This is a genomic window from Streptacidiphilus jeojiense (assembly GCF_000719095.1).
Lineage (GTDB): Bacteria > Actinomycetota > Actinomycetes > Streptomycetales > Streptomycetaceae > Streptacidiphilus > Streptacidiphilus jeojiensis.
Window position 1 is genome coordinate 226,980 of record NZ_JOEH01000002.1, and the last position, 56,882, is coordinate 283,861.

Annotated in this window: 49 protein-coding genes (1 of these 49 only partly in view); 33 read left to right on the forward strand and 16 right to left on the reverse strand. The window is 72.5% G+C overall.

The window, feature by feature from the left end; genetic code table 11:
- Together IF29_RS0103035 and IF29_RS0103040 are read left to right on the forward strand one after the other, a co-directional pair.
- Positions 1–755: the 3' portion of an ABC transporter ATP-binding protein gene (locus IF29_RS0103035; protein ID WP_030249089.1), read on the forward strand. It extends 172 nt beyond the left edge of the window; only the last 755 of its 927 coding nucleotides appear in the window; its start codon lies beyond the left edge, outside the window; its stop codon occupies positions 753–755.
- A complete protein-coding gene (locus IF29_RS0103040) occupies positions 752–1,963 on the forward strand; it encodes an ABC transporter permease (RefSeq protein WP_030249092.1) in 1,212 nt (403 codons plus the stop codon). Before IF29_RS0103035 ends, IF29_RS0103040 begins: the two co-directional genes overlap by 4 nt.
- A gap of 173 nt (positions 1,964–2,136) precedes the next feature.
- On the opposite strand, the gene IF29_RS0103045 is transcribed toward IF29_RS0103040, so the two are convergent.
- Positions 2,137–4,182: an AAA family ATPase gene (locus IF29_RS0103045; protein WP_084713422.1), complete on the reverse strand. Its 2,046-nt coding sequence runs from the start codon at positions 4,180–4,182 to the stop codon at positions 2,137–2,139.
- A 985-nt stretch (positions 4,183–5,167) separates the two neighbouring features.
- On the opposite strand from IF29_RS0103045, the gene IF29_RS0103050 reads away from it, so the two are divergent.
- Positions 5,168–6,337, forward strand: a complete 1,170-nt coding sequence (locus IF29_RS0103050) for an acyl-CoA dehydrogenase family protein (RefSeq protein ID WP_030249096.1) — start codon at positions 5,168–5,170, stop codon at positions 6,335–6,337.
- Positions 6,338–6,344: 7 nt separating this feature from the next.
- Here the strand turns inward: IF29_RS0103050 and IF29_RS0103055 are convergent, their stop codons facing one another.
- Positions 6,345–6,746, reverse strand: a complete 402-nt coding sequence (locus IF29_RS0103055) for a hypothetical protein (protein WP_037594112.1) — start codon at positions 6,744–6,746, stop codon at positions 6,345–6,347.
- A 264-nt stretch (positions 6,747–7,010) separates the two neighbouring features.
- Between IF29_RS0103055 and IF29_RS0103060 the strand changes: the two genes are divergently transcribed.
- The 6 genes from IF29_RS0103060 (at position 7,011) to fxsA (ending at position 13,497) form a co-directional block, all read left to right on the forward strand.
- On the forward strand, positions 7,011–7,454 hold the full coding sequence (locus tag IF29_RS0103060; RefSeq protein WP_030249102.1) for an Lrp/AsnC family transcriptional regulator: 444 nt from the start codon (positions 7,011–7,013) through the stop codon (positions 7,452–7,454).
- Between the two features lie 53 nt (positions 7,455–7,507).
- Positions 7,508–9,172, forward strand: a complete 1,665-nt coding sequence (locus IF29_RS0103065) for an amidohydrolase (RefSeq protein WP_037594113.1) — start codon at positions 7,508–7,510, stop codon at positions 9,170–9,172.
- 558 nt (positions 9,173–9,730) lie between these two features.
- On the forward strand, positions 9,731–10,147 hold the full coding sequence (locus IF29_RS0103070) for an LppU/SCO3897 family protein (protein ID WP_157623543.1): 417 nt from the start codon (positions 9,731–9,733) through the stop codon (positions 10,145–10,147).
- A gap of 151 nt (positions 10,148–10,298) precedes the next feature.
- Positions 10,299–11,966: an apolipoprotein N-acyltransferase gene (lnt, locus tag IF29_RS0103075; protein WP_051724811.1), complete on the forward strand. Its 1,668-nt coding sequence runs from the start codon at positions 10,299–10,301 to the stop codon at positions 11,964–11,966.
- Between the two features lie 42 nt (positions 11,967–12,008).
- Positions 12,009–12,794 carry a polyprenol monophosphomannose synthase gene (locus IF29_RS0103080; protein WP_030249111.1) on the forward strand — a complete coding sequence of 262 codons (786 nt, stop codon included), beginning with the start codon at positions 12,009–12,011 and terminating at the stop codon, positions 12,792–12,794.
- 115 nt (positions 12,795–12,909) lie between these two features.
- Positions 12,910–13,497 (forward strand): FxsA family membrane protein, encoded by a 588-nt coding sequence (fxsA, locus tag IF29_RS0103085; RefSeq protein WP_051724812.1) that lies wholly within the window; start codon positions 12,910–12,912, stop codon positions 13,495–13,497.
- 182 nt (positions 13,498–13,679) lie between these two features.
- Here fxsA and IF29_RS0103090 read toward each other — a convergent pair whose 3' ends face one another.
- Both IF29_RS0103090 and IF29_RS0103095 read right to left on the reverse strand, forming a co-directional pair.
- Positions 13,680–14,054: an RNA polymerase-binding protein RbpA gene (locus tag IF29_RS0103090; protein ID WP_030249115.1), complete on the reverse strand. Its 375-nt coding sequence runs from the start codon at positions 14,052–14,054 to the stop codon at positions 13,680–13,682.
- A gap of 232 nt (positions 14,055–14,286) precedes the next feature.
- Positions 14,287–15,126 carry a glycerophosphodiester phosphodiesterase family protein gene (locus IF29_RS0103095; RefSeq protein WP_380522780.1) on the reverse strand — a complete coding sequence of 280 codons (840 nt, stop codon included), beginning with the start codon at positions 15,124–15,126 and terminating at the stop codon, positions 14,287–14,289.
- A 138-nt stretch (positions 15,127–15,264) separates the two neighbouring features.
- Here IF29_RS0103095 and IF29_RS0103100 point away from each other — a divergent pair, with 138 nt between their 5' ends.
- Positions 15,265–15,555 carry a hypothetical protein gene (locus IF29_RS0103100; protein WP_030249121.1) on the forward strand — a complete coding sequence of 97 codons (291 nt, stop codon included), beginning with the start codon at positions 15,265–15,267 and terminating at the stop codon, positions 15,553–15,555.
- A gap of 60 nt (positions 15,556–15,615) precedes the next feature.
- On the opposite strand, the gene IF29_RS0103105 is transcribed toward IF29_RS0103100, so the two are convergent.
- Together IF29_RS0103105 and IF29_RS0103110 are read right to left on the reverse strand one after the other, a co-directional pair.
- On the reverse strand, positions 15,616–17,262 hold the full coding sequence (locus IF29_RS0103105; protein ID WP_051724813.1) for a hypothetical protein: 1,647 nt from the start codon (positions 17,260–17,262) through the stop codon (positions 15,616–15,618).
- Between the two features lie 73 nt (positions 17,263–17,335).
- Complete coding sequence (locus IF29_RS0103110; protein WP_030249126.1) at positions 17,336–17,530, reverse strand: hypothetical protein; 195 nt, start codon at positions 17,528–17,530, stop codon at positions 17,336–17,338.
- Positions 17,531–17,915: 385 nt separating this feature from the next.
- Here IF29_RS0103110 and IF29_RS0103115 point away from each other — a divergent pair, with 385 nt between their 5' ends.
- The 6 genes from IF29_RS0103115 to IF29_RS0103140 all read left to right on the forward strand — a co-directional run bounded on the left by IF29_RS0103115 (position 17,916) and on the right by IF29_RS0103140 (position 23,333).
- Positions 17,916–18,338: an ankyrin repeat domain-containing protein gene (locus IF29_RS0103115; protein ID WP_051724814.1), complete on the forward strand. Its 423-nt coding sequence runs from the start codon at positions 17,916–17,918 to the stop codon at positions 18,336–18,338.
- A 22-nt stretch (positions 18,339–18,360) separates the two neighbouring features.
- A complete protein-coding gene (locus tag IF29_RS0103120) occupies positions 18,361–18,861 on the forward strand; it encodes a GNAT family N-acetyltransferase (protein WP_030249130.1) in 501 nt (166 codons plus the stop codon).
- An 86-nt stretch (positions 18,862–18,947) separates the two neighbouring features.
- On the forward strand, positions 18,948–19,535 hold the full coding sequence (locus tag IF29_RS0103125; protein ID WP_037594115.1) for a DoxX family protein: 588 nt from the start codon (positions 18,948–18,950) through the stop codon (positions 19,533–19,535).
- Between the two features lie 43 nt (positions 19,536–19,578).
- A complete protein-coding gene (locus tag IF29_RS0103130; protein WP_084713430.1) occupies positions 19,579–21,909 on the forward strand; it encodes a glycosyl hydrolase family 95 catalytic domain-containing protein in 2,331 nt (776 codons plus the stop codon).
- Positions 21,910–21,999: 90 nt separating this feature from the next.
- Positions 22,000–22,530: a SigE family RNA polymerase sigma factor gene (locus IF29_RS0103135; RefSeq protein ID WP_051724815.1), complete on the forward strand. Its 531-nt coding sequence runs from the start codon at positions 22,000–22,002 to the stop codon at positions 22,528–22,530.
- Positions 22,527–23,333, forward strand: a complete 807-nt coding sequence (locus tag IF29_RS0103140) for a hypothetical protein (RefSeq protein WP_030249143.1) — start codon at positions 22,527–22,529, stop codon at positions 23,331–23,333. The genes IF29_RS0103135 and IF29_RS0103140 overlap by 4 nt, the downstream gene beginning before the upstream one ends.
- A 77-nt stretch (positions 23,334–23,410) precedes the next feature.
- Here the strand turns inward: IF29_RS0103140 and IF29_RS0103145 are convergent, their stop codons facing one another.
- A complete protein-coding gene (locus tag IF29_RS0103145) occupies positions 23,411–24,154 on the reverse strand; it encodes a GH12 family glycosyl hydrolase domain-containing protein (protein ID WP_030249145.1) in 744 nt (247 codons plus the stop codon).
- A 119-nt stretch (positions 24,155–24,273) separates the two neighbouring features.
- Entirely contained in the window at positions 24,274–27,222 is a 2,949-nt protein-coding gene (locus IF29_RS0103150; protein ID WP_232241995.1) for a glycoside hydrolase family 3 protein, read from the reverse strand.
- 375 nt (positions 27,223–27,597) lie between these two features.
- Between IF29_RS0103150 and IF29_RS0103155 the strand changes: the two genes are divergently transcribed.
- The 8 genes from IF29_RS0103155 to IF29_RS0103190 all read left to right on the forward strand — a co-directional run bounded on the left by IF29_RS0103155 (position 27,598) and on the right by IF29_RS0103190 (position 39,463).
- Positions 27,598–29,268, forward strand: coding sequence for a type 2 periplasmic-binding domain-containing protein (locus IF29_RS0103155; RefSeq protein WP_030249150.1), 1,671 nt, complete (start codon positions 27,598–27,600; stop codon positions 29,266–29,268).
- A gap of 40 nt (positions 29,269–29,308) precedes the next feature.
- Positions 29,309–30,295, forward strand: a complete 987-nt coding sequence (locus IF29_RS0103160; protein ID WP_232241996.1) for an ABC transporter permease — start codon at positions 29,309–29,311, stop codon at positions 30,293–30,295.
- Between the two features lie 2 nt (positions 30,296–30,297).
- Positions 30,298–31,239 carry a carbohydrate ABC transporter permease gene (locus IF29_RS0103165; protein ID WP_198037249.1) on the forward strand — a complete coding sequence of 314 codons (942 nt, stop codon included), beginning with the start codon at positions 30,298–30,300 and terminating at the stop codon, positions 31,237–31,239.
- A gap of 177 nt (positions 31,240–31,416) precedes the next feature.
- Positions 31,417–32,430: a LacI family DNA-binding transcriptional regulator gene (locus tag IF29_RS0103170; protein WP_030249157.1), complete on the forward strand. Its 1,014-nt coding sequence runs from the start codon at positions 31,417–31,419 to the stop codon at positions 32,428–32,430.
- Between the two features lie 51 nt (positions 32,431–32,481).
- On the forward strand, positions 32,482–34,515 hold the full coding sequence (locus tag IF29_RS0103175) for a glycoside hydrolase family 31 protein (protein ID WP_051724816.1): 2,034 nt from the start codon (positions 32,482–32,484) through the stop codon (positions 34,513–34,515).
- A gap of 2 nt (positions 34,516–34,517) precedes the next feature.
- Positions 34,518–36,506 carry a beta-galactosidase gene (locus IF29_RS0103180; protein ID WP_037594117.1) on the forward strand — a complete coding sequence of 663 codons (1,989 nt, stop codon included), beginning with the start codon at positions 34,518–34,520 and terminating at the stop codon, positions 36,504–36,506.
- 110 nt (positions 36,507–36,616) lie between these two features.
- Positions 36,617–38,965, forward strand: a complete 2,349-nt coding sequence (locus IF29_RS0103185; protein WP_030249164.1) for a sialidase family protein — start codon at positions 36,617–36,619, stop codon at positions 38,963–38,965.
- Between the two features lie 93 nt (positions 38,966–39,058).
- Positions 39,059–39,463 carry an SgcJ/EcaC family oxidoreductase gene (locus IF29_RS0103190; RefSeq protein ID WP_030249167.1) on the forward strand — a complete coding sequence of 135 codons (405 nt, stop codon included), beginning with the start codon at positions 39,059–39,061 and terminating at the stop codon, positions 39,461–39,463.
- A gap of 58 nt (positions 39,464–39,521) precedes the next feature.
- Here IF29_RS0103190 and IF29_RS0103195 read toward each other — a convergent pair whose 3' ends face one another.
- From IF29_RS0103195 to IF29_RS0103205, 3 genes are read right to left on the reverse strand one after another with little or no spacing between them, the layout of a single operon-like run.
- On the reverse strand, positions 39,522–41,861 hold the full coding sequence (locus IF29_RS0103195; RefSeq protein WP_030249169.1) for an FtsX-like permease family protein: 2,340 nt from the start codon (positions 41,859–41,861) through the stop codon (positions 39,522–39,524).
- On the reverse strand, positions 41,858–42,604 hold the full coding sequence (locus tag IF29_RS0103200) for an ABC transporter ATP-binding protein (protein ID WP_084713434.1): 747 nt from the start codon (positions 42,602–42,604) through the stop codon (positions 41,858–41,860). The genes IF29_RS0103195 and IF29_RS0103200 overlap by 4 nt, the downstream gene beginning before the upstream one ends.
- Positions 42,601–43,125, reverse strand: a complete 525-nt coding sequence (locus tag IF29_RS0103205) for a PadR family transcriptional regulator (protein WP_030249174.1) — start codon at positions 43,123–43,125, stop codon at positions 42,601–42,603. The genes IF29_RS0103200 and IF29_RS0103205 overlap by 4 nt, the downstream gene beginning before the upstream one ends.
- A 201-nt stretch (positions 43,126–43,326) precedes the next feature.
- Between IF29_RS0103205 and IF29_RS0103210 the strand changes: the two genes are divergently transcribed.
- Both IF29_RS0103210 and IF29_RS0103215 read left to right on the forward strand, forming a co-directional pair.
- Complete coding sequence (locus IF29_RS0103210; RefSeq protein ID WP_030249177.1) at positions 43,327–43,965, forward strand: ATP-dependent Clp protease proteolytic subunit; 639 nt, start codon at positions 43,327–43,329, stop codon at positions 43,963–43,965.
- Between the two features lies 1 nt (position 43,966).
- On the forward strand, positions 43,967–44,569 hold the full coding sequence (locus IF29_RS0103215; protein ID WP_030249180.1) for a ClpP family protease: 603 nt from the start codon (positions 43,967–43,969) through the stop codon (positions 44,567–44,569).
- Between the two features lie 80 nt (positions 44,570–44,649).
- Here the strand turns inward: IF29_RS0103215 and IF29_RS0103220 are convergent, their stop codons facing one another.
- Entirely contained in the window at positions 44,650–45,030 is a 381-nt protein-coding gene (locus IF29_RS0103220; RefSeq protein WP_030249182.1) for a helix-turn-helix domain-containing protein, read from the reverse strand.
- Between the two features lie 247 nt (positions 45,031–45,277).
- On the opposite strand from IF29_RS0103220, the gene IF29_RS0103225 reads away from it, so the two are divergent.
- The 5 genes from IF29_RS0103225 to IF29_RS0103250 all read left to right on the forward strand — a co-directional run bounded on the left by IF29_RS0103225 (position 45,278) and on the right by IF29_RS0103250 (position 50,699).
- Positions 45,278–46,012: a dienelactone hydrolase family protein gene (locus IF29_RS0103225; protein WP_030249185.1), complete on the forward strand. Its 735-nt coding sequence runs from the start codon at positions 45,278–45,280 to the stop codon at positions 46,010–46,012.
- A gap of 128 nt (positions 46,013–46,140) precedes the next feature.
- Positions 46,141–46,536, forward strand: a complete 396-nt coding sequence (locus tag IF29_RS43140; RefSeq protein WP_051724817.1) for an effector-associated constant component EACC1 — start codon at positions 46,141–46,143, stop codon at positions 46,534–46,536.
- Positions 46,537–46,547: 11 nt separating this feature from the next.
- Positions 46,548–48,437: a caspase, EACC1-associated type gene (locus IF29_RS43145; RefSeq protein WP_198037250.1), complete on the forward strand. Its 1,890-nt coding sequence runs from the start codon at positions 46,548–46,550 to the stop codon at positions 48,435–48,437.
- Positions 48,434–49,741, forward strand: a complete 1,308-nt coding sequence (locus tag IF29_RS0103245) for a serine/threonine-protein kinase (protein WP_157623549.1) — start codon at positions 48,434–48,436, stop codon at positions 49,739–49,741. The genes IF29_RS43145 and IF29_RS0103245 overlap by 4 nt, the downstream gene beginning before the upstream one ends.
- Before the next feature lie 136 nt (positions 49,742–49,877).
- On the forward strand, positions 49,878–50,699 hold the full coding sequence (locus IF29_RS0103250) for an alpha/beta fold hydrolase (RefSeq protein WP_030249196.1): 822 nt from the start codon (positions 49,878–49,880) through the stop codon (positions 50,697–50,699).
- A gap of 100 nt (positions 50,700–50,799) precedes the next feature.
- Here IF29_RS0103250 and IF29_RS0103255 read toward each other — a convergent pair whose 3' ends face one another.
- Both IF29_RS0103255 and IF29_RS0103260 read right to left on the reverse strand, forming a co-directional pair.
- Positions 50,800–51,153, reverse strand: coding sequence for a VOC family protein (locus IF29_RS0103255; RefSeq protein WP_030249199.1), 354 nt, complete (start codon positions 51,151–51,153; stop codon positions 50,800–50,802).
- A gap of 66 nt (positions 51,154–51,219) precedes the next feature.
- Complete coding sequence (locus tag IF29_RS0103260) at positions 51,220–51,885, reverse strand: TetR/AcrR family transcriptional regulator C-terminal domain-containing protein (protein WP_030249201.1); 666 nt, start codon at positions 51,883–51,885, stop codon at positions 51,220–51,222.
- Positions 51,886–52,028: 143 nt separating this feature from the next.
- Between IF29_RS0103260 and IF29_RS0103265 the strand changes: the two genes are divergently transcribed.
- Positions 52,029–53,525, forward strand: a complete 1,497-nt coding sequence (locus IF29_RS0103265) for an APC family permease (RefSeq protein ID WP_051724820.1) — start codon at positions 52,029–52,031, stop codon at positions 53,523–53,525.
- Between the two features lie 176 nt (positions 53,526–53,701).
- Here IF29_RS0103265 and IF29_RS0103270 read toward each other — a convergent pair whose 3' ends face one another.
- Positions 53,702–54,880, reverse strand: a complete 1,179-nt coding sequence (locus IF29_RS0103270; protein ID WP_030249206.1) for an epoxide hydrolase family protein — start codon at positions 54,878–54,880, stop codon at positions 53,702–53,704.
- Positions 54,881–54,978: 98 nt separating this feature from the next.
- Between IF29_RS0103270 and IF29_RS0103275 the strand changes: the two genes are divergently transcribed.
- Positions 54,979–55,803, forward strand: a complete 825-nt coding sequence (locus tag IF29_RS0103275) for a PIG-L family deacetylase (RefSeq protein WP_030249208.1) — start codon at positions 54,979–54,981, stop codon at positions 55,801–55,803.
- Between the two features lie 48 nt (positions 55,804–55,851).
- On the opposite strand, the gene IF29_RS0103280 is transcribed toward IF29_RS0103275, so the two are convergent.
- Complete coding sequence (locus IF29_RS0103280) at positions 55,852–56,835, reverse strand: aldo/keto reductase (protein ID WP_030249210.1); 984 nt, start codon at positions 56,833–56,835, stop codon at positions 55,852–55,854.
- Positions 56,836–56,882: the final 47 nt, after the last annotated feature.

The following is a 56,882-nucleotide window of genomic DNA, read 5'->3' on the forward strand; positions in this document are numbered from 1 at the left end:
ACGCGGGCGAGGTGCGCTGGGACGGCGTCCCGGTGACCCTGGAGACCCGCAGCAGGATCGGCTACATGCCGGAGGAGCGCGGCCTCTACCCGCGCATGAAGGTCGGCGAGCAACTGCAGTACCTGGCCAGGCTGCACGGCCTGACCAAGGCGGACGCGGTACGGGCCACCGCCGAGTGGACCGAGCGGCTGGGCGTGGCCGGGCGGATGGGCGACGAGGTGCAGAAGCTCAGCCTGGGCAACCAGCAGCGGGTGCAGCTCGCGGCGGCACTGGTGCACCACCCGGAGATCCTGGTCCTGGACGAGCCGTTCTCCGGGCTGGACCCGGTCGCGGTGGACGTGATGAGCGAGGTGCTGCGGGAGAAGTGCGCCGACGGCGTCCCGGTCATCTTCTCCAGCCACCAGCTGGACCTGGTCGAGCGGATCTCCGACCGGGTCGGCATCGTCCGGGCCGGCTCCATGGTCGCTGTCGGCACCGTGGCCGAGCTGCGCGCCGGCGGCACCGAGGAACTGGTCGTGGACGCCCCGCAGGCGCCGCCGGGCTGGGCGGACGGCCTGCCCGGCATCACCGTGGTCCGCCACGAGGGCGCCCGCACCGTGCTGACCCTCGGTCAGGACGCCGACGACCAGGCGGTGCTGCGCGCCGCGATGGCCACCGGGCCGGTACGGGAGTTCGCCCGGCGGCTGCCGTCGCTGACCGAGCTGTTCCGGCACGTGGTCAGCGCCCAGGACAAGCCCGAGGAGGCGGCGGCATGATGACGCCCGACAAGCTCAGGATCGGCTCGCGCGAGGCGATCAGGCTGGTGGCGGTGCGCGAGATCACCGTCCGGATCCGCAGCAAGGCCTTTCTGATCCTGCTCGGGATCACCGCGGCCGCTGCCGTCGCGATCCCGCTGATCTCCCACTACGCCAACCTCTCCAGCGGTCCCACCAGGATCGCGGTGGTGCAGCAGGACGCCGCGCTGGCCCCGACGCTGCAGGCCACCGCCGCGCAGCTGGGCCAGAAGGTCACCGTCAGCACGGTCGCCGACCATGCCACCGGGGTGGACCAGGTGAAGTCCGGCGACGTGGCGGTGCTGGCCGAGAGCGGTCCGCAGGGGATCCAGGCCACGGTGAAGAAGACCCTCAGCACCCCGCTGAACCAGCTCTTCCAGGTGGTGGACCAGCAGACGGCGCTGAACGACCAGATCACCAAACTGGGTGGCAACCCGGCCACCGTCGGCCAGGCGGTGGCCTCCACCAAGGTCCAGGTGACCGAGCTGCAGCCGGCCAAGGCGCAGAACGGGCAGCGGCTCACCATCGCCATCGGCGCGGCGCTGCTGCTCTACATGACGCTGATGTTCGTCGGGCAGTCGGTGGCCCAGGGCGTGGTCGAGGAGAAGTCCAGCCGGGTGGTCGAGCTGCTGCTCTCCACGTTGCGCCCCTGGCAGTTGCTGGCCGGCAAGGTGTTCGGCACCGGGCTGCTGGGACTGATCCAGATGCTGGTCCCGGCGGTGCTCGGGGTGGGGGTCGGCCTCTCCACCGGGGCGCTCAACCTGTCCCTGGGGAGTTCGGTCGGCACCGTGGCCTGGGCGCTGGTCTGGTACGGGGTCGGCTTCGCGCTCTACGCGCTGGTGTTCGCCGCGCTGGGGGCCACGGTGTCCCGGCAGGAGGACGTCGGCGGGCTGGTGCTGCCGGCGACGGCACCGCTGATCCTGGCCTGGGTGGTCGGCATCTCGGTGGTGCCCTCCAACCCGGAGAGCTCGCTGGTGGAGTGGCTGTCGATGGTCCCGCCGTGCGCACCCGTGCTGATGCCGATGCGGATCGCGATGGGGGTCGCTCCGCTGTGGCAGATGCTGCTCTCACTGGTGCTGGCGATCGCCTTCAGCGTGCTGCTGCTGCGGTTCGCCGGACGCATCTACCGCAATGCGGTGCTGCGGAGCGGGGCGAGGATTCCGCTGCGGGAAGCCCTGAAGGCGGCGTAGCAGAGCCCTCCGCGGAGGGTGGTCTTCTGTGGGGCGGGGGAGCTGCGGCGGTGCCTGGTTGCTCGCGCAGTTCCCCGCGCCCCTACACGTTTGCAACTGAGCCAGTTGCAGCCCCCCAGGGGCGCGGGGAACTGCGCGACCAACCACGCACCACCCGCACCCGAAAGCCGAACCTAGCTCCGCCCCTCAATGAGCTCCCCATAAGCCTGAAGCACATCAGGAAGCCGCAACGTGGCCAGGTCCTGACGGGTCGGCGGATCGGTCAGAACCGACAGGCGGAGATCGCGGTAGGCGCAGGACTTCTCGTAGAGGGTCCGCATGAAGCGGCCGTTGCCCAGGTCGTCGATCCAGCCCTCCCGCACCACATGGGTGCAGATGGAGCGCAGCTCCTCCAGGGCCTCCTCGTCCCAGAAGTCCCCGTCGCCCTCGGCCAGCGCCTGGCCGATCGCCGCCAGCTCCACCGGACGGTAGCTCGGGAAGTCCACCCGGCTGGTGAAGCGGGAGTTCAGCCCGGGGTTGGCGGCGAGCAGCCGGTTCATGCCCTCGGGGTAGCCTGCCAGGATCACCACCAGCCGGTCCCGGTTGTCCTCGGCGCGCTTCAGCAGCACCTGCAGCGCCTCGTCGCCGTAGGCGTCACCCTTGCTGTAGCCGGAGTTGGCGAGGCTGTACGCCTCGTCGATGAACAGCACCCCGTCCAGCGCCGAGTCGATCAACTCATTGGCCTTGACCGCGGTCTGGCCGAGGAACTCGCCGACCAGGTCCGCCCGTTGGGCCTCCACCAGATGGTCGCCGGAGAGCAGCCCGAGCGCGTAGAAGACCCGGCCGAGGATCCGCGCCACCGTGGTCTTACCGGTTCCGGAGGGCCCGGAGAAGACGAAGTGGCGCTTGGGCGGCTGCACCGGCAGGCCCTGGTCGGAGCGGAGCTGGGCCATCCGCAGCTGCGCGGACAGCGCCAGCACCTGGCGTTTGACCGGTTCCATGCCGACCATCCGGTCCAGCTCGGCCAGTGCCGCCTCCAGCCGCGGCCGGTCCGGCTGGGCCATGGTCCCGGGCGGCAGCGGGGCCGCGGACTGGGCCGCGCGGTGCCGGGCGCCGGCGCTCAGCTCGGTGTCCCGGTCCTCCCGCCCCTCGGGGTCCTCTCCGCGCCGCTCGGGGCCCGGAGGGCCGTCGGGATCGACCGGCAGCGGACCGGCTCCGCCGCCGAAGTCGCCGAGGTCCGTGCCGCCGAGCTCGCCGCTGCCGAAGTCAGCCTCGCCGAAGCCCTCGGCGCCGCTCTCGTCCCCGTCCAGCAGGCCCGTGGTGTACGGCCCGTCGAGCGGGTCGCCGCCGTCGCCGTCCAGCCCGGCGACCACCTCGGGGCCCTCGGCGTAGGCGTCGAAGAAGGTGGGTTCGAATGGGCCCTCGCCGCCCGGCGACCCCAGCGGGTCCGGCTGTCCCTGGCCGCCTCCGCTGGCGTGGCGGGGGCGCTGCGGGGTGGGCGGGGCCGGGGCCTCCAGCATCGCCGGGTCCACGCCGTCCTCGGCGGTGATCGCGGCCAGCCTGGCGGCGGTGTCCATGAAGCCGGGGTCGACCCGGTGCACCGCCCGGTACAGCGACAGCGCCGCCGCGCTGCGCCCGCCGCCCTCGTAGGCCCGGGCCAGCCAGTAGCGCAGCTCCTTGCGCTGCGGCTGCTCCGAGCGGCACCGCGCCAGCGAGCCGGCCAGCGGGAGCTCGGCCTGGCCGCACATGTCCAGGCGGACCCTGGCCATGCCGCCGAACAGCCCTGCCTCGATGCCCAGCAGCGGGTCGTCGAGCAGGCTGTCGGTGTCCCGGATCAGCTGCTCCCAGTCCTTCAGCAGATAGGAGCGGCAGGCGTGCAGGAACCGCACCGAGCGGTCCTGCTCGCGCGGCGGGCAGTCGGCCAGCGCCTGCTCCAGCTCGGTCAGGTGCCGGCCGTCGAGCCAGTGCGAGGCGTGCGCCAGGGCGAGGTCCCTGGCGTCCTCCAGCACCGGCTGCACCCACCAGCCGAGCCAGTACCAGGAGCTCAGCGGACGGCGGTGGAGCCGGCGCTGCTCGCCGAAGCGGTCCCGGTGGCGGTGCATGGCCAGCAGGGCGGCCGAGGTCTCGGAGCGCAGGGCGTGCAGCCCGAGCCAGGCGTCGGCCATGCCCGGGTCGATCCGCACGGCGGAGCGGAACTCCTCCTCGGCGCGGGTGTAGGCCCCCGCGATGTAGGCGTCCATGGCGCGAAGCCAGGCTCGGTCGGCCAGGCTGCGGGTTCGCCTGCCCTCAGTGTCCTCAGTCCCCACCGGTCAGTCCCCCTGCTGTGCGCGGCTGTGCCGGTCACCGAGCGCGGGCCGCGGGCCGTCCCCCCTTTGGAAGACCCGGACGGTCAAAGCCCCATGACGATCCGTCGGCGCGTAGATGTCGCATCCGCGCCTGTGGGCATCGTACCGGTGCGGTGCTGATCCGGAAGGGTGCCGGAAGGGTCGGCAGGGGCGGGGGAGCGGTATGCGTGGCCGGAAACGCTCGCACCGGGGGCCCCGGATCACTCTGAGTGATCTTCACGCGGCCCGGCCGGGCGGTGCGGCGGTCCGGGCGGCGGAGTGACGGCGGGTGACCGTTCCGGGGCCGGGAATGAGTATCGCCAACCCTACTGAGCTGCTCGGAAGCCACGGGGGAACGGCTTCCGAGCAACCCAGCAGGGCTGGCGATCACTCCTGGCGACCGTGGTGGGAACAACGGCCGACCGGTACTCTCAGGGGGCGCAGGCGAGTTCCGCTCTGCGTTGAGAAGAACGTAGTTGCTGTCGAGGCAGCAGGTCAAGAGCCTATGGAGGCCCTGGGTCGGGCCTGTGCCTCCGGCCCGATCCGACGACGCCTCCGGTGGACCGCAGGTGAATTGGCTGGGAGTCAGGTCATGGCCCCCCGGCTCGGATGATTACCCAACGTTACCGACCGGGCGGTATGTGTCCGGCCATGCTTCCGGTCGCCGTCGGGTCGTGGCGACATGTCGACGCCGCCGACGCGGAAGGCCGCTGGAGGGCCGCTGGAGGGCCGAGGTCCGGTGCTGGTGACGCCGGGCCGGGAATGGGGCATACTCACCTCGGCGCAGGTTAACGCACGTTCACTGAGACCCGGTGGACGCCGTCCCGACCGGCCGGCACGCCCCGCGATCCCGGCGGCGCTCCGGTCGCGGAGTGCAGGATGCAGGAGGCACGATCCCACCATGAGTCAGCCGATCCGTCCCGTGAAGACGATGGACCGTCAGCTCCCCAGCGAGGAGGCCGCCGACCTGCTGGCGCTGACCCGTGAGCTGGTCGACCGCGAGCTGGCCCCGGCCGCCGCCGAGGAGGAGGCCGAGGGCCGCTTCCCGCGCGAGGCGGTGCGGCTGCTGGGCCGGTCCGGACTGCTGGGCCTGCCCTACCCCGAGGAGTACGGCGGCGGCGGGCAGCCCTACGAGGTGTACCTGCAGGTGCTGGAGGAGCTGGCGGCCGGACGGCTCACCGTCGGCATGGGCGTCAGCGTGCACACCCTCGCCTGCCACGCGCTGGCCACCTTCGGCAGCGAGCAGCAGAAGCAGGACTGGCTGCCGGACCTGCTGGGCGGCGAACTGCTGGGCGCCTACTGCCTCTCCGAGCCGCAGTCCGGCTCCGACGCCGCCGCGCTGACCACCCGGGCGGTGCGCGAGGGCGACCACTACCGGGTCTCCGGGACCAAGGCCTGGATTACCCACGGCGGGGTCGCCGACTTCTACAGCACCATGGTCCGCACCGGCGGTCCGGGCGCGGCCGGCATCAGCGTGCTGCTGATCCCCGCGGACACGGCCGGCGTCTCGGCTGACGCCCCGGAGCGCAAGATGGGCCTCAAGGGGTCGCCGACCGCCCAGGTGCACTTCGACGGCGCCGAGGTGCCGGCCGAGCGGCTGATCGGCGAGGAGGGGCAGGGCTTCTCCATCGCCCTGTCCGCGCTGGACTCCGGCCGGCTGGGCATCGCCGCCTGCGCGGTCGGCGTCGCCAGGGCGGCACTCGACCACGCCGTGGAGTACGCCAGGACCAGGACCCAGTTCGGCCGCCCGATCGCCGAGTTCCAGGGGCTGTCCTTCATGCTCGCGGACATGGCGACGGCGGTGGAGGCCGGCCGGGCGCTCTACCTGTCGGCGGCCCGGCGCCGTGACGCCGGACTCGCCTTCGGCAAGGAGGCCGCGATGGCCAAGCTGTTCTGCACCGACGCCGCGATGCGGGTCACCACCGACGCGGTCCAGGTGCTCGGCGGCTACGGCTACACCGCCGACCACCCGGTCGAGCGCTACATGCGCGAGGCCAAGGTGCTGCAGATCGTGGAGGGCACCAACCAGATCCAGCGCATGGTGATCGGACGCAGGCTGACCGGGGCCTGACCGGCCCTCAGCGCTGCCGCTGGGCGGGGATCCTGACCCGTACCGGCCGCGATCCGGGGCCGCCGACGTGGGAGAACGGCTGGCGGCGCCAGTCCAGCTCCGGCGGCAGCGCCAGCAGGGCCTCCAGCGAGGGCTCTGGGTCGAAGTCCGGCTCGTCCTCGAGGTCGTCGGCGTCGTCCACGGGACGGCCCGAACCGGCGCAGACGGCGGGGGAGAAGGGGTGCCAGGCGGTCGGCAGCGTCGCGTGCTGGGGGAACCGCTCCTCGTCGCCGAGCAGGGCGATCGGGCGGTCGCACTCCGGGCAGCGGAGCCGCAGGATGTCCCAGGTCTCACCGTCTCCGGGGTCGATGCCCGGCAGCGCCTCGGGCGCCGGATCGACGGCAGGAGTCAGCTCATCAGTGGCAGACATGTGATCCCCCTCGATGAAGGAAGGCGACGGCCCGGCTGTGAGCGGGGCTCCGATCGCCGACTGGTGCACCCCTCCCGCGTCCGGTGCGCCGCAACGACGGAGCACCGACGGAATCACGGAGGAGTCACAGGCAGAACTTCCCAGCGGGATATGCGGCTAACCCTGCAGGGGACCTTCCCTCGTGCGGGTCACTGTGGCCTTCGTCACACCCGGCCGGTCCAGCCCGTCGGCGTTCGTCCCCCGGTTCGGATAGCCTCCCGTCTCGTGGAGGAACTGGATCGTCAGATCGTGCAGCTGCTCGTCGCCGACGGGCGGATGAGCTACACCGACCTGGGCAAGGCCACCGGCCTGTCCACCTCGGCGGTGCACCAGCGGGTGCGCCGCCTGGAGCAGCGCGGGGTGATCCGCGGCTACGCCGCGATCGTCGACCCGGAGTCGGTCGGACTGCCGCTGACCGCGTTCATCTCGGTCAAGCCCTTCGACCCCAGCGCGCCGGACGACGTCCCGGACCGGCTGGCCGCGCTGGAGGAGATCGAGGCCTGCCACAGCGTGGCCGGTGACGAGAACTACATCCTGAAGATCCGGGTCTCCGCCCCCGGCGACCTGGAGCACCTGCTGGCCCGGATCCGCTCCGCCGCGGGCGTCTCCACCCGTACCACCGTGGTGCTCAGCACCCCGTACGAGGCCCGTCCGCCGCGGCTGGGATAGGGCGGGGCCGGGGTGGCGCAAACCCGCACATCCCGGTCGGGCAGACTGATGCCATGCACCCAGCCCCCGCCCTCCCCGCCCCCGAAGAGCCCGCCGTACGCACCGTCCTGCTGCGCGGCGGCGACGTCTACAGCCCGGCCGACCCGTTCGCCAGCGCGCTGCTGGTGCAGGACGGGCAGGTCGCCTGGGTGGGCTCGGACGGCGCGGCCGAGAGCTACGCCAGGGACGCGGACCTGGTGGTGGACCTGGACGGCGCGCTGGTCACCCCGGCCTTCGTGGATGCCCATGTGCACGCCACCGCCACCGGGTTGGCGCTGACCGGGCTGGACCTCACGGGCTGCCCGGACCTGGCCGAGGCGCTGCGCCGGATCACCGCCTTCGTCCGGGCCCAGCCCGCGGCGGACCGCGAGCGCGGCGTGCTGATGGGGCACGGCTGGGACGAGACCGGCTGGCCGGAGGGGCGTCCGCCGACCCTGGCCGAGCTGGACCGCGCCTGCGAGGGCGCCGCCGTCTACCTCTCCCGCACCGATGTCCACTCCGCACTGGCCCCCACGGCGCTCAGAGCACTCGTCGGCGCGGATCTGGCCGCGCACGCCGGGTACGACGCCGACGCGCCGCTCAGCCGTGCCGCGCACCATGCCGTGCGCCGGATCGCGTTGGCCCGGCAGACCCCGCAGCAGCGCGACGCCGCGCAGCGGGCGATGCTGCGCCGGGCCGCCGAGCTCGGTATCGGTGCGGTGCACGAGTGCGCCGGCCCCGACATCTCCTCGCCCGAGGACCTGACCGCGCTGCTCGCCCTGGCCGGCGGCGGTGCGGAAGCCGCGGCCCACCCGGAGGTCTTCGGCTACTGGGGCGAGCTGGGCGCCGTGGACACCGCCCGCCGGCTGGGCGCGGTCGGCGCCGGCGGCGACCTCTTCGTGGACGGCGCGGTCGGCTCGCACACCGCCTGCCTGCACCGCCCCTACAGCGACGCCGCGGACCTGGACGGCGCCGCCTATCTGACGGCCGACCAGATCGCCGGCCATGTCACCGCCTGCACCGAGGCCGGGATGCAGGCCGGCTTCCATGCCATCGGCGACGCCGCGCTGGCGGCCGTGGTCGAGGGGGTCCGCGCGGCGGCCGGCAAGCTCGGCATCGCCGCGGTCCGGGCGCTGCGGCACCGGGTGGAGCACGCCGAACTGCTGGACGCCGACGCCGTCGCGGCCTTCGCCGACCTGGGCCTGACCGCCTCGGTGCAGCCGGCCTTCGACGCCGCCTGGGGCGGCGCGGAGGGGATGTACGCCACCCGGCTGGGCGCCGAGCGGGCCCGGGCGATGAACCCGTTCGCGGCGATGGTCAGAGCCGGGGTGCCGCTGGCCTTCGGCTCGGACGCCCCGGTCACCCCCCTGGACCCCTGGGGCACCGTCCGCGCGGCCGCCTTCCACCGCACCCCCGAGCACCGGGTCTCGGTGCGCGCCGCCTTCACCGCGCACACCCGCGGCGGCTGGCGGGCGCTGGGACGCGACGACGCCGGGGTGCTGGTGCCGGGCGCGCCGGCCAGCTACGCCGTCTGGGCGCCGACCGACCTGGTGGTGCAGGCCCCCGACGAGCGGGTGGCCAACTGGTCCACCGACCCCCGTTCGGGGGTGCCCGGGCTGCCCGACCTCACTCCGGGCGGTCCGGTGCCGCGCTGCCTGGCGACCGTGGTGCGCGGCCGGACCGCCCATCTGGCCGGCTGAGGACTTCGCCCCGGCCCTGCTGAGCCGTCCTGCTCCGCCGTCCGAGTGGTCACCGGTGTCCGGATACCGCCGAACGGCGGGTGTCCCGGGCGCCGCTGCGGCCCCGTTTCATCCGCTCTGACCTGCATCTTTACCATGTTTTGGCAGGTCGGGGGGCGGTTGACACCGGACCGGCGTCGGCGAGTAGGTTCGGCCGCGTCCACCTTCCGGAATCCTCCGCAGGACCGACCGATCGGAACTCCCCCCACGCAAAACCCGGAACCACGACTGGGCCACAGTGCGGCGTCCCCGGATGTCGACAGGCAGCCAGGTCCAGTGGCTCGAGGTCCGGGGAGCGCGGGCGCCGGCAGGCCAACCGGGTCCGGTCGGCAGGTGCGACCCGGGCACGGCTCGGACGCTCAGTAGACAACGGCCTTCGGTCGATCCGCATCCAGCGGGCCCCGGGTCGGACCGAAGAGCGTTCGGGCCGCGCCCGTCGGCATGCCCCGTGCCGGGCGCCGGCCCCCGTCGAGCGGGACACTGGGATGCACAGACGCCCATGTGAACGGGGTGACCGCGATGTCCGCTGCTGCGTCCCCGGTCGGCGAGGACCGCTACTGGACCACCGCCCGGGTGGTGATCGCACTGCTGCTGGGCGCCCTGGCGGTGGCCGGGCTGAGCTACGCCGGCACCCATCTGAACGCCGACCGGACCACGCCGGCGGCCGACGGGGCCATGGCCGTCCCCGGGCGGGGCGACTGCGTGACCGCCCAGGTGGTCCCGGCGACCGTCGGCGGTGCGCGGCAGGTCGACTGCTGGTCCGGTCAGGCCCGCTACACGGTCGTGCAGACGTTTCCGGCCAGTACCGACCCGAACGCCTGCGCCGATGTGCCCGGCAGCGAGTTCGCACTGCTGCAGCGCACCAGCGCGACCGGCCCGGTCAATGTGCTCTGCGTGGAACCCCTGCATGTGGTGCCACGTTGGGAGGGCGAGTGAGCAGGCCGGATAACAACTTGGGTAGGTAAGAGGCGCCACGGGTCGCCCTGGGCGCCGACGGCCCGTTTTCACGCTGTACCGTCGTCGCACGCCGTGTGTTCCGACGCACGGCGCGAAACCGTAACTCCGAGCGTGAGTGAGTGTGGCGCCCGTGGCCCAAGCAGTCGACCCCGGAGGCGCTGTCGCCGTCCCGGACCGGCCCGAGGCCGCCGAGGGCGCCGACGCGGCTGCTCCGTCCCGGCTCCGCCGCCGGCTGGCGGTCGTCCGCGCCGGGCTGCCGCGCACCGGGCTGGCCGTGCTGTGCGGCGTGCTGCTGGCGCTGTCCTTCCCGCCGTACGGACTGTGGCCGCTGTCGCTGCTCGCGGTGGCCGGGCTGGCCCTGCTGACGCACCGGCGGACCGCACGGCAGGCCGCCTGGACCGGGTTCGCCTTCGGCGCGCCCTTCCTGATCTGGCTGCTGTTCTGGCTCAATGTCATCGGCCCGGACGCCTGGCTGCTGCTGGCCCTGTTCGAGTCGCTGTTCCTCGCGGCGATGGCCGCGGGCCAGGCGGTCACCTCCCGGCTGCCGGGCTGGCCGCTGTGGACCGCCTGCCTGTGGGTGACCCAGGAGTGGGCCAGGGACCGGGTGCCGCTGGGCGGTTTCCCCTGGGGACGGCTGGCCTTCGCCAACACTTCCTCCCCGTACACCCCGCTCGCCGCCATCGGCGGGGCGCCGCTGGTGACCTTCGCGGTGGCGCTCAGCGGGGCGCTGCTGGCCGCCGCGGTGCTCGCGGTGGCCCGGCGCGGCTCCGACGGCCGCTGGCGGCTGCGGGCCCTGGCCGCGGTGGCGCTGGGCGCGGCCGCCGGAGTGGTCGGCTACGCGGTGCCGATCCCGACCGCGGGGACCACCGCCGGGGGGCCGGCCAGCGCCGAGATCGCGGTGATCCAGGGCAATGTCCCGCATGCCGGGATGGACTTCCTGGGCCGTCCGATGCAGGTGCTGCAGAACCACGTCCAGGCCACCCTGGCGCTGGCGCAGCAGGTGGCGGAGGGCAAGAAGGCCAAGCCGCAGCTGGTGATCTGGCCGGAGAACTCCTCCGACGTCAACCCCTACACCACCCCCGAGGCCTACGCCGCCATCCAGCAGGCGGTCGACGCCATCGGGGTCCCGATCCTGGTCGGCGCCCTGGTGGACGGTCCGGACGCGCAGCATGTGCAGAACGAGGGCATCGTCTGGGCGCCGTCCACCGCGGCCGTGCCGGGGCCCGGTGCGCACTACACCAAGCAGCACCCGGTGCCCTTCGGCGAGTACGTGCCGTTCCGCTCGGTGCTGTCGAAGTACATCACCCGGCTGCAGCGGGTCGCCCGCGACTTCGCCAAGGGCACCAGCACCGGAATCCTCCAGGTCGGCCCCGCCAGGATCGGCGACGTCATCTGCTTCGAAGTGGCCTACGACGGCATCGTCGACGACGCGGTCAGCAAGGGCGGCCGGGTCCTGGTGGTGCAGACGAACAACGCCACCTACGAGCACACCGACCAGCCCGACCAGCAGTTCGCCATGTCGCGGCTGCGGGCCGTCGAGCACGGCCGGGCCGTGGTGATCGCCGCCACCAGCGGGATCAGCGCGGTGATCGAACCGGACGGCAGCGTCGAGCAGCGGAGCGAGCTGGCGACCGCGGCCGAACTGGAGGCGGACGTGCCCCTCCGGGACACCCTCACCGTGGCGGACCGTGTCGGTGCGGCACCGGAATGGGTTCTCTCCATAGCGGGACTGCTCGCGGTCGGCGCCGCGGTCGGCATCTCCACCGCGCGCCGGCGCCGCAGTACCCGCACCGACTGACGAACACCGAACCAATGACGCTGCTGACAAAGGGGCCGGTCCGTGACGGACAGCACCACTGAGGTCCACCCGACCTTCGGTGACCTGGGCAAGATCCTGGTGATCATCCCGACGTACAACGAGATCGAGAACATCGGGCGGATCACCTCCCGGGTGCGCGCCGCCGTGCCCGAGGCGCACATCCTGGTGGCCGACGACAACAGCCCGGACGGGACCGGCCGGGCCGCCGACGAGCTGGCCGGCTCGGACCCCAACCTCCAGGTGCTGCACCGCAAGGGCAAGGAGGGCCTGGGCGCCGCCTACCTGGCCGGCTTCCGCTGGGGCATCGACAACGGCTACGACGTCCTGGTCGAGATGGACGCCGACGGCTCGCACCAGCCGGAGCAGCTGCCGCGGCTGCTGACCGCGCTGCGCGGCGCCGACCTGGTGCTGGGCTCGCGCTGGGTCACCGGCGGCGAGGTGGTCAACTGGCCGAAGAGCCGCGAGTTCCTCTCCCGCGGCGGCAGCCTCTACTCGCGGCTGATGCTGCGGGTGCCGATCCGCGACGTCACCGGCGGCTACCGGGCCTTCCGCAAGCAGACCCTGCTGGGCCTGGGCATGAGCGAGGTCGCCTCCCAGGGCTACTGCTTCCAGGTCGACCTGGCCTGGCGCGCGGTCCGCGCCGGCTTCAAGGTCACCGAGGTGCCGATCACCTTCGTCGAGCGCGAGTTCGGCGCCAGCAAGATGAGCAACAAGATCGTGGTGGAGGCGCTGGGCCGGGTCACCTCCTGGGGCGTCAACAGCAGGCTGGGGCGGATCCCGGCCCCCACCCCCGACCGGGAGGCGTAGCTCCGGGTGCGGCGCGGCGCGGGCGGGCGGCGCGGCGCTGCGGCGGAACGAGCGTCCGGGCCCGTACGTTGACCAGGGTGTATCAGCATGCGAGCCCGAAGGAATGGACAGCGCCGTGAGCCAGGTAGGACCCGACCCCGGGATCGTCCGTCCCCGCCCGCGCGGGCTGCGCCGGTACCTGCCGCTGGCGGTCGCGGCCTGGGTGGTGCTGGAGATCTGGCTGCTGATCCTGCTGGCCGGGGTGATCGGCGGGTTCGGGGTGCTCTGCTACCTGGTGGTCTCGGCGCTGCTGGGCGGCTGGGTGATCAAGCGGGCCGGCCTGAAGGCGCTCCGGGCCACCACGGCGGGGCTGCGGGGCGGGGTGTACCCGGCCGAGGGCGGGGACCCGATCGCCAAGGAGACCCGCACCGCGGTCACCATCGCCGGCGGGCTGCTGCTGGTGCTCCCGGGGATCCTCTCCGAGCTGCTGGCCCTCGGCTGTCTCTTCCCGCCCACCGCGGGCGTGCTGCGCAGGCTGCCGGAACGGTGGCTGCGGCGGCCCGGGACTCCGCTGGGGGACGCCTTCCGGCTCCAGGGGCAGCTGCGGATCCACCGGCCTGACGGCAAGGTGGTGCAGGGCGAGGTGGTGGATCCGGCCGAGGATCCGCTGCGCAAGCGGGACGACCCTTACGGGTACGGCGGGTCCAGGGATCAGCTGCACTAGGGTGCTGACGGGTTTTCAGGTGCGGGCCGTAGCCGGCGTGTCGCGCAGTTCCCCGCGCCCCTAGGGTGCCGCAACTTGCCCGCAGCGGTTCAGTTGCAGGCCCCGGACACACGGCAGGGCCCGGGACGCAGCACCTGGTGGTGGCGCTGCGACCCGGGCCCTGCCGTGCCGCCCCGGACGGGTCAGGCGGACTTGCGGTTGTCGCGGGGGTGGACGGCGATGTTCATACCGCCGGACCGCAGGACTGCGAGCCGTTCGGCGAGCACCTCCTCCAGTTCCTCACGGGTACGCCGCTCCATCAGCATGTCCCAGTGCGTACGGGCGGGCTTGGCCTTCTTTTCCTCTGGTTCGTCGCCGTCGAGCAGTAGTGCCTCGCTGCCGCAGAAGCGGCACTCCCACACGGTCGGGATCTCGGCCTCTACGGAGAACGGGACCTCGAAGCGGTGCCCGTTCGTACATGCGTACTCGACGGTCTGGCGCGGGGCCAGGTCGATGCCGCGGTCGGTCTCGTAGCTGGTGGCCCCGAGTCGCGTGCCGCGGAGAGCTCGCTCACTCATGAATCGTGCCTCCCGGGCTTATGGCCCACAGGACTGGATGTCGCTGTCTTCGTCGGTTGGTGCAACGTGCGGCAACCGTCGAAGATTCCCGTTCGGGAGATACGTCTTCCGTCGTGCCGCCCCTGTTTGTACCCACACCTGCCCGAATTGTCACATCTCAACGTGAATATCACCCTCAGTTGCCGACTTTTTGCGTGCCGTCACGGTGCCGGTGTGGATTTCCCGGCGTACACTACCGGCCGCCGCCGACCTGGACCGGGCCGGGCTGCCCGGGCCAGGCACCGCGCTCGATCAGTACGTCGCGCAGGACGTCGACCCGGTCCGCCATGATCCCGTCCACGCCGAGGTCCAGCAGTTCGTGCATCTCCTCGGCCCGGTCGACGGTCCAGACGTGGACCTGGAGGCCCAGTCCGCGGGCCGCGCGCAGGAAGGGGCGGTCGACCACCGGCACCCCGGAGGCCGGCCAGCGCACCGGGACCTGGACGCAGACCGTCTGCCTGCGGGCGGCGGCCCCGAGCAGCCGGTCCACCGGGACCGGGCCGCTGAGCGAGCGCAGTCGCAGGCCCAGCACGCCGCGCGGGGAGAGCGCCACGGCCAGCCGGGGTCCGGCGGCGGCGCGGACCGCGGCGAGCCGGCCGTCGGAGAAGGAGCCGACGCAGACCCGGTCCCAGGCGGCGGTCCTGCGGATGGTGTCGGCCAGCGGCCGGACCGCGCCGGGCGCCTTGACGTCGATGCTGAAGCGGGCCTCGGGGAAGGCGGCGAGGAGTTCGTCCAGGCGCGGGATCGGCTCGCGCCCGGCGATGCGCGCGGCCGAGACGGTGCGCCAGGGCAGCGCGGCGACGGCGCCGGAGCTGTCGGTGACCCGGTCCAGGCGGCTGTCGTGGAAGGCGACCAGGACGCCGTCGGCGGTGGCGTGGACGTCGGTCTCCAGATAGCGGTAGCCGAGTGCGACCGCGCGGGCGAAGGCCGCCATGGAGTTCTCCGGACCGCCCAGAGCGCCGCCCCGGTGCGCAAAGGCGAGCGGTCCCGGATGGTCCAGGAAGGGGTGGCGCGGCAGACGGCGGCTGGTCACGGGCGCTCCATCGGTCCGGGGTGAAGCTGCCAGAAGTATGCAGCCTGGAGCACGTGTAAGGGGACCGGTGACGGATCCTCAGCCGACGTTCATTCTCTTCAAGGCTGGTTGTCAGTCCCTGCTGCGAGACTCTGTGCCATGTCGGCGAGCAGGTTCCCGCAGGAACTCCTCCGTGCCCAGCGTCAGGTCTGGGCCAGCGAGGCGGCTTCGCGTGCCTTCGTGCTGGCGGGGCCGGACAGCCCGGTGGCGCAGTGGCCGCTGCCGCGGCAGGAGGAGTACCGCCGCCTGCGCGCGGCGCACGAGCAGGCGCTGCGCGCCGTCCGCGAGCATCCGCTGATGGTCGACGCGATCGAGGACCACCACTGGGCGGCGACGATACAGGCGCTCTCCGCTGCGGCGCGGGCCGAGGAGCGGATGGCGGCGGCCTGAACGCCGCGGGCCCCGGCGTGGCCGGGGCCCGAAGGGTGAGCAGCAGTCTGTGAGCAGCAGTCAGAGCAGCGGCAGGGCCGTGGTGATGGGCTGGGTGATCTCGCCGGTGCGCTCCTCGGGGCTCTCCGCGGCGGGTGCCGGGCGGTCCTGGTCCAGCGAGGCCGGGATCGGCGGCGGCGTGCTGTCGAGGGGCGTCTTGGCCAGCACCGGCGCCGCCGCGGCCTCGGTGCGGCTGTCGGCGTGCGGCAGCAGGGCGATCACCGCGTCGCGCTGGTCGGCCGGGGTCTCCTCGTCCAGCGGGTCCGGCGCGGCCGGGACCTGGATCCGTACCGGCGGATTGGTGCCGAGCCTGGCGTAGCCGCGTCCGGCCGGGGTGTGGCTGGAGGGGGTGATGTCCAGCGGGACGCCGAGGGCCTCCGGGGCGAGGTCGGGGTCGAGCGCGCCCAGCACCACCCGGGCGCGGGTGGCCGACCGCACCGTCGGCTTGATCCGGTCCAGCGCCTCCAGGCGGTCCGCGACCACCACGGTGACGTGGGCGGTGCGGCCGTGGCGCAGCGGGAACTCCAGCAGGTCCTGCGGGTCCGGGCGGTTCTCGGCCTGGGCCAGCTCGCTCAGCTCGGCCGGGTGGTCCAGCAGCAGCCACAGCGGCCGGACGGTGTCGGCGGGCGGCGCCTCGCCGGTGCGCTTGGCCAGGTTGTGGGCGTCCAGCCGGCGCTGGGTCTCGTGCACGGCCCACTCCAGGGCGGCCAGCGCGCCGTGCAGACTGGTCTCCACGGTGTGCACGCCGGGGCGTCCCACCAGGCAGGCGTGCTCGCCGGTGCCGGCGCCGTCGATGACCACGATGTCGCCGTGCGGCAGCGCCTGCAGGGCCAGCGAGCGCAGCAGGGTGGAGGTGCCGTGGCCGTGGGTGCCCAGCGCCAGCAGGTGCGGCTCGCTGGAGCGGGGGCCGGTGCGCCAGAGCACCGGGGGCTGGTGCGCGGTGCCTGAGCCCTGGCGCACCGGGATCATCCGGTTGGTGCTGGTGGTGTCGGTGAACCCGAGCACGATCTCGCCGTTGGCGGTGACGTAGGGCTGCGCGGTGATGTCGGTGGGCAGCGGGGCCAGGGCGGCGACCTGGAGGTGGTTGGTCTCCTCGTCCCAGGTGAAGCGGTACTCGCGGCTGCGGCCGGCCTTGCTGTGAACCACGTGTTCGATCCGGGCCCTGGCGTGCGGCTCGGTGTCGGTGAAGTAGGCGGGGTAGCGCAGGTCCAGTGCGGCCAGCCGGCCCTCGCCGTCGAACTCCCAGGAGTTGAAGGCGGCCTTGAAGTCCCCGCCGTGGCTGTACATCGGGCTGGGGTCGGACTCGTGCACCAGGTAGGGGGTGAGCGCGGTGTAGATGGCGCCCAGCTTCAGCTGGCTGGTGTCCGGAGCCGGCTCGGGGGCCGGGGAACGGTCGCGGCCCGCCCAGGCCGCGCTGCCCATCAGGGTCAGCAGGGCCAGCAGCGGGCCGTAGGGGAGCAGGGCGACGGCGGCGAGGACGGCGATGGCGAGCAGCACGGCCGGACCGCGGCGGTCCTTGGGCAGATTGCCCCACCAGTTCCTGGTCCAGCGCCCGTGTGCGCGCAGGCCGCGGCCGATGGTGATCAGCGGACCGAACATGTCGGCGGCGTGGTCGCCGGCGGTGCGTGCGAACTCGCGCCCCCGGGTGAGGTGGTCGTTCAGGGTCATCGGTGTCTCTCCGGCAAGGGGCAGGCAGGGGCGCGGTTCGGCGGCGGGGGAGTGGGGGCGGTCGGGGCCTCGGTCAGAACTTGATGCCGCCGAGCAGGCTGGCCAGACTCTGGCCGCCGGCCTTGATGCTCGGGGCGATGGCGGTCCCTGCCAGGTAGAAGCCGAACAACGCGCAGACCAGCGCATGCGAGATCTTCATGCCGTCCTTGCGGAAGAACAGGAAGGCGATGATGCCGAGCAGGACGACTCCGGAGATGGAGAGGATCACGGTGGGCTCCTCGAAGTGCGGGGACGGGTGTCGGGACGACGCCGTGGGATGGCGGGTGTCAGTCAGGATCCGATCACATTCAGCACCCTTATGGTGACAAAAAGTAATAGATGATGGATAGGAGCAAATGGGTGGATTCTTCTCGAAGCCGCAACCAAACACCCCGCTGAGCTGCGCATTGGCCTTCCCGAGCTGATGCTGTCCGCCGCTCCGGCCCGGTTATGTGCGGCGCGCTGGATGTTCGCCCGTTCGGGTGTCGGCAGCCCGGAATCCGACCGCATCGTGGGACGCGGGGAGGGGCGTGCGGAGCGCCCGGACCCGGCAGAATGGCGTCGCTCGCACTGTCGTGCGTGCGGGTCCGGAGCGACGACCGAGGAGAAGCGGAATGAACGAGTCTGTGGACGGTGGCACTGCCGACGGCGGCGCGGTCGACCCCGAGCTGGTCGAGCTGGCCGCGCGGGTCTTCGACGCGGCCAGAGCGGGGGACGCCCCCGCACTGGCGGCCTACGTGGACGCCGGAGCCCCCGCCGACCTCTGCAACGACCGGGGCGACACCCTGGTGATGCTCGCCGCCTACCACGGCCATGCCGAGGCGGTGCGGACCCTGCTGGAGCGGGGCGCGGACGCCAACCGTGCCAACGACCGCGGGCAGACCCCGCTGGCCGGTGCCGTGTTCAAGGGCGAGGACGCGGTGATAGAGGCCCTGCTGGCCGGCGGAGCCGATCCGCACGCGGGACAGCCCTCGGCCGCCGCCACCGCCGAGATGTTCGGACGCACGGCCCTGGTGGAGCGGTTCACAGCGCTCTGAGCGGCCCGGTTACCATTTCCGAATGGACATTCGAGCCGTGGGCTACGCCCATCCCGACGCCCAGCGCCTCATCGCGGAGGTCCAGCAGGAGTACGTGCGCCGCTACGGCGACGTCGACCTGAGCCCGGTCGACCCGGCCCAGTTCGACCCGCCGCAGGGCCTGTTCGCGGTGGTGTACGACGCCGACGGCACCCCGGTGGGGACGGGGGCCTGGCGGGCCCGCGAGGCCGGCGAGCCCGGACTCGCGGACGGCGACGCCGAGCTCAAGCGGATGTACACGGTGCCCTCCGCCCGGGGGCGCGGACTGGCCAGGGCCATGCTGCGGTTCCTGGAGCAGGAGGCCGGCCGGGCCGGTCGGCTGCGGCTGGTCCTGGAGACCGGCACCGAGCAGCCCGAGGCGCTGGCGCTCTACGCCTCCGAGGGCTACCTGCCCACGGAGAAGTTCGGCTTCTACCGGGACAGCCCGTTGAGCGTCTGCCTGGCCAAGCCGATCGCCGTGGCGGCGGTGCCGGCGGCGTCGTAGCGCGTCCGGAGGTACGACGCCGCGCGCGGGCGGCCGGGTCCCAGCAGACTGGGGAGAAATCCACCCGTCCCCGGAAAGGCCGTTCCATGCACCTCATCGACCGCAAGGACCTCGGACTGCTGGTGCTGCGCCTGGGCACCGGCGGCGTGCTCTTCGCCCACGGCTCGCAGAAGCTGCTCGGCTGGTTCGGCGGCGGCGGGATCGAGGGCACCTCCAAGGCCATGGAGCACATGGGCTTCACCCCCGGACGGCCGAGTGCGATCGCGGCCGGTCTGGGCGAGGCCGGCGGCGGCGCGCTGCTGGCGCTGGGCCTGTCCACCCCCGCTGCGGGGGCGGCCGCGGCCGGGGCGATGGCGGGGGCGGTGGCCGTGCACGCCCCCGCGGGCTTCTTCGCCCACGGCGGCGGCTACGAGTACCCGGCCTTCCTCGGCTTCGTGGCGGCCGGACTGGGACTGGCCGGTCCGGGGCGCTACTCGGTGGACCACCTCACCCGGCACCGGCTGGACCGCTCGGTGACCGTTCTGCTGGCCTTCGCCGCCAGCGCGACCGCGGCCGCCGCGGTGGTCAACCGCCGCACCGCGGCCGTCGCCGCCGCGGCCCCGGCGCAGGAGACGCCGCAGGAGGCGTCCCAGGAGGAGCCGACCGAGCCGGAGGGGCCGACCGGTGTGGCATGATCGGCGGCGGCTGGGGAGCTGACGCTGGGGAACAGGTGTGTCCATGGGGCGGTTCGGCGATTCGCCGATGTGGTTCGAGCGGCCGGCGCGGCGCTGGGTCGAGGGCTTCCCGGTGGGGAACGGCCGGCTCGGCGCCATGGTGTGGGGGGAGCCCGGCGGGTGCCGTTGGTCCGTCAACGAGGAGACCTTCTGGTCCGGGCCCCGGCGAGTGGAGCCGCCGCAGGTGCCGGACGGGCTGCTCGACGCGGTCAGGGCGGACCTGCGGGCCGGACGCTTCGTCGACGCCGGACGGCGGCTGCAGGCGGTGCAGGGGCGGTCGGCCGAGGCCTTCCAGCCGGTCGGCGACCTGGTTCTGAGGCTGACGGACGATCAGGGGGAGTACCACGGCCGGGAACTGATGCTCCGTGAGGGAGTGGCCCGGGCCGGCTGGGGCCGGGTGCGGCAGGAGGTGCTGGCGAGCGTCGGCACCGGGCTGCTGCTGGTCCGGCTGGAGAGCGACGAACCCGGCGGTCTGAACGGCGAGTTGGGCTGGGACAGCCCGCAGCTGCGGCAGTCGGTCCGGCCCTGGGGCGCCGACGGGCTGGCATTGCTGCTGGCCGCGCCGTCCCGGGTCGGCCAGGACGCCCAGGGGCGGCCGCTGGTCGAGCACGAGGACCATGCGCTGCGCGCCGCCGCCCTGGCCCGGGTACGGGTCGAGGGTGATGGCACGGTCGAACCGCAGGGGCAGCGGCTGCTGCTGCGCGGGGTCCGGGCGCTGACCCTGTTCGTCGACGCGCGCACCGGCTTCGAGGGCTGGGACCGGGATCCGGTGCGCAGCGAGGAGCAGTGCCTGGCGGCGGCCGAGGCCGGGATCGAGGCCGGCTACGCACGCCCCTGGGAGCAGCTGCGCGCCGAGCACGGCGCCGAGCACGCGGAGCGGATGGACCGGGTGCGGCTGCGGCTGGACGCCCCCGGGGACAGCGGGCTCCCGCTCGACGCCAGGCTGCACGCCCGGGCGTCCGGAGCGGTGGACGAGCAGCTCGTCCCGCTGCTGTTCGACTTCGGCCGCTACCTGCTGCTGGCCTGCTCCCGCCCCGGACCGCTGGCCCAGCCGGCCCATCTGCAGGGGCTCTGGAACGACCAGGTCACCCCGCCCTGGAACTGCGACTACACGGTCAACATCAACACCCAGATGAACTACTGGGCCGCCGAGACCGCGGCGCTGCCGGAGTGCCACGAGCCGCTGCTGCGCCTGGTCGCGGATCTCGCCGAGGCCGGCCGCGGTGTCGCCGCCGACCTCTACGGCGCGGACGGCTGGGCCTGCCACCACAACACCGACCTCTGGCGCGGCAGCTGGCCGGTCGGTGAGGGCAGTGGCGATCCGATGTGGTCGCAGTGGCCGATGGGCGGGGTCTGGCTGGCGCTGCACCTGGCCGAGCACTGGGAGTTCGGCCGCGACCAGGAGTTCCTGCGCGGCACCGGCTGGCCGGTCGCGGCGGGGGCGGCCCGGTTCGCTCTGGACCTGCTGACCGAGGACGAGGAGGGCTTCCTGGTCACCGCTCCGGCCACCTCCCCGGAGAACCGCTTCGCCACCCCCGAGGGGCCCGCCTCGGTCGACCTGTCCACCACCATGGACGGAACCCTGCTGCGCGAGCTCTTCAGGTTCCTGCTGGAGTCGGCGCAGGCCGCCGGGGACGGCGCCGATCCGGACCTGCTGGAGCGGATCCGGACCGCGCTGCCGCGGCTGCGTCCGCTGCGCGCCGATGCCCGGGGCCGGCTGCTGGAGTGGCACACCGAGCGGGAGGAGACCGAGCCGCACCACCGCCACCTCTCGCATCTGCTCGGCGTCCACCCGGGCCGCAGCCTCACCGCTCCGGGCCTGCGCGAGGCCGCCCGCCGCAGCCTGGAGCAGCGCGGCGACGAGAGCACCGGCTGGTCGACCGCCTGGAAGACCGCCCTGTGGGCCAGGCTCGGTGACGGTGCGTCGGCCCACCGGCTGCTCGGGGTGATGCTACGGCCGGTGAGCGCGGACCGGGGCGAGACCGGCGGGGTGTACGAGTCGCTGCTGTGCGCCCACCCGCCGTTCCAGATCGACGGCAACCTCGGCGTGGTCGCCGGGATCGCCGAGATGCTGCTGCAGTCCCACGACGGCGCCCTCGACCTGCTGCCGGCGCTGCCGCCGGCCTGGCCCTCCGGCGAGGTCCACGGACTGCGCGCCCGCGGCGGCGTCACCGTGCAACGGCTCGGCTGGAGCGACGGCGTGCCGGTCGTGGTGCGGCTGGTCGCGGCGCGACCGACGGCGCTGCGGCTGCGCTGGCGCGACGCCGGAGGGGTCCCGCGGGAGCGGATGCTGACGGTGGACCGGAGGGGCTGCGAAACAGGTCTGGCCGGCTGACGAGAAACCTCCCGGCGGCCGCCAACCCGCCGGCCGGGCCACCCCATCCATAGGGGTAGAGGCAGGACCGGCGGCGATGGGGGCAGAGCGGTGCACAGTGACGATCCGGAGCTTCGTGAGTTCCTCAGTCACCGGCGCGGTGCGCTGCTGCGCTCCGCCTACCTCATGTGCGGCGACGCCCATGCGGCCGAGGACCTGGTCCAGAGCACGCTGATCAAGGTGGTGCTGGCCAGCCGGGGACGCCGCCGCATCGACCACCTCGACGCCTATGCGCGCCGCACCCTGGTCAACACCTTCATCGCCTCACGAAGACGGCTGTGGAACCGGGAACGCCCGCACGGGGAGCTCCCGGACGCCGCGGAGCCGGCGGGCGACGCCGACCTGGGGATGGCGGTGCGGGTGGCACTGCTGCGTCTGGCTCCGCGTCAGCGGGCGGTGCTGGTCCTGCGCTTCTTCGAGGACCAGAGCGTGCAGGCGACCGCGGAACTGCTCGGAGTGAGCGAGGGAACGGTGAAGAGCCAGACCGCCCGTGGGCTGACCGTGCTCCGCGCGGCCCTGGGCGACCTGGTGGGGAGTGTCGTGGACGGGGATCTGACCGAGATGCACGGAGTTGTCCGATGACGGACTACACAGTGAGGGAACTGATGGACAAGGCGTTGGAAGGGCTGCTCCTGCCCGGCGAGGACATCACCGAGAGCGTGCTGGCGCAGGCGTCGCACCGTCAGCGACGCCGCAGGTCCGTGGCGGTGGCGGCATCGGCCGCCGGGCTCGCGACGGTCGCGGGCCTCGCCGTGCTGCTCCCTCAGGTGGCGAACGGCGCCACCGACCGGAAACCGGGCCCGGCGACGCTGACCGCGCCCCCGGTCGCTGCGACGCACCCCACTGCGACGCGCCCCGCCGTCGATCCCGCGTCCGTGGTCGCCGGCCTGCTTCCGGCCGGGAGCGGCAGAATCGTCAAGATCAAGGACGAACCTCCCACACCCGCACCGCCGGGCACGCCCGCAGTCACGGTCTGGCCGACGTCCCGGTTGGCCGGCACCTACCTGATCGTCAGGAACGGTCGGACCGCCGCCGTGGTCATCCAGTCCTACGATCCCAAGGCCAGGCCGGTGCAGCGCTCCATGGGCGGGGACATCAGCGGGGTGTGCAACGAGACTCCCGCAACGTGGAACTGCAAGGAGAGCAACCTCCCCGGCGGTGTCCAGGTGATCGAGACGACCGAACCCGCAGGAGCGTGGGCCCAGACCGCAGGCGTCGTCAGCACCGTCTCGGTGTCCTACCCGGACGGCCGGTTCATCTCCGTCGACGCGATGGCAGGAACCGGTGGCCTGCGGGACACCAGCTTCGGGCCCGGCTGGGCGACCCCGCCGCTGGACCGGGCGCAACTTCTCGCCTTCACCGAGAACCCCGTCTGGTTCCGCTGACTCCGGAGGCGCAGCGCTCCGGACGGGGTCCGGCCGACGTCGGAGCCGGACCCCGTGCGTTCACTGCCGATGCCGCGTCAGGAGGCCGTCGCCGAGTAGTTGGTGACGGCGAAGTTCTGCGCGGTGTTGCCGGTCCCGCTGATCTCGAAGCCGAACTGGACCGTGGACAGCGTCGGGTTGCTGACGTAGCCCTTGGTGTTCTGCATCCACTTCAGGATGTTGAGGATGTTCACCGTCCCCGAGGTCACGTTCGAGGAGAGCACGAACGAGTACACCGGGTTGGTGCCGTTGCTGCCGACGTAGACGGTCCAGGTCTTGCCGTCCAGGGTGAGGTTGCCGACGGAGGAGCCGAGCGGTCCCACGTCGCCGCTCTTGTCCATCCACAGCATCACCTCCACCGAGCTGCCGTTCAGCCAGATATCGTACGCCGACTCCCAGTTGCCGGTGCTGGGCAGGGTGGTGGCGAAGGTGCTGGTGGCGCTGGACAGCGAGTTCAGCGCGGTGCCGAAGCTGCGGCTGACGTTGGCGTAGGACTTCACCCCGGAGGTCGACGGCTGGGTGGAGCTGACGCCCCAGTCGGCGTAGGAGTTGGCCCACAGGGTCTGCGAGCCGTAGCCGCTGCCCCACTCGTCGTTGTAGATGGTGTAGCTGCCGCTGGTGTACGAGGCCCACTGGTCGGAGGAGGTGTACGTCGCCGCGCTGGCGTCGGTCGCCGTCAGCATCAGCGCCGAGGCCGCCACGGCCAGGGACAGGCCGGCGCGGGCGGCGCGGCCCTTACGGCTGGTACGGGTGGTGCGGGTGGTGCGGGTGGGGATGCGCATGAATTCTCCCTCGAATTCGGTCACGCGTGGGTGGGGGAAGGGGCCGCCCGCCCACCCTCAGAGGCGGACGGCCCGCCGGGACCGGGGGGAGGCACCTCCCCCGGTCCCGGAACCAGGGGTCACCCGATCAGGGTGAAGGCCGCCAGGCGCTGCTCGCCGGTCAGTACCAGGTGCAGGTCGCGCACCCCGTCCAGCTGCCGGAGCAGCGGCACCTCGACCGTGGTCCAGGCGTAGCGGCCGCGGGTGGCGGGGACCGGGACGGAGGCCAGCAGGATGCCGGAACCGGGGGCGCCGGCCCACAGCTCCAGCAGCGCCTCGCCGGGCTCGGTGCGGGAGACCTCGACCCGCAGACCGGTCGCCCCGTCCAGCGCGGTGCGCCGGAAGACCAGTTCTCCGGTGCCGCCCGGTGCGGGGGTGAGCGCGTCGCCGTCGGTGCGGTCGGCGTCCACCAGGACCAGGTCCGCGTAGTCGTCGAAGTCGGCGGCCGGGATCCGCCGGTCGACGGCCACGCGGGGCTCGGGGGCCGGGCCGCTCACGGTGAGCGGCGCGGTCAGCGCGAGGGCCTCGGCGCTGTGGCCGACCAGCAGCTCGTAGCCGCCGGGGTCGGTGGTGAAGCCGCCGCCGACCACGTCCCAGTGGGCCAGGGCCGAGGCGGGCACGGTGAAGCGCAGTTCGCTGCTCTCCCCTGCCGCCAGCCGGACCTTGGCGAAGTCGACCAGCTTCAGCCGGGGCGCCTGGTAGCGGGCGTCCAGGGCGCGGGCGTAGAGCTGGACCGTCTCGGTGCCGTCGCGTCCCCCGGTGTTGGCCAGCGTCACGCCGACCTCCACCGAGCCGTCCTGCTCCATGACCGGGGCGGACAGCCGCAGGTCGGAGTAGCCGAAGCTGGTGTAGGACAGGCCGTGGCCGAAGGGGTAGAGCGGGGCGGCGCGGTGGTACTGGTAGGTCCAGCCGGCCTTGATGATGTCGTAGTCCAGCCGCCCGGGCAGCTCGTCCTCGGCCCGGTACCAGGTCTGCTGCAGCCGTCCGGCCGGCTCGGCCGAGCCCAGCAGCACCGAGGCGACGGCCCGGCCGGTCTCCTGGCCGCCGTGCGAGGTCCACACCACGGCCGGCAGCTGCTCCTCGGCCCAGTCCACGGCGTAGGGGTAGCTGCTCATCACCAGCAGCGCGGTCTGCGGCCGGGCCGCGGCGACGGCGCGCAGCAGGGCGTCCTGGGCGGGAGGCAGGGTGATGCCCTCGCGGTCCTGGGTCTCCCGGCCGTTGATGTGCGGGTCGTTGCCGAGGACGACGACCGCGGTGTCGGCGGCGGCCGCGGCGGCCACGGCCTCGGCGGTGCCGTCGCGGACGGTGCTGCGCCGCCAGCGCTCGGCCTGCTCCGGGGAGTCGGCGCTGAGCACGACCCGGCCGGTGGCCGCGTCGACGACCGCGTACCGGCCGCTGTGGATGTTGCGCAGCACCTCGGTGCCGTCCGGCTGCGGCTCCAGCCGGAAGGTCTCGTGCACGTCCCAGCCGTTGGGCTGGAGCTGGTCGGCGGCCAGGGTGCGGTCCTCGTCCTTGAGGCTGACGTAGCGTCCGGTGCGGACGTTACGCAGCGTCAGGACGCCGCTGCCCCAGTCGAACAGGTCGAACCCGGCCTCGTCGCTCTGCTCCTGGGCCTCGGTGTCGGCGGCCTGCAGCGGCCCGGAGGGGTCGAACAGCGGTGCCGCGAGCAGGGCGCCGGTGCTCACGGCGCGCAGCGCGATCCGGTCCACGCCCTCGACCAGGACCACCTCGCCGCCCTGGGCGGCCACCGCGGCGCTCAGCCCGGCGGCGACGGTGACCTGGTAGGGCATGGTGCCGCTGTACCAGTCCTCGAAGAGGGTGTCGGCCAGCGGGCCGATGACGGCGACGCGGCGGAGGCCGTCCCCGGTCAGCGGCAGCAGCGGGCGCTCACCGGCGGCCCCGTTCTTGAGCAGCACGATCGACTCGGTGGCGGCGCGCAGCGCCAGCGCGCGGTGCTCGGGGGCGTCGACGACGTCCCAGCCGATGCCGGCGTAGGGGTCCAGCTGCGGGTCGAACTCGCCCAGGCGGAAGCGTATCGACAGCTGCCGCCGGACCGCAGTGTCCACGTCGTCCTCGCTGATCAGGCCGCGCCGCAGGGCCTCCTTCAGCCGTCCGAAGGTGGTCGCGGTGTCCTCGCCGTGGTCGGTGAAGCTGTCGATGCCGGCCTTGAGGGCGGCGGCGTGCGACTCGGCGTGGTCCTCGAAGTAGTGCTCGAGGTCGACCAGGTTGGAGGGGGCCTCGGCGTCGCTGACGACGAACAGCTGCTGGCCGGTCGGCTCGGCCCAGCGCCGCAGCTCCGCCTCGATCAGCGGACTGACGTGGCAGGGACGGCCGTTGACCAGGTTGTAGGCGACCATCACCCCGGTGGCCGAGCCGTTGGCGACGGCCGGGCGGAAGGCGGCGAGGTCGTACTCGTGCAGCACCCGGGGCCGCAGCCCGGAGGAGGTGGTGTAGCGGTCGTCCTCGTTGTTGTAGCCGAGGAAGTGCTTGAGGATCGGGGCGGTGCGCAGATAGGTCGGATCGTCGCCGGCCATGCCGCGGCAGAAGGCGTCGCCGAGCCGGGCCGAGTGCACCGGGTCCTCGGAGTAGCCCTCCTCGTTGCGGCCCCAGCGCGGATCGCGCAGCAGGTTCACCACCGGGGCCCAGCCCTGCAGGCTGTTGCGGCCGGTGCCGACGACCGGCGGGCGGTGGTAGTGGAAGGCCCGCTGCTCGATCGAGGTGGCGGTGGCCACCTGGTGCACCAGCTCCTCGTCCCAGGTTGCTCCCAGGCCCACGGCCTGCGGAAAGGTGGTGGCCGGGCCCAGCCAGGCGACGCCGTGCAGGGTCTCGGTGCCGGTGCGGAAGGAGGCCAGGCCGAGGCGCGGTACCTCGGGGGAGTACTGGTGCAGCATCGCGACGCGCTCGTCCAGGGTGAGCCGTGAGAGCAGGTCCGCGACCCGGTCACGGACCGGGAGCGCCGGGTCGCGGAAGGGGAACCGGTCGGGTGCGGCGGCGGGCAGCGGCTCGGTGGGCAGGGACGTGGAACTCACGTGGTGAACCCCTTGGGAGGTGTCTGGGAGAGGGGCGGCACGGCCGCAGTGGTGAAGCGTTTCGAAAGTGGCACGAGGCCGGGCGTGTGTCAACTGTGGTGCCCGGACTTTCTCCGGTCGGCGCGGACAGCCGGCGCACAGCTTGCTGCGAGAGCTGGGACTACGCATCTGACCTGCAGTGATAGTGAGTTGACGAAGCATTCGCAGGCCGCAGCGGTCGTCGAAAATAGGTTTGTTCAGCCCCTTGTTCAATCGGTAACGCGTCGTTAGTCTCACGGCAACGTCGAAGCGCTTCAACATCTGGCTTCGCAGACTTTTCGAGCCATCACGCATCGGACCTCAAAGGCGAAGGGCCGCCCCACCATGAGCTTCCAGATGAACCGCAGATCCCTGCTCAGCTCCGCCGCTGCTGTGGCCGGTGCGGCGGTAGCCGCCCCCCTGCTCACCGCCTGCGGCAGCAGCAGCGCCAGCAGCAAGGGCGGGACCAGTACCAAGACCGGCCTGCAGGCCGCACTGCCGAGCTATGTCGCCAACAACTCGCTCAAGGCGGACATCCCCTCGGTCAACGGCGCGGCGGGTTCGTCGACCGACCCCGGCTTCCTCAGCTACCCGGCGACCCAGACCAGGACGGTCTCCGGCGTCCCCGGCAAGGGCGGCAGCTACACCGCGGTCACCCCGCTCTGGGGCACCGTGCCCAACCCCGGCAACTCCTTCTACCAGGCCATGAACAAGGCCCTGGGCGTCACCCTGACGATGAAGCCCGCCGACGGCGTCAACTACGCCACCATCGTCCCGACCATGACGGCGGCCAAGAAGCTCCCGGACTGGATCCAGCTGCCCACCTGGTGGAACCCCAACTTCAACGTCGGCGAACTGGTCGGCACCCAGCTGGCCGACCTCACGCCGTACCTGTCCGGCGACAACATCAAGCAGTACCCCAACCTCGCCGCCATCCCCACCGGGGCCTGGGCCGACGGGGCCTGGGAGGACAAGATCTACGGCATCCCGTCCTTCTCCAGCGGCTTCGCGCTGGCCGGCACCACCTTCTTCCGCCAGGACGTCCTCGGGGCCAAGGGCATCACCGCCGACCAGGTGACCTCCGCCGACGACCTGTTCAACCTGGGCAAGGAGCTGACCAACGCCAAGGGCGGGGTCTGGGCCTTCGACGACGTCTGGACCTACCTGTTCCCCTACTTCGGGGTGCCGAACAAGTTCACCGTCACCGACGGCAAGCTGGTCCACAAGTACGACACCCCGCAGATACTGGAGGCGCTGGACTGGCACTACAAGCTGGCCAAGTCCGGCTCCATGCACCCGGACGCGCTGGCCGGCAACAACAACGACGGCAAGACCCGTTTCTACGCCGGCAAGACGCTGATCGCCGGTGACGGCATGGGCTCCTGGTCCCTCACCGACGCCCAGGCCGGGGTCGCCGCCAACAAGAACTACCGCCGGGGCGCCTTCGGGGTCTTCGCCGCGGACGGCAAGTCCACCCCCGGCGTGTTCCTCGGCACCAACACCGCCGAGGTCAGCTACTTCAACGCCAAGCTGAAGAAGGACCAGATCGAGGAGCTGCTCGCGGTCGCCAACTACCTGGCCGCCCCGTTCGGTTCGGCCGAGTACACCATGGTCAACTACGGGGTCGAGGGCACCCACTACACCATGGTCAACGGCGTGCCCACCGCCACCGACGACGGCAAGAAGTACGTCCAGCAGCAGACCTACCCCTTCCTGGCCACCTGCCGCGCGGTGATCAGCAACCCGGGCGCGGACCAGGTCACCAAGGACTACGCCGCCTGGCAGGCCGCCGCCTCCCAGCACGTGTACAAGCCGGTGTTCCTCAACATGAACATCACCGTGCCGCAGCGCTTCGCGACCGCCGACGCCGCCCAGGCCGTCGAGGACACCATCAAGGACTGCTACCACGGCATCAAGAAGGTGTCCGACGTGCAGGCCGCCATCTCCGCCTGGAAGTCCAGCGGCGGCACCCAGCTGGTGCAGTGGTACTCGGACAACGTCATGGCGAAGTACGGAACCGGGCAGTAGTCGGCGGACCCGGCGGATCCGGCGGAGAGAGGAAGAGCCAGTGGCAGCAACAGTCGCCACCAAGCCCGGCAAGGGCCGGCGCAAGACAGCGGAGGACGGCACCCGACCGGTGTCCGCCAAACTGAGTTGGCGGATCAGGCTCAGGCGTGACAAGTCCCTGATCCTGATGACCCTCCCGGCTGTGGTGCTGCTGCTGGTCTTCAACTACGCACCACTGTTCGGCCTGGTCACGGCGTTCCAGTACTACGACCCGCTGGTCGGTGTCTGGCACAGCAGCTGGGCCGGCCTGGACCAGTTCCGGATGCTGTTCCAGGACCCGCTGTTCTGGGGGGCGCTGCGCAACACGCTGTTCCTCAGCCTGGTCCAGCTGGTGCTGTTCTTCCCGATCCCGGTGGTGCTGGCGCTGCTGCTCAACACCGTGATGAACGAGCGGCTGCGTAACTTCGTGCAGTCGGTGGTCTACCTGCCGCACTTCTTCTCCTGGGTGCTGACCGTCACCATCTTCCAGCAGATGCTCGGCGGCGCCGGCGTGCTCAACCAGTTCCTGCGCCAGCACAACGTGGGCACCTGGGACTTCATGACCAACCCGCACACCTTCGCGCTGCTGATCACCTCCCAGGCGGTGTGGAAGGAGGCCGGCTGGGGGATCATCGTCTTCCTGGCGGCGCTGGCCGCCATCGACAACAACCTCTACGAGGCCTCGGCCGTGGACGGCGCCGGGCGCTGGCGCCGGATGTGGCACATCACCCTGCCGGGGCTGCGCGGAGTGATCGTGCTGATGCTGGTGCTGCGCCTGGGCAACGCGCTCACCGTCGGCTTCGAGCAGTTCCTGATCCAGCGCAACGCGGTCGGCCACAGCGCCGCCGACGTGCTGGACACCTTCTCCTTCTACTACGGCATCGCCACCAACAACTACAGCTACGGTGCGGCGGCCGGGCTCTTCAAGAGCGTGATCTCACTGCTGCTGATCCTGGGTGCGAACAAGCTGGCGCACGCCTTCGGCGAGGACGGGTTGTACCGGAAATGAGCATGGCGACGACACTGCGGCTGCGCCGCAACCCCGCTGCGGCGGCCCCCACCCGCGCCCCCTGGGAGGAACCGCCCACCGCGATCGGGCAGGCCGGCAAGGGCGTGGTCCTCACCGTGGTGATCGCGGCGGTGCTGGTGCCGCTCTGGGTGGTGGTGCTGACCAGCCTGTCCACCACCGGCGCCATCGGCCGGGCCGGCGGTCTGGTCATCTGGCCGGACGGGCTCACCCTGGACGCCTACCGGCAGATGCTGACCAACGACCAGGTCACCCGGGCGCTGGTGGTCAGCCTGCTGGTCACCCTGGTCGGCACGCTGGTCTCGATGGTGGTCTCGGTGCTCTGCGCCTACGGGCTGTCCCGGTCCCGGTCGATGGGCCACCGGATCATCCTGATGGTGCTGATCCTGACCATGTTCGTGAGCGGCGGGCTGATCCCCACCTATCTGGTGGTCACCGGCCTCGGCGGCTACGGCCAGTACTGGGCGCTGATCCTGCCCAGCGCGGTGTCGGTGTTCAACATCCTGGTGCTGCGCTCCTTCTACTCCAGCACCTCGGCCGAGCTGATCGACGCGGCCAAGATGGACGGGGCCGGCGACTGGCGCACGCTGTGGTCGGTGGTGCTGCCCACCTCCAAGGCGGTCACCGCGGTGATCACCCTGTTCTACGCGGTCGGCTACTGGAACTCCTTCTTCAACGTGATGCTCTACATGCCGGTGGACAGCAGCAAGTGGCCGCTGCAGTACGTGCTGCTGGAGTACGTGCAGCAGGGGATGAACATGCCCGGTTCGGTCAACAACGGCTTCGGCACCGGCCACGCGCAGACCGCGCCGTTGTCGCTGCAGATGGCCGTGGTGGTGCTGACCCTGGTGCCGATCCTGATGGTCTACCCCTTCATGCAGAAGCACTTCAGGACCGGCGTGCTCACCGGCGCCGTCAAGGGCTGAGGCCCGGATCCCGGAGCACGACCCCCCCGGAGCGCGACCCCGAGCCGGACCGGCCCCGCGTACCCCTCCCCAGCCGTACGACGGGGCCGGTCCCACCGCACCCGGCCACACACCTGACAACCAGTCACTACGCTGCAGGAACCACACGCACAGTACGACTCGAGGGAGAGCTCCACCATGGTGACACTCGCCGAAGTGGCCAGACACGCAGGCGTCTCGTCGAGCACCGTGAGCTACGTCATCAGCGGCAAGCGCACGATCTCCGGGGCCACCCGGCAGCGGGTGGAACAGGCCATCAGCGAGCTCGGCTACCACCCCAACGCCGGGGCCCGGGCGCTCGCCGGAAAGCGCTCGCACATCATCGCCCTGGTGGTGCCGCTGCGCACCGACGTCTACGTCCCGATCATGATGGAGATCGCCATCTCGGTGACCATGGCGGCCCGCCAGTACGGCTACGACGTGCTGCTGATCACCAATGACGAGGGCCCGGAGGGGGTCCGCCGGGTCGCCGCCAGCGGCCTGGCCGACGGGGTGATCCTGATGGACGTGGAGCTGGAGGACGAGCGCATCCCGGTGCTGCGCGCGCTCAACACCCACGCCGCGCTGATCGGACTGCCGGAGGACTCCACCGGGCTGTCCTGCGTGGACCACGACTTCTTCGCGGCCGGCGCCAGCTGCGCCGACCACCTGGCCGACCTGGGCCACCGCGACGTCGCCTTCATCGGCTACGGTTCGGCCGTCTACCAGCGGCACGCCGGCTACGCCGAACGCACCCTGGCCGGCTTCCGGGACCGGGCCGCCGCCCGCGGCCTGCGGATCCTGCACCGCCCCTGCGAGGGCACCTACGAGAGCACCGCCGGGGCCTTCTCCCGGATCCTCGCCGACCGACCGGCCACCACCGGGTTCGTGGTCCAGAACGAGGGCGCCATCGGCCCGCTGATGAGCCTGCTGCGCACCGCGGGGCGGATCGTCCCCGAGGACGCCTCGGTGGTCGCGCTGTGCCCGGAACCGCTGGCCGAGCAGTACTCGCCCAGGCTCACCGCCGTCACCGGGCCGGCCCAGGAGCTGGGTCGGCGCGCCGTCGACCTGCTGATGCAGCGGATCGACGGCAAGGAGCCCCAGGAGGTCACCCTGCTGACCCCGGTGCTCACCGTCAGGGAGAGCAGCGGCCCGGCGCCGCTGCACGTCTGACCCGTCGTCAATTCTCGTACCACCCACACCACGTATCGGAGAACCCAGCTCATGTCGCAGCACTTCCACGACCTCGGCCACGCCCTGGAGTGGCGCGCCAAGGGAGAGACCCTGCGGGTCGAGGCCTGGGGACCGGACTCGGTACGGGTGCGGGCCACGCCCGGCGGCCCGCTGCTGGAGGACCTGCCCGGCGCGCTGCTGGAGTCGGCCCCGGCCGGCGCCAAGCCGGTGATCGAGTTCTCCGAGCACAGCGCCACCCTGGTCAACGGGGCCATCACGGTCCGGATCGACGCCTTCACCGAGGGCAAGCTCACCCCGGAGCTCGGCGCCACCGCGGGCCAGCTGAGCTTCCTGCGGACCGAGGACGGCAGCGAGCTGCTGGCCGAGGAGCCGGCCCACTTCTGGTGGCCCGGCGCCCGCCTCTACACCGCCACCGGCAACGGCTACCACCGCATCGAGCAGCGCTTCCGGGCCCACACCGGGGAGAAGCTGTTCGGCCTGGGCCAGCACACCCACGGGATGCTGGACCAGAAGGGCGCGGTGATCGACCTGGTGCAGCGCAACGCCGAGGTCACCGTCCCGCTGCTGGTCTCCGACCGCGGCTACGGGCTGCTGTGGAACTCGCCCGCCATCGGCCGGGTCGAGCTCGCCGAGACCGGCACCCGCTGGGTCGCCGACAGCGCCCGCCAGATCGACTACTGGGTGACGGTCGGTCAGCCGGCCGAGGTGCTGGGCCACTACGCCGACGCCACCGGGCACACCCCGGTGCTGCCCGAGTGGGCGGCTGGCTTCTGGCAGTGCAAGCTGCGCTACCGCACCCAGGAGGAACTGCTGGAGGTGGCCCGTGAGTACAAGCGCCGCGGGCTGCCGCTGGACGTCATCGTCTCCGACTTCTTCCACTGGACCCACCTCGGCGAGTGGAAGTTCGACCCGGCCGAGTGGCCCGACCCGGCCGCCATGGTGCGCGAGCTGGACGAGCTCGGGGTGAAGCTGATGGTGTCGGTCTGGCCCTCGGTCAGCCCGGTCAGCGAGAACTACCACGCCATGCTGGACCAGGGGCTGTTCATCAACACCGAGTACGGCCCGGTCGCCCACGCCGACTGGCCCGACAAGGGCCTCGGCGCCTACTCGGCGCAGGTCGCCTTCTACGACGCCACCAACCCGGCCGGGCGCGCCTTCGTCTGGGACCGGATCAGGAAGAACTACCTGGACCACGGCATCAAGGTGTTCTGGCTGGACGCCTGCGAGCCCGAGCTCAAGCCCAACTTCCAGGGGAACCTGCGCTATTCGGCCGGCCCCGGGCTGGAGGTCGGCAACCTCTACCCGCGCGAGAACGCCCGCATGATCCACGACGGGATGCTCGCGTCCGGGGAGACCGAGGTGGTCTCGCTGAACCGCTCCTCCTGGGCCGGCGCCCAGCGCTACGGCGCCGCGCTGTGGTCCGGCGACATCGGCACCGACTTCGCCTCGCTGCGCACCCAGATCAAGGCCGGCCTCAATGTCGCGCTCTCCGGCATCCCCTGGTGGACCACCGACATCGGCGGCTTCCACGGCGGCGACCCGGACGACCCGGCCTACCGCGAGGTGCTGGTGCGCTGGTTCCAGTACGGCGCCTTCTGCCCGCTGTTCCGGCTGCACGGCTTCCGCGGCGCCGAGCAGAAGCTCGAACCGGCGATGACCGGTCTGCCCAACGAGGTCTGGTCGTACGGCGCGGAGGCGTACCCGATCCTGGCCTCCTACCTGCACCTGCGCGAGCGGCTGCGCCCCTACGTCATGGAGCAGATGCGGACCGCGGCGGAGACCGGCGTCCCGCCGATGCGCCCGCTGTTCCTGGAGTTCCCGGAGGACCCCGACGCCTGGACGGCGGACGACTCCTTCCTGCTCGGCCCGGACCTGCTGGTCGCCCCGGTCACCGAGGCCGGTGCCCGCTCCCGCGAGGTCCACCTGCCGGCCGGCGCCGACTGGACCTGCGCCTGGACCGGGACCGGGTACCGGGGCGGGGCGACGGTCACCGTCGACGCCCCGCTGGAGCGGATCCCGCTGTTCCTGCGGGACGGTGCGCGGCTGCCGATCGCGGAGGCCTGACGATGCGTCGGATCACCGAGCGCCTGGGCGGGCTGGCCTTCGGCGGCGACTACAACCCCGAGCAGTGGGACCAACAGGTCTGGAAGGAGGACGACCTGCTGATGCGTCAGGCCGGGGTCAACCTGGCCACGGTGGGCGTCTTCTCCTGGGCGCTGCTGGAACCCGAGCAGGGGCGCTTCGACTTCGGCTGGCTGGACGCCCACCTGGACCGGCTGCACGCCAACGGCGTCGCCGTGGACCTGGCCACCCCCACCGCCTCCCCGCCGCCGTGGTTCACCCTGGCGCACCCGGACGCCATGCCGGTCACCGCCGACGGCACCCGGCTCACCCACGGCAGCCGAGACACCTACTGCCTGGCCGCCCCCGGCTACCGGCAGGCCGCCCGCGGGATCGCCGCCGCGCTCGCCCAGCGCTACGGCTCGCACCCGGCGGTGGCGATGTGGCACGTCCACAACGAGTACGCCACGGTCTGCCACTGCGACCACGCCGCCGCCGCCTTCCGGGACTGGCTGCGGGCCAGGTACGGAACCCTGGAGGCGCTCAACGCGGCCTGGGGAACCGCCTTCTGGAGCCAGCACTACGGCACCTGGGAGCAGGTGCTGCCGCCGCGCGCCACCCAGTGGCACCACAACCCCGGGCAGACCCTGGACTACCGCCGGTTCTGGTCCGACGAGACCCTGGCCGCCTACCGGGAGCAGCGCGACGCCATCCGCGAGCACAGCGACCTGCCGGTGACCACCAATCTGATGCTGCCCGGCTACCAGGTCCTGGACCTGTGGAAGTTCGGCGCCGAGGTCGACTTCGTCGGCATCGACCACTACCCCGACGCCGCGGGCGTCGACGCCGCGGCCGACACCGCCTTCGGCGCCGACCGGGCCCGCTCCTTCGGCGGCGGCAAGCCCTGGCTGCTGATCGAGCAGGGCACCAACACGGTGTACAGCTCCAGTGGCACGCTGCCCAAGGAGCCCGGCGACATCCTGCGGCACTCGCTGGGCCACATCGGCCGGGGCTCGGAGGGCGCGCTGTTCTTCCAGTGGCGCCAGTCCAGGGCCGGCGCCGAGCTGTGGCACTCGGCCATCGTCCCGCACGCGGGGCCCGACACCCGGATCTTCCGGGAGGCGGCGGCCACCGGCGCCGCCGTGGCCGGGCTGGGCGAACTGGCCGGCTCGCGGGTGCACGCGGACGTGGCCGTGCTGCACGACGCGGACGTGTGGTGGGCGCTGGACAACCGCGGCCTGCCGCAGCTCGACTACCACGCCGCCCTGCGCCGGGCCCACCGCGCGCTCTGGGACGCCGGGGTGACCGTCGGCTTCGCCCACCCCGAACACGACCTGAGCGGCTACCGGCTGGTCGTCGCGCCCAGCCTGTACCTGCTCTCGGACGCCGGCGCGGCCTCGCTGCGGCGCTATGTCGAGGGCGGCGGAACGCTGCTGGTGCAGCACTTCAGCGGCGCCGTCGACGAGTTCCACCAGGCCAGGCTCGGCGGCTACCCCGGTTCGCTGCGGGAGGTGCTCGGCCTGCGGGTGGAGGAGTACCGGCCGCTGGCGGCAGGGGAGTTGCTCACTCTCTCCGACGGGACGTCGGCGGAGGGCTGGAGCGAGCTGCTGCGGGCCGAGGGGGCGGAGGTGCTGGCCGCCTACACCTCCGGGGTGATGGACCGTCAGCCCGCGCTGACCCGGCACCGGTTCGGCGCCGGGACCGGCTGGTACGCGTCCACCCGGCTGGACGACGCGGGGTACGCGGCGCTGATCGGACGGGTGCTGGCGCAGGCCGGGGTCGCCCCGGTGGTGGCCGGGCTGCCGACCGGCGTCGAGGCGGTGCGGAGGTCGTCGGTCGACGGCGGCTCGCGCAGCTGGCTGTTCCTGCTCAACCACGGCGACGAGCCGGTCCGGCTCGACGTCGCCGGCCACGACCTGCTCACGGCCACCGAGGTCGGTCCCGACGGACTGACCCTGCCGGCCCGCGGCGCGGCGGTACTGCGCCAGGGCTGAACCCGCCCCGAGCGCCCTGCACTCCTTGGTCCTGCACGTCCTCTTCCTGCACTCCCTGGTCCTGCACGTCTGGTTCCGCACGTCTTCTCAGCGTCGAGAAAGGACAGTCCATGCCCAGTCCGAAGATCTCCCGTAGAGGTCTGATGGCGGTCGGTGCCGCCGCCGTGGCCACCCCGCTGCTCTCCCCGGCAGGCCGGGCGCTGGCCGCCACCGGCGCCGGCGGCTCCACCGCCGGCGGTGCCTACACCTGGAAGAACGCCCAGATAGTCGGCGGCGGCTTCGTCCCCGGAATCGTCTTCAACCAGTCCGAGCCGGGGTTGGTGTACGCCCGCACCGACATCGGCGGCGCCTACCGGCTGGACCGGGGGACCGGGCGCTGGGTGCCGCTGCTGGACTGGATCGGCTGGGACACCTGGGGACACACCGGCGTGGTCTCGCTGGCCACCGACTCGCTGGAGCCGGACCGGGTCTACGCGGCCGTCGGCACCTACACCGCTGCCGGCTGGGACCCCAACCAGGGTGCGGTGCTGCGCTCCGAGGACCGCGGCCGGACCTGGAAGACCGCCGACCTGCCGTTCCAGCTCGGCGGCAACATGCCGGGCCGCGGCATGGGCGAACGGCTGGTGATCGACCCGCACCGCAACCGGATCCTCTACCTGGGCGTGCGCGGCGGCCACGGGCTGTGGCGCAGCGAGGACTACGGCGCGTCCTGGGCGCAGGTGGCGAGCTTCCCCAACGTCGGCGACTTCGTCCCCGACCCCACCGACACCAGCGGCTACAACAGCGACAACGCCGGCGTGCTCCAGGTCGTCTTCGACCCGCGCGACGGCCGCACCGGCCGGGCCACCAGGACCGTCTACGTCACCGTCGCCGACACCGAGAACATCCTCTACCGCTCCACCGACGCCGGCGCGACCTGGGCCCGGGTCCCCGGCCAGCCGACCGGCTACCTGCCGCACAAGGCGGTGTTCGACCACGTCAGCGGCAGCCTCTACCTGGCCACCAGCAACACCGTGGGCCCCTACGACGGCTCCAAGGGCGACGTCTGGAAGCTGGACACCGCCACCGACACCTGGACCTGCATCAGCCCGGTCCCCTCGACCAGCAGCGACGACGGCTTCGGCTACAGCGGGCTGAGCATCGACCGGCAGAACCCGGACACGCTGATGGTGGTCACCCAGATCAGCTGGTGGCCGGACATCGTGATCTACCGCTCCACCGACGCCGGCGCCAGCTGGACCCGGGCCTGGGACTTCGGCAACTACCCCGAGCGGACCTTCCGCTACTCGCTGGACATCTCCGCCGCGCCCTGGCTGGACTTCAACTCCACCCCGGCGCTGCCCGAGACCTCGCCCAAGCTCGGCTGGATGACCGAGGCGCTGGAGATCGACCCCTTCGACTCGGACCACTTCCTCTACGGCACCGGCGCGACGATCTACGGCGCCGACAATCTGACGGCCTGGGACAAGGGCGGCACGGTGGCCATCTCGGTCCGGGCCCAGGGTCTGGAGGAGACCGCGGTCCAGACGCTGCTCAGCCCGCCGGTCGGGCCGCCGCTGCTGTCCGGCGTCAGCGACGTCGGCGGCTTCGTGCACACCACGCTGGACCGGGCTTACCCGATGTACGCCAACCCGACGGTGGGCGCGACCAACACCCTCGACTACGCCGAACTGGCCCCGGCCACCATCGTGCGCTCCGGCAGCGGCGGCTCCGCCTACCTGGGCCTGTCCACCGACAGCGGGACCAGCTGGACCCCGGTTACCACCCCGCCCACCGGGACCACCGGCCCGGGTCCGGGCGAGGGCGCGGTCGCGCTCGCGGCCGACGGCGGCCGGATCGTCTGGGCCCCGGACGGCGCGGCGGTCAGCTGGTCGGCGGACGGCGGTGCCACCTGGACCGCCTGCACCGGGATCCCGGCCGGAACGGCGGTGCGGTCGGACCGGGTCGACCCCGGGACCTTCTACGGCTTCGCGGCCGGTGCCTTCTACCGGAGCACGGACGGCGGCGCGAGCTTCACGGTGACGGCGGCCGCGGCCACCAGCGGACTGCCCGCGACCGGCCCGGCCCGCTTCAAGGCGGTCCCCGGCCACCGCGGCGAGATCTGGCTGGCCGGCGGCGCGGACTCCACGGTCACCGGGGGCGGGGTCTACGGACTGTGGCGCTCCACGGACGGCGGCCGCTCCTTCACCCGGATCCCCGCGGTCGACCAGGGCGACACCGTCGGCTTCGGCAAGGCCGCCCCGGGCCGCTCCTACCCCGCCGTCTACACCAGCGCCAGGATCCGCGGAGTGCGCGGCCTGTTCCGCTCCGACGACGCCGGCCGGAGCTGGACCCGGATCAACGACGACCGCCACCAGTACGGCTGGACCGGCACCTGCATCACCGGCGACCCGCGCATCCACGGCCGGGTCTACGTCGGCACCAACGGACGGGGCGTCATCTACGGCGACCTGACCTGACTCCCGGCCGAGCGATGAGTTCCGCCCCCGTCGCCGGTATGTACTGACGAGCTCGCCGGAACAGCCCGGCGAACCGATCGGAGGGAGAATCCGATGTCGGACAGTCGTGCCGAGGACGAGGCCGCCATCCAGACCGTACTGGCGGACTCCTACAAGGCGTGGGAGGCCGGCGACGCCGAGCGCATGGTCGCCGACTACACCGCGGACGCGAGCGCCGTCATCCCCGGTTCGCTGCGCGGCAGCCGCGAGGTGATCCGGGAGAGCATGGCGCTGGCCTTCGAGGGGCCGCTCAAGGGCAGTTCGACCTGGAACAGGGAGATCAGCCTGCGCTTCGTGGGCAGGGACGCCGCGATCGTCCTCAGCGAGTCCGGCGTCCTGTTCGCCGGACAGACCGAGGTCCCGGAAGCGGGCCGGGTGAACGCGACCTGGGTCCTGGAGAAGCGGGACGGCCGCTGGCTGATCGCCGCGTACCACAACAGCCCGGTGCTGGCGGGCTGAGGTCGCCGCTGCGGGCGGCCGAACAGCGGACCACCGGTCCGCTGTTCGGCCGCCCGTGCTACTCGAAGCGCAGTCCGGCCGGGCGCATGGTGCGCAGCAGCACCGGCAGGCTGAGCAGCGTGGTGAGCAGCACCGCCGCGGCTCCGGCGGCGCACATGGTGGCGACGGCGGACCAGTCGAAGCCGATCGGCAGACCCCCCAGCCGCAGCAGGGCCGCCCCCGCCGCCAGGCCGCCGCAGAGGGCGACCAGCAGGCCCAGCGCCATCGGCAGCGCGCTCTGCAGCAGCACCGACAGGGCCAGGATCCGGCGCCGGGTGCCGAAGGCGTAGAGCACCGCCAGCACCCGGTTCTGCTCCCTGAGCCGCTCCAGCTGACCCACCAGCAGACTGCCGGCGATCAGCAGCAGGGTCACCGCGATGCCGGCCGCCAACGCCTGGCTGAGCGAGTGGAACTGGGGGTTGGGCGTGGGGTCGTCCGGGAAGACGACGGTCGCCTGCGGGGACAGCAGGGCGGCGGAGGTGCGCAGCTGGTCCCTGACGTCCGCGACGCCCGGGTCCAGGCTCAGTTTCAGCGTGGCGGGCTCCGCCGCGACGAACGCGGCGGGAGCGGCGGCCGGGGTGATCATCAGTCCGCCGTAGGCCAGCGGGCCGGGCATGGTGCCCGGGGCCGCCGGTGCGCCCAGCAGGGTCACCGTGGACCTCCCGGCGGGCACCCGCCAGGTCCGGCTGCGGCCGCCGGGGTCGAGCGTGCTCAGCTCGGTACCGGTGCTGACGGGCCGGTAGGTCCCGGCGTCCGGGGCGTTCGCCTCGACATCGAAGACCTCGCCGTCGGTGCAGTGCGGCAGTGCGGCCAGGGTGCGCAGGGTGGCGCAGTCCGCGACCAGGGCGTCCGTCGAGGCGCCGTTGCCTCCGTCGGCGGCCAGGTACAGCGAGACGTAGCCGACGGCGGACCGCACCCCCGGACTCCTCCGCAGCGCGGTCGCGTCGGCGCCGGCCTGGAGGCTGCCGGGGATCCGGACCGTGGCCGCGACCGTGTCCTGCTGCCGGGCGGCCGGGGCGCCGGAGGGACCGTAGTAGCTGTCGGACACGCCCAGGAACAGGCTCTGCAGGGCGATGGCCCCGGCGACCGCGACCACGATGCCGTTGACGGCGGTGGTGGCCGGGCCGGTCGCCAGCTGCAGCCGGCGCACCGCCAGCTGCCAGGGCAGGCCGCCGCCGGGCGCGCGCCGGGTGGCCGAGTCCACCAGCCAGGGCAGCAGCGCGGTCGAACCGACCAGCAGCAGCACCAGCGCGCCGGCGACCAGGGCGAGGCTGCGGCCCTGGTTGATGCCCTCGGGCGAGCGCACCGCGAACAGCAGCACCAGCAGTCCGAGCACCGGCAGCGCCAGCCGCCACCACAACCGCCGCCGGGCACCCCCTTGCCGGCGCACCACGCCGAGCGGCTCGACCGCGATCCGGCGCAGCGACAGCAGCGTCGCGGCCACCGACAGCACCGGGACGGCCAGCAGCACCGGGACGGCGACCAGCGGCTGCACGGTGATGTCCTGCGGGAAGACGCTGAGGCTGCCGAAGGTGAACCGCCCGGCCAGCTGACGGCCCGCCAGATAGAAGCCGACACCGAGCACCGCCCCCAGCAGCGCTCCGGCCAGTGACTCCCCGGCGGCGATCCAGCGGGTGGTGCCGCGGTCGGCACCGGCCAGCCGCAGCGCGGCGAGCCGGCGGTCGCGGCGTTCGCTGCCGAACCGGGCGGCCGAGGCCAGGAACACCCCGACCGGCGCCAGCAGCACCACCATGCCGACCAGGCTGAGCAGGATCAGGATCGGCCGCATCGGTTCGTGCGGAGCCCTCGCACCGTAGCGGTCGATGCGCACCGCGCCACCGGCGGTGCTCAGGTGGTCGCTGGTCAGCACGTAGGAGAGCTGAGCCGGACCGAGCAGCCCGGCCTCGCCGATGATCGCGGTGACCGGGTACGGCAGCCGCTCCCTCAGCAGTTCGCTGCCGGGGGAGCGCAGCAGTCGTTCCAGCGCGGGGGAAACGGCCATCGAGCCGACCGGCGGGTACTGGGTCAGTCCTGGCGGGGCCGGGGTGTTCGCGCCCTCGGGCTGGACCAGCCGGCCGCGGATGTCCTGCCCCCGGAAGGCGGTGCCGGCTTCGGCGATCAGCGCGGTGCGGTCGGTGCGGGTCGCGATGGCCGAGCCGGTGAAGGTGTCGTTCTGGACGTAGATGCGCTCATTGCGGTGCTGGTCGATGCCCGGGATGGCGGCGCCGAGCAACAGCAGGGCGACGCCCAGGGCGGCGGCGACGGCGGTGAGCAGCAGCCGGCTCCAGCCGTCGCGGCCGCCGCCGACGGCGAGCCGCAGTCCGAGCAGCAGGTCGGCACGGCGGGACGAGCGGGTCACCGGGCGACCGCCAGGTCGCGGGTGCGGCCGTCTCGGACCACGACCTCGCGGTCGGCGTAGGCGGCGACCCTGGCCTCGTGGGTGACCAGGACCACGGCGGCTCCGGTGTCGCGGGCGGCGGTGGTCAGCAGCTGCATCACCCGTTCGCCGTTGAGCGAGTCCAGCGCACCGGTGGGCTCGTCGGCGAACACCGCGCGGGGCCGGGTCACCAGGGCGCGGGCGACGCCGACGCGCTGGCCCTGACCGCCGGAGACCTCGCCGGGGCGCTTGGCGGCCAGGTCGTCGACCTCCAGCCGCTCCAGCCATTCGGTGGCCTGCTGCTCGGCCTGCCTGCGGCGCACGCCGTTCAGCCGCAGCGGCAGGGCGACGTTCTCCAGGCAGGTCAGTTCCGGGACCAGCTGGCCGAACTGGAACAGGAAGCCGAACTCGCTGCGGCGCAGCTCGCTCAGCCGGGCGTCGCCGCAGCCGGTGAGCTCCAGGCCGTCGAAGCTGACGGTGCCGCTCTCCGGGCGCAGGATGCCGGCCAGGCAGTGCAGCAGCGTGGACTTGCCCGAACCCGAGGGGCCCATCACGGCGATCAGCTCGCCGGCGGCGACGGTGATCGAGGCGCCGTCCAGGGCCGGGGTGGGGCCGAAGGACTTGTGCAGGGCGTGGGCGCTGAGCAGCGGGGACGGCTGCTCCGACGGCTGCTCGGGCCGCTGCTCGGGCCGCTGCTCGGGTCGCTGTTCGGACCGGGCGGTCATCGGCGCACCTCCGCGGCGAGCCGGTCCAAGCGGGCGGCGGTGAGCTCCAGCCAGCGCAGGTCGGCCTCCAGATGGAACAGCGCGTGGTCGCAGACCAGTTGGTCGGCCAGGTCGCCGTCCATCTTGCGCCGGGTCAGCTCGCGCATCAGCCGCAGGTGCTCGGCGCGCTGGGTGTCCAGGATGTCGGCCGCCGGACGGTCCGTCAGCAGCGCCAGGACGACCTTGGTGTAGAGGGTGCTCTGCAGGTACGGCTCGGGGTTCTCGGGACGGGACAGCCAGTCGGCGACGTCGGTGACGCCGGCGTCGGTGATCGAGTAGCGCTTGCGCTCCGGGCCCTCGCCCGGCTCCACCGCGTCGACCTCGACCAGGCCGTTCTTCAGCAGCCGGGACAGGGTCGCGTAGACCTGCCCGTAGTGCAGCGAACGGCCGCGGCCGAAGTGCTCGTCGTAGACGCGCTTGATGTCGTAGCCGTGCCGTGGCTGGGACTCCAGCAGGCCGAGGAAGGTCTGACCAAGGGACATGGGAGGACTATACACACGGGGTATAGCTGATGTGTATAGACGGCGGGGATAGGCGGCCGGGCCACCTCTGCTGTCAGCGAATCTGCCGCGGGCAGAGAAAGCGGATCGGGGGAGCCCCGCAGGTCGACAGTGGATTTCGACGGCATCCCTGCCTCACCTGGACGACCCACCTGGACGACCCACCTGGAAGAGGAGGACCAGATGACTCCCATCACCTCGCCGCCGCCCCGTGCGGAGGACGGCGACACCCAGCCCAGCCGCTTCGACGACCACCTCGCGGCGCAGCTGCTCGCCCAGCGGATCGTGCTGCTGGGCACGCAGGTCGACGACGTGTCGGCGAACCGGGTGTGCGCCCAGCTGCTGCTGCTGTCGGCGGAGGACCCGCGCACCGACATCAGCCTCTACGTCAACAGCCCCGGCGGGTCGGTCACCGCGGGCCTGGCCATCTACGACACCATGCGGCTGATCCCCAACGACGTCTCGACGCTGGCGATGGGGTTCGCCGCCAGCATGGGGCAGTTCCTGCTGACCGTGGGGTCGGCCGGCAAGCGCTTCGCGCTGCCGAACGCGCGGATCATGATGCACCAGCCCTCCGCGGGCATCGGCGGCACCACCTCGGACATCGAGATCCAGGCGGAGAACCTGGAGTTCACCAAGAAGGCCATCGAGCGGATCACCGCCGAGCACACCGGGCAGAGCGTGGAGACCATCGCCCGCGACGGCGACCGGGACCGCTGGTTCACGGCCGAACAGGCCAAGGAGTACGGAATCGTGGACCGGGTGGTGGAGTCGGTCGCCGACATCCGCCCGGCCTCCTCGCGTCGACGGATGGGGCTGTGACATGGGCTCGTACACGGTTCCCTACGTCATCGAGCGCACCGCGCAGGGCGAGCGCTCCTACGACGTCTTCAGCCGGCTGCTGAACGAGCGGATCGTCTTCCTCGGCACCGAGATCGACGACGGCGTCGCCAACGTGGTCATCGCGCAGCTGCTGCACCTGGAGGCGGAGAGCCCGGAGCGCGAGATCTCGATCTACCTCAACTCGCCCGGGGGCTCCTTCACTTCGCTGATGGCCATCTACGACACGATGACCTTCGTGCAGGCGCCGATCTCCACCTTCTGCGTCGGCCAGGCCGCCTCGACGGCGGCGGTGCTGCTGGCCGGCGGGGATCCCGGGCGGCGGTTCGTGCTGCAGCACGCGAGGGTGCTGCTGGGCCAGCCGGCCAGCGGCGGCCGGCAGGGCACGGTCTCCGACCTCAGCCTGGCCGCCAAGGAGATGGTGCGGATCCGCTCGCAGGTGGAGCAGGTGCTGTCCCGGCACACGCAGCACGATGTGGCGACGCTGCGCGCCGACATGGACCGGGACAGGGTGCTCACCGCCGAGGAGGCCGTCGCCTACGGGCTCGCCGACGAGGTGCTGAGCCGGCGGCTGGCGTTCGCCTGACCCCGGGTGGCCCGGACCCGGGACCACCCACTGCTGCGGCGGGGCGCTGACCGCGCCCCGCCGCAGTGGTTGACGGTCCGTCAGGCCGCCAGGCAGAGCCCGTCGTGCCGCGAGGCCGGCGAGGTACGGCCGCGGACCGTCCGGCTGCGAGTGTGCCGGACCAGCTCGTCCTGGGCGAGCGAGAGCAGGTCGGCCAGGCCGAGGCCGAGGGCTCCGGCGGCGGCCGCGAGCACCTCGGAGGAGGCCTCCTTGCGTCCGCGCTCCAGCTCCGACAGGTACGGCATCGAGATCCGGGCCGTCTCCGCGACGTCCTTCAGCGTGCGCTCCTGGGCGAGCCGCTCGCGCCGCAGGGTGCTGCCGACCAGGTCGCGCCAGAGCGGCGCCCGCGGTGCGGGCGGTGACGGGGTTCCCGACGGCCGCAGGGGGATGACGCGGGCTTCGTCCGGCACATGAGTACTCACCGTTCCAGCCTAGGGATCCAGGGCCGCGGGGGAAGGGAGCGGCGTTCTGCTCTGGGTGAAGAACCCCGTTGGCGGATCAGGGCGACCGCTGATACCTTTCCGGAAGCCGTGCAGGAGAACGAGGAGGTGGTACCCGTGAACGTATCGACATGGGTGCTCCCCTGCGGGGTCATGGTCGGGCGATAGGTCGTCCGGGAGCGCCGTCTCACGCGCACTCCCGAAAGGCACGACCATGCAGTCCACCACCATGCAGTTCACTGCTGAGCACCGTCTCGACGACAACGTCCTCGAACGCGGATTCACCCTCGGCGAGATCCCCGGCCTGCTGTGGACGCCCGGCTCCGCGTCCGCACCGGCCCCGCTCATCCTGCTCGGCCACCCTCCGCTGGGGCTGCGCCGGATGTACCCCCGACTGGCGGCCCGGGCACAGCACTCCGCGGCGCAGGGCTTCGCCACCGCCACCATCGAACTCCCCGGCAGCGGCGACCGGCCCCGTTGGCCCGCCGTCGAGCAGGCCCGCGCCGACCTGCGCCGGGCCATGGAGGCCGGTGAGCCGGTCGGCGACGAGATCGTCGACGCCCTGGTCCTCCCGCTGGTCGACCGGGCCGTCCCGGAATGGCAGGCCGCCCTGGACGCCCTGCTCGCGCTGCCCGAGATCGGCGGACCGGTCGCGTACTCGGGGGGAGTGATCTCCATCGGCATCCGGCTGGCGCTGGTCGAACCGCGCATCTCGGCCGCCGTTCTGTTCGCCGGGAGCCTGGTGCCCCGCGCCATGTTCGAGGAGGCCCGACGGGTCACCATTCCGCTGCACGTCCTGCTGCAGTGGGACGACGAGGGCAACGACCGGCAGGCGGCCCTGGACCTGTTCGACGCCTTCGGCTCCGAGGAGAAGTCCCTGCACGCCAACATGGGCGGCCACACCGGCGTCCCGCAGTTCGCCGGGGAACTCGCGGCCCAGTTCTTCACCCGTCACCTGAGCTAGCCTCCACCCGGCCGGGGCACAACTGCCCCGGCCGGGCGACGGTACGTCAGCGAACAGGAGGAACCGGGGGCTGATGGAGCATTAGTATTTCCGGTGTGCACACGGGTGGCCAGGGGGATGGGGCGGCTATGGAGATTCTGATCGCGGTCCGTGACGGTTCCGGCCCGGACGCCGTCGCCGACCTGAGGGACTGGCTTACTGCTGAACCCGAACTGCGCGGCCGGCACCGCCTGGTGCCGCGTCCCCCCGCGGAGGGTGAGCTCGGCGGCTGGGCCGACACCCTGATCGTGGCCGTCGGTGCCGGGGGCGCGCTGACCACGCTGGCGAAGTCGCTGTCGGTGTATCTCCAGCAGCCTCGGCGCAGTTCCGTGCGGGTCGAACTCGTCAAGGCGGACGGAACCCGTCTGACGCTGACCGCCGAGCAGGTGGGCGACCTCAGGCAGGTGGAGTCCCTGCTCCACGCCGCAGCCGATGGGCCGGCTGTCCCAGCTGTCGGAGGCGCTGGAACCGGCGAAACGGACTGACCATGCTTCGCATGCCGGATCCTGCGCGCTCACGGGCCGTGCTCATCGGCACCGCCAACTACACCGCCGCTGAGCATCTTCCCGCAGTCCGAGCGATCCCCAACAACGTCGGTGACTTCCGCTCGCTGCTGGTCGAGGGCGAGCCCGGCGCCTTCGCCGCCGAGCACACGCTCACCGTCCTCGACCCGAGCACCCCCCGCGAGTTGGGCGCACCGCTGCTCAAGGCCGCTCAGGAGGCGGAGGACGTCCTTCTCGTCTACTACGCGGGCCATGGGCTGATCGGTCACGAACGCCGCGATCTGTACCTGGGGCTGACGGGCGCGGAGCCGGAGGCACCGTCCTTCACCGCCTTCCCGTTCGACGGTGTCAGGGAGGCATTCCTCAGCAGCCGTGCGCGCATCCGGGTGCTGATCCTCGACTGCTGCTTCTCCGGGCGAGCCATCTCCGGTGGTCTGTCCGGCGCAGGCGAGCCGCTCATCGACCGCATGGAGATCTCCGGCACCTACACCCTGGCCTCCGCTCCGGCGAACGAACCCGCGCGCTTCGCCAAGGGGGAACGTCACACCGCCTTCACCGGGGAACTGCTCCGGGCGCTGCGTGACGGCTTCGACGCGGCCCCGGCCGGCGGTGTGACACTCGGGTCGCTCTACCAGCACCTCAGGGTCCAACTGCCCAGCAAGGGCTGGCCCGAGCCGCAGCACTGCGGAACGGAGACCGCGCAGTACCTGGTTCTCAGCCGCCCCAGGCGCCCCCGGGCGGGCGTGACGACCGGGGGCGCGATTCCCGAGCACGAGCGTCTGCTCCGCCTCAGCGAGGAAGGACGACGACTCGGCGAGGCCGGACACGCGGCCGACGCGGTCACCGTCCTCGGCGGCGTCCTGACCGACCTTGCCCGGGCCCTCGGACCCGAGCACCGCGACACGCTGACCGGTCGGGTCAGCCTGGCGCACTGGATGGGGAACGCCGGTCAGGTGGAGCAGGCACTCAGGCTCTCCCGGACGGCGGTGACCGACCTGACCCGGGTGCTCGGGCCGGACGACCGGGCCACTCTGGTCGGTCGGGCGCAGATCGCACTGTGGACCGGCGAGGCGGGCGACGCTCCGGCCGCCCTCCGCCTGGCCACCTCGGTGGAGGCGGACTTCACCCGTGCCCTCGGCCCGAGCGACCGGGACACCCTGGTCGGACGCGGCCTGGTGGTGCGCTGGACCGGGGAGTCCGGTGACCCCGGTGGTGCCGTCCGTCTGGGGGAGGAACTGCTGCCGCAGTTGGCCGCGTCGCTGGGCCCCGAGGACCGGGAGACCCTGGTCTCGAGAATCAACCAGGCGCAGTGGGTGGGGAGAGCCGGCCGGTCCGGGCAGGCCGTCAGGCAACTGCGCAAGGTCGTTCCCGACCTCCGGTGGATCCTCGGCAGTGACGACATGTACACATTGATCGGACGGGCCCGGCTCGGACAGTGGTCCGGAGCGGCGGGGTCCCCGCGCAAGGCAGTGGGCCTCTACCGTGCCGTGATCCCGGACCTGCAGCGGGTGTTCGGATCCGAGGCCCGGGAGACACTGCTGGCGCGGAGTCAGCACGCCCACTGGGTCGGCGAAGCCGGTGATCCCCGTGCGGCGGCGGAACTGATCAGGACCCTGTTGCCCGATCTCGTCTGGGTCCTGGGTCCCGACGACCGGGTGACCCTGGCGAACCGGGCCAGGCTGGCGCACTGGAGCGGGCTGGCGGGCGATGTCGGCGAGGCGGTGCGGCAGTTGAACGAGGTGATGCCGGACCTGCGGAGAGTGCTCGGGCCGGACGACGCCGAGACGCTCGCGGACCGGAGACTGCTCGCCGGGTGGCGCCGCAAGGCCGACCGTCGGCTCAGGAAAGAGATCTTCTACGGCACGGGCGGTGGACGACCGTGAGCGAATCACCCCCCGCTGCCCGCGGCGCCGGGGAACCGATGGCTTCGGCGGCCGCCGGGATCCGGACCGGGGTCGTCCCGCTCAGCTCCGCCGACCCCGACCACATCGGTGAGTACCGTCTGTTGGGAAGGCTGGGTGCGGGCGGGCAGGGCGTGGTCTACCTCGGCCGCACCCGGGGCGGCCGGGCCGTCGCGGTCAAGGTCCTGCATCCCGCGATCGCACACGACGACGCCTTCAGGGAACGCTTCCGCCGAGAAGTCATGGCGGCCCAGCGGGTCTCCCCCGAGTACACCGCACCGGTGCTGGACGCCAATGCGGAAGCTGACGCCGTGTGGATGGCGACGGCCTACAGTCCCGGTCTCTCGCTGCAGCACAGCGTGCAGGAGTTCGGGCCGCTGCGCTCGACTCCGCTCCAGGCGCTCTGGTACGGCCTGCTGCGTGCCCTGGACGCAGTACACAACGCGGGAGTCGTCCATCGCGACCTCAAGCCGTCGAACGTCCTGCTGGCCGGCCGTGGACCGCGTCTGATCGACTTCGGCATCTCGTCGCTGGTCGACTCGGCGACGCTGACGACCACGGGTGCCGTGATCGGAACGCCGGGCTACATGTCCCCGGAGGCGATCAGCGGCGGCCAGGTCGGCCCGCTCGCCGACGTCTTCGCACTGGGCTGCGTGATGGTGTACGCGGTCACCGGATCGTCTCCGTTCGAACGGGGCAGCACGGCAGCGACCCTCGTGGAGATCCTGAACGCCACCGCGGTCGTCCCGTCCGAGCTCGGCGAGATGCGCCGTCAGGTCGAGTCCTGCCTGGTCAAGGACCCCGGACAGCGCCCCAGCGTCGGGGCCCTGCTCGCGGACATACCGGCCGCCTCGGCCGCCAGGGCCCAGCGGCTGCTGGAGCGGGGGGAGTGGCTGCCCAGCCTGCTCGCCCGCGCGACGTTGGTGCGCGCGCAACTCGTCCTGGACCTGGAGAAGCCCGTCGAACTGCCGGCCCAGGGACCGGGCCGCCCTCCTACAGGGGCCGTCGGGGCCGCCGAGCCGCCTGCTGATCCTCCGACCGTCGTCACCCGCCGTGACGTCACGACCGTGCTGGCGCGCTGGGGAGCGAACCCCGCACCGCCGACCCTGATGCCTGCGGCGCCGCCCGAACCGCCGCCCGCAGTCCCGGTTCCGCCGGTGGCACCGGTGGCGCCGCCCGACCGGGAGGAAGAGGCACCAGGACCCCTGACCTTCACCACTCCCGTCTCCGCCGACGGCCCCCCGCTCCCCAGAGCCAGGCGTACCTTCTGGCGCGGACGTCCGTGACGGCGACGGCCGGCCGGCTGGATCCGATCCGCACCGCCGGTCCGGCTCAGTGCGGGGGCGGTCGGGACCGATGAGTTTCCGGGGCTGCGGGCGTCCAATGCTGTGACGCAGTTTCCGCTGATCCGTGGAGGATTCGATGACCTCGTCCGTTCCCGTCGCCTCCGGCACGCTGGCCGTGCCGGGCGCCCGGCTGTACTACGAGTTGCGCGGTAGCGGTCCGCTGGTGGCGATCGTCGGTGCGCCGATGCACTCGGCGCCGTTCGCGCCGCTGGCCGACCTGCTGGCCGCCGACCACCGCGTGCTGACCATGGATCCGCGCGGGCACTTCGGCAGCGTTCCCGATGACCCCGACGCCGACTCCAGCCCCCGGCAGCGCGCCGACGACCTGGCCGCCCTGATCCGCCATGTCGACGCCGGGCCCGCCGCGGTGCTCGGCTCCTCCGGCGGTGCCGTCACGACGCTGGCGCTGCTCCAGGCGCATCCGCAGCTGGTGCACACCGCCGTCGCCCACGAGCCCCCGCTGGCCCAACTGCTCGACGACCGCGACCAGCAGTCGGCCGCCAACGAGGAGACGATCGCCACCTACGAGAGCGGGGACACCCTCGGCGCGGTGCGCAGGTTCATGGCCAACGCCGGTCTGGTGATGCCGGAGGAGGTGTTCCTGCAGGTGTTCGGCGGGGAGAAGTCGCCGGAGGAGGTCGGCAGCGAGCGCTTCTTCTACCTGCACGAGCTGCGCGGCACCGCCGGCTGGGTGCCGGACCTGGACGCTCTGCGCGCCACGACGGACCGCCTGGTCATCGGCATCGGCGAGGCTTCGGCGGGCCAGTTCTGCGATCGCACCTCCCGTGCGCTGGCGACGGAGCTGAAGATCGAGCCCGTGGTGTTCCCGGGCGGCCACGGCGGCTTCATGGAGAACCCGGCCGCCTTCGCTGACCGGCTCCGTGAGGTCATCGACTGAGCCCGGTTCTGAATGCCCGTCAGCGGCGAGTCGGTGCCGGTGGGAATTCCGGCCGGCCGCCGGGTGATCGACGCAGCGTCAGCTGGCGGACGCGGTGCGGTCAGGCGGGCTGCCACAGTTCGATGCGGTTGCCCTCCGGGTCGGTGACCCAGCCGAAGCGGCCGACGCCTGCCATGTCCTGCGTGTCCTCGGCCACGTCCGCGCCCTTGGCGCGCAGTTGGGCGAGCATCGCGTCCAGGTCGCTGACCCGGAAGTTGAGCATGGACTGCTGGGCGGGGGAGCCGAAGTAGTCGGTGCCGGCCTCGAAGGTCGCGAACACCGTCGGCCCGGCTCCCGGCTGCCACAGGCCGTTCTCGTCGGCGTCCAGGCCCAGGCAGTCGCGGTACCACGCGCCCAGGGCCGCCGGGTCGGCGGCCCGCAGGAAGTACCCACCGATTCCAACCACACGTTCCATGGCGCCATCCTGCCAGCACGGCGATCGGACGCCCCGGCGCCACACCAGCATCGCTGCGGGCCACGATCAGCCGGTCCGGGCCGCCAGTCCGTCCAGCAGCAGTCGCAGTGCCAGCTCGAAGCCGCGGTCGTCCAGGCCGGAGGGGCCGCCGCCCCGGGTCGACGCCGCCTCCAACGACGCGGCCAGTGCGGGGTAGTGCGGGCGGTAGTCGCCCGGCGCCCGGGTGAAGCCGGCGGTGAAGGTCTCCAGCGCCGAGCCCAGTACCAGGTAGTCCAGGGCGGCGGCCGCCTCCGCGGCGTCCGCCGGGGTGAGTCCGGCCCGGACCAGCGCGGCCAGCAGCGTGTCGTAGCCGCGCAGCTGTCCCTCGGCCTCGACCCGGCGGCGGGCCAGCAGGGCGATGGTGTTGGGATGGTTCAGGAACACCGCACGGTAGCCGCGGGCGTAGGCGGCCAGCCCGTCCCGCCAGTCCGCCCCGACGCCGTCCCCAGCCCCGTCCCCGGTGCCTCCGGCCTGCAGCGGTGTCAGGTCGATCTCCTGGTTGACCAGCTCCGACAGCGCGTCCAGGAGTTCGTCCTTGCCGGTGACGTGGTTGTAGAGCGAGGCGGCCTTGACCCCGAGCCGGTCGGCGAGGGCGCGCATGGTGAGCCCGTCCGCCCCGGACTCGTCCACCACCTCCAGCGCGGCCCGCGCTATGGCCTCGCGGCTCAGCAGCGCTCTGCTCGGTCGCCCCATCGTCCCGCCCCTTCTTCCGCTGACGGCCGTCACGTTACCCCTTGGTTTCGGCTCTTCCCTCGGCGTTGAAAGGCGGCTATGGTCGCCTTCCGACCCTGGGACTAACTAAGTTAGTTTTAACACGACGGCAAGGTGGACCCCTCATGAGCGCCCCCGCAGACGACGCCGCCCGGCTGGAAGCCCTCGGCTACCGCCAGGAACTGCGCCGCAGCCTGACCGTGCTCGGCAACATCTCGATGGGCTTCGCCGTCGTCTCACCCGTCGTCGGCCTCTACGCCGTCGCCCAGGTGGGCATGAGCATCGCCGGCACCGCCTGGGTCTGGGCGCTGCCGGTCTGCCTGCTCGGCCAGGCGCTGGTGGTCTGCGTCTACTCCGAGCTGGCCTCGCAGTGGCCGCTCGCCGGCGGCGCCTACCAGTGGAGCCGCCGGCTGGCCTCGCCCGGCTTCGCCTGGCTCAGCGGCTGGATGTGGCAGTTCGCGGTGATGTTCGCCAACACCACCGTCGCCTACCTGGCCTCGCCCTGGGTGTTCGCCCTGTTCGGGGCCACGCCGACACCGGCCGAACTGGTGCTGGTGTCCCTCGGCTTCATGCTCTTCTGCACCCTGGTCAACGCCTACGGCATCAACTTCCTGCGCTGGTTCGTCTCGCTGGGCATCGCCGCCGAGGCGGTCGCCTCGGTACTGGTCGGGCTCTCGCTGCTGCTGGTGTTCCGCCGGCACGGATTCTCCCTGCTCACCGACACCCTCGGCGCCCCCGCCGCGCTGGGCACCACCGACGTCAAGGCGTTCCTGGCCGTGATCGCGGTCGGCGGCTGGGCCTTCATCGGCTTCGACGCCTGCGTCTCCACCGCCGAGGAGACCAAGGACGCGGCCCGCCAGGTTCCCAGGGCGATGTGGTGGGCGCTGCTCAGCGTCGGCGCCGTGGTGATCCTCAACGCGGTCTCGGTCGAACTGGCCCACCCGAACCCCGCCGACGTGGTCGCCGGCAAGGACCTCGACCCGGTCACCACGGCCGTGGTCGGCGCCTTCGGGGGCTGGGCCGAGAAGCCCTTCGTGGTGGTGGTGCTGATCAGCTTCACCGCCTGCCTGATGGCCTCCCAGGGCGGCGCCGCCCGCGGCCTCTACTCGCTGGCCCGCGACGACGTCTTCCCCTTCTCCCGCCAGGTCCGCAGGGTCAACCGGCACAAGGCGCCGATCGGCGGCCTGGTCGCGGCCACGCTGGTGAGCTGTGCCGCGCTGCCCCTGGGCCTCAAGAGCGCCGCGATGGGCAGCCTGATCACCTTCGGCAGCGCGGCCACCTTCGTGCCGTTCTTCCTGCTCACCCTGGTTGCCCTGGTGGCCCGGCTGCGCGGCGGCTGGAAGCCGTCCGGCGAGGTGTCGTACGGCCGCTTCGGCACTCTGCTGAACGCCCTCGCGGTGCTGTGGACCGGCCTGGAGGTGGTCAACATCTGCTGGCCCCGCGCGATCCTGGCCCCGGTCGGCGCGCCCTGGTACCAGGTCTGGGCCGCCCTCCTGGGCGTCGGCATCGTCACCCTGGCCGGCCTCGGCTACCTCCTGGCCCGCCGCCCGGACCGCAGGATGCGCGACACCGCCACCACCGGCGGCGACCACACCGACGAACTGGCCCCGGCCGTCCACTGACCCGGGCCCGGTGTCGGGACCGGCCAGCGGGGCGGACCGGCTAGCGGGGCCGGTCCTGGCCGGTGTCGAGCAGTTCGTGGACGAGTGCGGTCTGCAGCCAGGTGCGGTAGTGGTCGACGGTCCAGCCGCGATGGCGGCGCAGCGGCGCACGGCGTCGACCACTCCGACCGGCCGGGCTACGGCCGACCGGCGGCGGCCCGGTAGGGGCGGAAGAACGCGCGCAGTTCCTCCGCGTACAGCTCCGGCTCCTCGAACGGCGCGAAGTGTCCGCCGCGCGCGGGCTCGGTCACCCGTACGGCATTGGCCGTGCGCTCCAGCCAGGCGCGCGGCGGGCGCACCACGTCGCCGGCGAAGATCGAGAAGCCTGACGGGACCTCGACCCGGCGGGCGAGCTGCTCGGGCGGGATGGCGGAGTTCGCGTGGTACATCCGCATCGAGGAGCCGATCGTCCCGGTGAGCCAGTACAGCGTGACGTTGGTGAGGATCTCGTCCTTGGTGAAGCTCCGCTCGATGTCGCCGCCGCAGTCGCTCCATGCGCTGAGCTTCTCGACGATCCAGGCGGCGAGCCCGGCGGGGGAGTCGGTGAGCCCGAAGGCGGCGGTGTGCGGCTTGGTGCGGTGCATGGCGGCGTAGGCGCCCTCGGTCGCGCCCCAGGCCGTGACCTCCCGGATCCAGGCGAGCTCCTCGGGTGCGAGCTCCGCCGGGTCGCCGCCGAACAGGGGCAGTCCAGCGTCGGTGCGGTGCACGGCCACCACCCGGTCGGGGTGGTCGAGTGCGAGGTAGCGGCTGACATGGCTGCCGATGTCCCCGCCGGCCGCGCCGAACCGGGAGTAGCCGAGGACGGACATGAGCTCGGCCCACAGGCCGGCGACCGCGATGGAGTCGAGGGGCGGTCCGGCGGGGCCGTCGGAGTACCCGAAACCGGGCACGTCGGGCACGACCACGTCGAAGGCGTCGGCGGGATCGGCACCGTGGGCGCCGGGGTCGGTGAGGAGCGGGACGACCTTGGCGTAGCGCCAGAACGAGTCCGGCCAGCCGTGGGTGAGCACCAGCGGCAGCACCGGCCCGGTCGGCGCGACCGCACGGGCATGGACGAAATGGACGCCCAGGCCGCCGAGCGGCACCCGGAAGTGCGGCAGCCGGGCCAGTTCCGCCTGCTGCGCCGGCCAGTCGAAGCCGTCCGCCCAGTAGTCGACGAGTTCGCGGAGGTAGGCCGGATCGGTCCCGAGCGACCAGCCGGCGTCCTCGGGCAGGTCCGGCCAGCGCGTCGCGCGCAGCCGCGCCCGTAGGTCGTCGAGGGCGGCGGGGTCGGTCCGCAGGGTGAACGGCTCCGGTCGGAGCGGGGCGTCCGGCATGGAACGCACGCTACCGGAGTCCGCGGCCCGGACTGTCCCGACCGAGCGCATAGGGTGGGGGCTGCCTGATTCCGTTCCCTCTCGGAGGTCCGCAGTCCATGGAACGCCAACTGACCCTGATGGCCGTCCACGCCCATCCCGACGACGAGGTGCTGTCCACGGGGGGCGTGCTGGCGTCCGCGGCGGCCGAGGGCTTCCGCACGGTACTGGTCACCTGCACCAACGGGGAGCAGGGCGACGGCCCCGGCGGTATCAAGCCCGGGGAGCCCGGCCACGACGAGGCGCGGGTGCGCGAGGTCCGGCTGGAGGAGCTGAAGGAGTCGGTGGCCCAACTGGGCATCTCCGACGTGGAGCTGCTCGGCTACCACGACTCGGGCATGGTGGGCTGGGAGGCCAACCAGCGGCCGGAGGCGTTCGCCAACATCCCGCTGGAGGAGTCCGCCGGGCGACTGGCCGAGCTGATGGAGCGCTACCGCCCCGATGTCGTCGTCACCTACGACGAGAACGGCGCCTACGGCCACCCCGACCACATCCAGGCCCATCTGATCACCATGGCGGCGATCAAGGCGGTCAGGGGGTCCGGCATCCCGGCGAAGTTCTACTACACGGCCATCTCCCGGACCCGGATCGAGGAGATGTTCGCGTACCTGCGGGCCACCGGCGCCGAGGTGGGGGACTTCGAACTGCCGGACGACTTCGGCAACTCCGACGAGGAGATCACCACCGTCGTGGACGTCTCCCCCTACGTCGAGCGCAAGCGCAAGGCGCTGGAGGCGCACGCCAGCCAGGGGGAGAACATCTTCATGCTGCGGCTGTCCGAGGAGGGCCAGCAGCGGGCGTTCGGCCAGGAGGCGTTCGTCCGCCAGTTCAGCGACGTGCCGGTGCCGGAGCACGAGGACGACATCTTCGCCGGGCTGCGCTAGGCAGCGGCCGCCCCGGGCTCCGGCCCGCGCCCGTTCACCTGCCCCGCTCTACCAGCGGTGGTGCACCTGGGCGCGGATGCTGAGGTCGTAGAGGTCGCGGATCGCGTCCAGGGTCGGCCCGGTCAGCGGCGGCAGGGCGGCGGCAGCCGCGTTGGCCTGCGCCTGCGCCGCGCTGCGGGCGCCGGGGATGACGCTGCTGACGCCGGGCTGCTGGATGATCCAGCGCAGCGCGGTCTGCGCCGGGGTCGCGCCCTCCGGTGCCAGCTCGGCGAACTCGGCGGCGGCCGCGACGCCGGTCTCGAAGTCGATGCCGGAGAAGGTCTCGCCCTGGTCGAAGGCCTCACCGTGGCGGTTGTAGCTGCGGTGGTCGTCGGGGCCGAACACGGTGTCCCTGGTGTACCGCCCGGTCAGCAGCCCGGAGGCGAGCGGGACCCGGGCGATGATGCCGACCCCGGCCTGTTCGGCGGCGGGCAGCACCTGCTCCAGCGGCTTCAGCCGGAACGGGTTGAGGATGATCTGCACGCTGGCGGTGCCGGGACGGGCGATCGCCGCCAGCGCCTGCTCGCAGGTCTCCACGCTGACGCCGTACGCCGCGATCCGCTCCTCGGCGACCAGGGTGTCCAGCGCGTCGAAGACGGCGTGGTCGGCGTAGACCGCATCGGGCGGGCAGTGCAGCTGCACCAGGTCGAGCCGGTCCACGCCCAGATTGCGGCGCGAACGGTCGTTCCAGGCACGGAAGTTGTCCAGGACGTAGCTCTCCGGCAGCTGCTCGGCGCGGCGGCCCATCTTGGTGGCGACGAACACCCCGCTGTTGGGGCGCTCGCGCAGGTAGCGGCCGATCAGCTGCTCGCTGCGGCCGTCCCCGTAGACGTCGGCGGTGTCGAAGAAGTCCACGCCGCCGGCCACGGCGGCGTCCAGCACCGCGAAGGCGTCCTGCTCGCGCACGGCGCCCCAGTCGGCACCGAGCTGCCAGGTCCCCAGACCCACGACGGAGACTTTCCTACCGGTCCTGCCGAGCACGCGATCGTCCATGTCCGCATCCTACTGAGGTCGTCCGTGGAGCCCCCGACGGACGCTCC

Excerpts from the sequence above, each read along its gene's own strand:
- IF29_RS0103130 (WP_084713430.1), top strand. The coding sequence starts at position 19,579 with ATGGGGCGGTTCGGCGATTCGCCGATGTGGTTCGAGCGGCCGGCGCGG.
- IF29_RS0103040 (WP_030249092.1), top strand. The coding sequence starts at position 752 with ATGATGACGCCCGACAAGCTCAGGATCGGCTCGCGCGAGGCGATCAGG.
- IF29_RS0103145 (WP_030249145.1), bottom strand. The coding sequence starts at position 24,154 with ATGCGCATCCCCACCCGCACCACCCGCACCACCCGTACCAGCCGTAAG.
- IF29_RS0103155 (WP_030249150.1), top strand. The coding sequence starts at position 27,598 with ATGAACCGCAGATCCCTGCTCAGCTCCGCCGCTGCTGTGGCCGGTGCG.
- IF29_RS0103170 (WP_030249157.1), top strand. The coding sequence starts at position 31,417 with ATGGTGACACTCGCCGAAGTGGCCAGACACGCAGGCGTCTCGTCGAGC.
- IF29_RS0103250 (WP_030249196.1), top strand. The coding sequence starts at position 49,878 with ATGACCTCGTCCGTTCCCGTCGCCTCCGGCACGCTGGCCGTGCCGGGC.
- IF29_RS0103215 (WP_030249180.1), top strand. The coding sequence starts at position 43,967 with ATGGGCTCGTACACGGTTCCCTACGTCATCGAGCGCACCGCGCAGGGC.
- IF29_RS0103180 (WP_037594117.1), top strand. The coding sequence starts at position 34,518 with ATGCGTCGGATCACCGAGCGCCTGGGCGGGCTGGCCTTCGGCGGCGAC.
- IF29_RS43140 (WP_051724817.1), top strand. The coding sequence starts at position 46,141 with ATGGAGATTCTGATCGCGGTCCGTGACGGTTCCGGCCCGGACGCCGTC.
- IF29_RS0103105 (WP_051724813.1), bottom strand. The coding sequence starts at position 17,262 with ATGACCCTGAACGACCACCTCACCCGGGGGCGCGAGTTCGCACGCACC.
- IF29_RS0103280 (WP_030249210.1), bottom strand. The coding sequence starts at position 56,835 with ATGGACGATCGCGTGCTCGGCAGGACCGGTAGGAAAGTCTCCGTCGTG.
- IF29_RS0103270 (WP_030249206.1), bottom strand. The coding sequence starts at position 54,880 with ATGCCGGACGCCCCGCTCCGACCGGAGCCGTTCACCCTGCGGACCGAC.
- IF29_RS0103260 (WP_030249201.1), bottom strand. The coding sequence starts at position 51,885 with ATGGGGCGACCGAGCAGAGCGCTGCTGAGCCGCGAGGCCATAGCGCGG.
- IF29_RS0103140 (WP_030249143.1), top strand. The coding sequence starts at position 22,527 with ATGACGGACTACACAGTGAGGGAACTGATGGACAAGGCGTTGGAAGGG.
- IF29_RS0103055 (WP_037594112.1), bottom strand. The coding sequence starts at position 6,746 with ATGTCTGCCACTGATGAGCTGACTCCTGCCGTCGATCCGGCGCCCGAG.
- IF29_RS0103065 (WP_037594113.1), top strand. The coding sequence starts at position 7,508 with ATGCACCCAGCCCCCGCCCTCCCCGCCCCCGAAGAGCCCGCCGTACGC.
- IF29_RS0103090 (WP_030249115.1), bottom strand. The coding sequence starts at position 14,054 with ATGAGTGAGCGAGCTCTCCGCGGCACGCGACTCGGGGCCACCAGCTAC.
- IF29_RS0103100 (WP_030249121.1), top strand. The coding sequence starts at position 15,265 with ATGTCGGCGAGCAGGTTCCCGCAGGAACTCCTCCGTGCCCAGCGTCAG.
- IF29_RS0103255 (WP_030249199.1), bottom strand. The coding sequence starts at position 51,153 with ATGGAACGTGTGGTTGGAATCGGTGGGTACTTCCTGCGGGCCGCCGAC.
- IF29_RS0103115 (WP_051724814.1), top strand. The coding sequence starts at position 17,916 with ATGAACGAGTCTGTGGACGGTGGCACTGCCGACGGCGGCGCGGTCGAC.
- IF29_RS0103185 (WP_030249164.1), top strand. The coding sequence starts at position 36,617 with ATGCCCAGTCCGAAGATCTCCCGTAGAGGTCTGATGGCGGTCGGTGCC.
- IF29_RS0103125 (WP_037594115.1), top strand. The coding sequence starts at position 18,948 with ATGCACCTCATCGACCGCAAGGACCTCGGACTGCTGGTGCTGCGCCTG.
- IF29_RS0103175 (WP_051724816.1), top strand. The coding sequence starts at position 32,482 with ATGTCGCAGCACTTCCACGACCTCGGCCACGCCCTGGAGTGGCGCGCC.
- IF29_RS0103265 (WP_051724820.1), top strand. The coding sequence starts at position 52,029 with ATGAGCGCCCCCGCAGACGACGCCGCCCGGCTGGAAGCCCTCGGCTAC.
- IF29_RS0103200 (WP_084713434.1), bottom strand. The coding sequence starts at position 42,604 with ATGACCGCCCGGTCCGAACAGCGACCCGAGCAGCGGCCCGAGCAGCGG.
- IF29_RS0103070 (WP_157623543.1), top strand. The coding sequence starts at position 9,731 with ATGTCCGCTGCTGCGTCCCCGGTCGGCGAGGACCGCTACTGGACCACC.
- IF29_RS0103050 (WP_030249096.1), top strand. The coding sequence starts at position 5,168 with ATGAGTCAGCCGATCCGTCCCGTGAAGACGATGGACCGTCAGCTCCCC.
- IF29_RS0103210 (WP_030249177.1), top strand. The coding sequence starts at position 43,327 with ATGACTCCCATCACCTCGCCGCCGCCCCGTGCGGAGGACGGCGACACC.
- IF29_RS0103045 (WP_084713422.1), bottom strand. The coding sequence starts at position 4,182 with ATGGACGCCTACATCGCGGGGGCCTACACCCGCGCCGAGGAGGAGTTC.
- IF29_RS0103165 (WP_198037249.1), top strand. The coding sequence starts at position 30,298 with ATGGCGACGACACTGCGGCTGCGCCGCAACCCCGCTGCGGCGGCCCCC.
- IF29_RS0103190 (WP_030249167.1), top strand. The coding sequence starts at position 39,059 with ATGTCGGACAGTCGTGCCGAGGACGAGGCCGCCATCCAGACCGTACTG.
- IF29_RS0103275 (WP_030249208.1), top strand. The coding sequence starts at position 54,979 with ATGGAACGCCAACTGACCCTGATGGCCGTCCACGCCCATCCCGACGAC.
- IF29_RS43145 (WP_198037250.1), top strand. The coding sequence starts at position 46,548 with ATGCCGGATCCTGCGCGCTCACGGGCCGTGCTCATCGGCACCGCCAAC.
- IF29_RS0103225 (WP_030249185.1), top strand. The coding sequence starts at position 45,278 with ATGCAGTTCACTGCTGAGCACCGTCTCGACGACAACGTCCTCGAACGC.
- IF29_RS0103120 (WP_030249130.1), top strand. The coding sequence starts at position 18,361 with ATGGACATTCGAGCCGTGGGCTACGCCCATCCCGACGCCCAGCGCCTC.
- IF29_RS0103205 (WP_030249174.1), bottom strand. The coding sequence starts at position 43,125 with ATGTCCCTTGGTCAGACCTTCCTCGGCCTGCTGGAGTCCCAGCCACGG.